Genomic DNA, 57,671 nt, shown 5'->3' with positions numbered 1-57,671 from the left:
CACCAACAAAATACCGAATAGCAATATTGACACCGGTGTTTATAGCGCCTCTGACGCGATTGCCTTCATTTTTCATACATGGTCGATAAATAGGGGGTTTCCCATCCGGATCAGCCACCTGCATCTTCTTTGCATTGCCTATGCCAGGGATTTTATATTTAACCGATGAGCCATAATAGAAACTCCAAAACGCAGGCATTATGTTTATGAATTTTACTACGTTTTGGAGATGTATTTGTAATACCGCGGTATGTTGACAGCTAATATATGGGCAATAGCCAAGTGTTTTAAAGCTAAATATCATCAACCACAATTTCAATTTATAAAGATGAATTATTCTGTTCTCAGACTTTTAATTGGGTTTGCGAAGGAGGCTTTTATGGTTTGTAAAATTATTAAAAATGCTGTTACACCCGTCAATAATGCGATTGAAAAGATAAAAGGCAAAAGCGATATGTTTATTTTATAGGCATAATCACTCAACCATTTTTGCATTATTAAATAAGCCAGCGGACAGGCTACAGCTGCTGCAATTAAAACTACGCCTAAAAAATCATCTAAAAAAAGCAAAGTAATTCTGATAGCGGACGAGCCCAAGACTTTACGAATGCCAATTTCTTTTGTGCGCTTCTGTATACTCAAAGATATGAGGCCCAATACGCCGAGCAATACAATGATCACAGCTAAAATAGTTGCGATATAGGCGGCTTTTTTTAATTGTAATTCGGTAGCGTATAATTTTTTCAAAGCGTCATCCATAAAATGATATTCGAATGGTGCGCCCGGCATTAACTCAGACCACTTTTGGCTTAATACTGATAGGGATTGTTGTATATCGCCTGGTTTGAGCTTAATTGAGAAATAACGATAAGCAAGGGCATAATTTACATTTGTAAATGTAACAGGTTTTATATGTTGTTGCATTGATCCGAAATGAAAATCAGCGGTAACACCGCAAATGGTAAAGGCTACCGGGCTGCCCGGCGACATTATTTTTTGACCAATAGCTTCATCTGCATTTTTAAACCCTAACGCTTTTGATTGGGTTTCATTAATAACCACTTGGGTGGTATCTGCAACATCAAAAACAGGCTTAAAAAACTGACCGGCTTTTAGCGGTATATTATAGGTAGATGCATATTGATTATCAGTAATCAAACCTTGTGTTACTACGGTTTGTGCCGGATTTGCTCCCTGCCTGTAAATTGGGTAATTACCTCCATTAGCACCGTCCGGTATTTCAAAAGAAAGCGCTATACTTTTAACTTGCGACATTTGTGCCAACTGATAACGTATGCTTTCCATTTTTTTAACACCATTAGGCGACCAATCCCTTGGTAACTGCGTATAAATTACATAGTCTTTATTATATCCAAGGTTATTGCTAAAAAATAAGCTTACTTGTTGCGATATGATATAAGCGCCAATTAACACGATTGAGGCTATTGCAAACTGAAACGCGACCAACGATTTACGAAAAAGAACGCTCTCTTTAACTGAAGGCAATTTACCTTTCAATGAGTCAACTGATTTTAAAGCAGTTAAAACCAATGCAGGGTAAATACCTGCCAACGTACCTATAATCAGGGCAAATAAAAACAGGATCGGTATAAAATATGCCGGTAGAGCAAATAAGCTCGTGATATCTTTCCCAAGCACATCACTAACATACGGCCTTGCCACTAAGTAAATAACGAGAGCCAAAATTGTTGCAATCATTACCAACAAAGTCGATTCGGCTAAGAGCTGCCATATCAGTTGTTTGCGTAAGCCGCCCATTACTTTTCTAACGCCCATTTCTTTCATTCTACCAGAAGCACGGCCAATGCAAATATTTACATAATTAACTATGGCCATCAGCAAAATAAACAGTGCGATGCAAGACAGCGTAGAGGTCATTTTTTTTACAATGCCGCCTTCTGCTACCATATTATAATCCTTTAACGCCACCAAATAAGGAGTAAGGTTTTTACTGATCTGTTCGGATGAATTTTTTCTGAGCAATGTCTTCATGGCACTTTCAACTTCTTTTGGGTCGGCGCCTTTTTTTAGCTCTACATAGTCAACTATATAAGGATTGGCCCAGCCGTCAATGTTGCGTTTGAAATATTTTGCCGCCTCTGCGTTAAAAAAGAAATTAGAAATATTAGATGCATTTAAAGAAGTAACCGAATTTTTAGGAAGATGATCAAGCACACCTGAAATGGTGAAATCATGTTTATCTCCCGAAAAGTTCTCAATAGTCAACACTTGTCCAACTACATCATTTTTACCGAAATATTTTAGGGCGATTTGTTGCGTGACTACTACCGAAAATGGATCATTTAGTGCAGTATTTACATCTCCATGCAACAACTGAAAGCCGTACATCTTTAGCAGGGTACTGTCGCCCAGTTGGATACCTTCACGAAAATATTTTTCTCCTTTTGATACGTTAGTTGTCATCCCGTCGAAATGATAATAATTTACCACAAGGCCAGGGTATTCTTCCTTCAATGCTTTGGGTAATTCTGCTATCGAAGCTAATTCAAATCCCATATTAGGGTCTTTCCATTTACTTTGGATGATGTATTGGTTATCTGCGTTTTTAAGCTGATGATTTACTTGTAACTCGCCCCATACATACGCACCAATGAGTAAAGTAAAAGCTATACCCACCGAAAGGCCTAAAATATTGATAATGGAAAATACCTTTTGTTTCCAGATATTTCGCCAGGCAATTTTAATGTAATTTTTCAGCATAGCATCGGCTTTTGTATGGTATACATAAATAAAATGCCAAGTTATAACTTACTAATTGCTAACAACATAAGTTACAAGATATTTAGATGGTGTTCGTTATCGAACACTGACCGTATCATTACGATACAATTTTATAAAGGTTTAACACGTGGGCAAATAGCTATACAAATTTGTTCATCCCATACATAACCACCACCTGAGTTTACTAAAGCAGGATAAGAACCGACTAAATCAATATCTTTAACAAAAGGGTAACATCTAACCAAGAAAAGTTGCAATATATAAATTTCTCATACTGCATTATTATCTTTATACATCAATATATATCCACATCGCATGACTTTTAATTTAGGTAGTCTATTTCCTAAAAAACCGATAAATGAACCTTATTTAGCGTTAGATGATTCACGTTGGGCAGAACTGGAAGGTGGTTATAGAGGTGCTTTGTACGACGCTTCAGAGGCACTAAGTCGGTTGAAAAATGCCAATACAGCTGAAGAGGTAAGCACAATCTATCAGGAATTATGGGATGAGCTACACCATCAAGGTGATGTTGGATTAGCTTCATATTATGCAGTTCCTCATATGGTTTCTGCTGCAAAATCAAATCAGATCATTGATTATAACGTATTGGGGCTGGTATCGCTTATAGAGATACAACGCCATAAAAACAATCCTGTAATCCCCCCACTATTTTATCCGGCTTATTCTATGGCTTTAAACGAACTGGCCTCGCTTGCGGTAAGCATAATCAATAACGATTGGGATTTAAGTACCGCTTCGGCCGCGTTAGCTGCTATTGCAATAGCAAAGAAGCAAATAAAGCTTGGCAATGCTATACAAAACATGGATAGCGAGGATGTTATAGAAGAATTCTTAGAAAAATATTGAACGCTATGAATAGTAACGACGCATTTGAAACTATTAGAGCAGGCGAACGAATTTGACGAAGCTGGTGATATTGAACAAGCATCAATTATATAACCTAATTAGAAAGGTAAATCCAGATAGGGTGGCACTTTAAATAAAGACTCTATAGTTACTAACTACAAAGTCAAAGAATGGAAAAAGAGTGACTAAAAAATCGATATGGGAAATAAATCTCAACAAAGCTTCGAAAGGATAGAAAAGGCAAAAGAACGATTTCAGCATCTATCATCAGAACGTACTGCCTCACGGCTGCTTAATTTCAGTAGGAGTAATGATATTGCAGTTGCCTACAAACAGATACTTAAGGAGCGAGGCATTGATGACTATTTAATTTACATAGATTCGCTTAAGAACTCGTGAAGAATATCGGGGACATACAGCCTTCAGATTCTCCTGTCACCTCATTCATAATTAAGATTAACACTTTTTCGGCATAGGTAACCAGCCTTTATTGATTGCTTAAAGGCTTCCTTGAGGCCATTGAGCCGTTCAAAAACAGACATAAATATTATCCGTTATGATATTCAATCATTTTCAGTAGCTGATCGATGGTGTTCTCGTAGTTTTTCGACCCCATTAACCTGATGTAATCCTTCTTAAGGTCGTTTATAATATCCAATTGTTTCTTGTAAAACCGTTGCCCGTCTTCGGTAAGATAAAGCATGAACGACCTGCCGTCCTTGTCACTTTTTTCAGCCCTTACAAGCCCGGATGCTTCCAGCCCTTTAACAATGCGGCTTGCGCCTTGCTTGGATATCCTGAACATAGCGGCCAGGTCACTGTTAGAGGCACCGCGCAAACCGATATTCATAAAGAAAGGCATAAATGTGGCCTGCAAATGAGGATTGTTTAAAGTCTTGATATGCTCTTCCCCCCAGTCATCCAGCGCACGCTTAAGTACATACACAACCCTGAACAAGCTTCTCTCCAAATCAGCTTCCTGCTTTTCGCCTTGATATTCCATAGCTCAAAATTAATTTATTTAACTGAATTATAATTCGTCATCAAATTGCAACAAGTGAATAAAAAACGCTCAAATATAGTACACACCATTGACTAACATAGTAAACAATGTGTACTATTGTATTCTAATTATTCAACACAATGGAAACGGAAGAAATAACAGCTCCGGCGGCGCAAAAAAATACCAGCCCGCTAAAATTTATCCTCATCGGAGTAGTTGCTATCGCTATAGCATACTTTGGCGGTAAAAAGGTTTACCACGCTTTTAATTATGAAACTACCGATAATGCACAGGTAGAAAGCAATGCCATCCCCGTGCTCAGCCGCGCATCTGGCTATATCAAAGATTTTGCTTTGAAAGACTACCAGATGGTAAAAAAAGGCGAATTGCTTTTAACGATAGACGACAGCGAATATAAAATTGCCGTACAGCAAACCGCAGCCGATCTGGAAGCTGCAAAGGCCGACCTGGCCAGTGCCGAAGCGCAGATCAATAATATTTCATCGGACAAAGGTGTGGCCGATGCCGGAGTTAGCGTTGAAGAAGTGGCTTTGGCCAAGGCTAAAAGAGATTTAAACCGCGATCAGGCTTTATTTAATGACGGCTCTATTACCCAACATCAGCTGGATAACAGCCAGTCGGCTTACCAAAGTGCCATTAAGCAAGTGGTATCCAGCAAATCGCGCGTAACACAGGTGAGTACCCAAACCGGAACAGCAAACGCTCAGATACAGCGGGCTAAAGCTAATGTAGCTGTGCGGGAAGCGCAGCTGGAAAATGCGAAATTAAACTTATCGTATACGCAAATACTGGCGCCATCAACTGGAAAAATCGGCAAAACCAACTTACAGCAGGGGCAGTTTGTACAAGCCGGCCAACAGCTTTTTAGCGTGATCAACAACGAGCATTTCTGGATCGTAGCGAATTTTAAGGAAACCCAGATTGAGCACATGCGGGTGGGCCAGGCCGTAAAAATTGAAGTTGACGGCTACCCTGATAAAGAAATTACCGGAAAAATAGCCGAGTTCAGCGATGCTACAGGTGCCAAATTCTCCTTGCTGCCACCGGATAACTCAAGCGGAAATTTTGTTAAAGTGACCCAAAGGGTACCCGTAAAAATTGAACTGGACGATCCGGCCGGCCTGCGCGAATTTTTAAAGGCCGGGCTGAGCGTTACCGTTGATGTAAAGGTTAAATAAACCTTGGGCCATTATTCTAACCATAAAATCAAAACCAATGGCTGTCAATAAATTAACAAAGGTAATTATTGTAATTACCACCATTGCCGCCGCCATCATGGAACTGATCGATACGTCGATCATCAACGTGGCGCTCAATAATATCAGCGGTAATTTGGGCGCAACGCTGGAAGACACGTCCTGGGTTGTAACAGCTTATGCCATAGCTAACGTTATTGTGATACCGATGACGGGCTTTTTAAGCCGTTACTTTGGGCGCAAAAACTACTACCTCACCTCTATCATCATTTTCACCATCGCCTCCTATATGTGCGGTTCATCCAGTTCATTATGGATGCTGGTGCTATGGCGTTTTATACAGGGAATAGGCGGCGGCGCGCTGCTGTCGGTTTCACAGGGTATCCTGTTTGACGCATTCGAGCCGGAAGAAAAAGGCATTGCTTCAGGTATTTTCGGGATGGGTATTGTTATCGGGCCCACTATCGGGCCAATCCTGGGTGGCTACATTGTAGATAATTACCACTGGTCGCTAATTTTCGATATCAATATCCCCGTGGGTATCCTGGCTGCATTTTTAACCTGGCGATACATTGATAGGAAACCGGATGAATATAACATTGATAGAAAAAGTATTCCGATAGACTATACGGGTATCTTATCGTTAACGGCCGGTATAGGCGCCCTGCAATATGTACTGGAGAAAGGCCAGGCTGACGACTGGTTTGAAGATGAATGGATCAGGATCATGGCAGCCATTGCTATAGTGGGTTTAGCGTTATTTATCTGGTGGGAAGTGACCACTAAAAAACCGATGATCAATCTGAAGGTGATGAAAAGCATGAACCTGATTGGCAGTAACGCACTCACCTTCGCTTGCGGGTTCGGGCTATTCGGATCAGTTTATATCTTCCCCCTCATGGTGCAGCGGGTTATGGGTTATACGCCTACAGAATCAGGCATATCTTTAATCCCTGGGGCACTGGTTACTATTGTGGTGATGCCCATCATTGGTATCTCCCTTAGTAAAGGTGTTCCGCCATTGCTTTACGTCATTCTTGGGTTTATTCTTTTTATCCTGCACGGTTATACATCCGCACAAGCCACCGCAGATGCCGATAAATGGTGGTTTACCTCTACGCAGATTTGCCGCGGGCTGGGTACGGCATTTTTAACGGTACCGTTGCTGAGCCAGGCGGTCGTCGGTCTTAAACCGCAGGATATGGCTTACGGCATATCCCTTAACAATATGTTCAGGCAATTGGGCGGAGCTTTCGGTATAGCTATATTAAACACCTATACCACCCGGCGGTTTGCGGTTCACCGTTCTGACCTGGTATCCAATTTACAGGCTAACAACCCTTTACTGAATGAACGCTTGCACGGGCTGGCTAATGGATTGACAGCCCGCGGACTTAACCCGATGACTGCTAAAACATCCGGGGCATATTTTTCATTGGACCATACCATAACCAGCCAGGCCCAGATGAGCGCCTACCTGGATGGGTTCATCCTGATCAGTATTTTTTTTATTGCCACTATTCCCTTTATGTTCCTTCTCAAGTCTGAGAAAACCGATGCTGAGACAAGGGCAAAGATCGCTGCTGCGGCACACTAATATTAAAAAATTCACAAACATGAAACGATTAACATTGCTCAATATATTTATACTCAGCTGCACCACTGTTTTTGCGCAGCAGGCCAATCCGGAACTGAAGGGATTGATCAATAAATCATTCAGCTACTACCCGGCCTTCAATGAATTAAACCAGGCTATACAGGTAGAGGCCGATCGCGTGAGCCTGACCCAGGCCAGCCGAAACCCCACTCTGGATGCCACCGGTTCTTATCGCTACATTCACCCGGTATCAAAAATTACCATCCCGACAGGAAACGCGCAGCCCCTGGCTTTTCAGATTATGCCCAACCATAATTACAGCACTACCTTAAATGCCAGCTATGTATTGTGGGACTTTGGCAAAGTGAAGACCGATGTTGACAGGGCAAAAACTGCGCTGCAATATGCCAGGGATAATGTAGATTATAACAAGAACCAGATGGCCTACCAGGTAGCCTCTATTTATTACGAGATCATTTACCTGGAGAAAGCAATTGCTATCCAGGATAGTGTTCTCAATTTTTTGAATGCCAATAAAAAAGATACAGAGGTTAAATTGAAACACGGCGATGCCTTGAGGTACGATGTATTGTCCATTCAATCAACCGTAGACCAGGCACAAAATGCGAAGATCGACCTGCAAAATTCCTTGAAAAAACAGATCAACCTGTTGCAATACACTACAGGGGTAGAAAACTGCGGTGGCGCTGATTTTGATTTCACCCTACCTGATATGGCTGATGCCAATAATGCCTTGTCGAGCGCACAATCAAATAATGTGGAGTTCAAGCTTTTAAAGGACCGTATTGCTCAAGCGGAAGCCGCCTTGGCGGTGAGCCGCCAGGGCGGCAAGCCCTCATTGGTTGCCAATGCAGGTACAGGCTTCACCAATGGCTACACACCGCAAATTGACCGTTTTAAATATAATTACAGCGCCGGGGTTACCTTGAGCATTCCTATTTATGAAGGCGGACGGAATAAAAGGCAGGTTAGACTATCGCAAAGCCAATTGAAGGAAACCAGCTACGGTTTAGCAACATTGAATAATGATTACCTCAAAAACATCAAACAAGCGTTGGCAGATATTGAAAGCAATCGTAACAGCATCGTGAATGCCGAACGGCAGGTAGCCGAAGCAAAACAGGCACAGCAATTAGCACAAAGCCGTTATAAAAACGGCACCGGTACCAACTTGGAACTAACCAATGCCAGTACCAATGTGCAAACAGTATCACTAACACAGTTGCGCTACCAATTCCAGTTATGCCAGGCTAACCTGGAGTTGGCCCGCTTAACCGGGATTGCTTACTGGTAGGCTGCCACCGGTTAGCCGATGATAGCTGTACGTAAAGGCAGGAATAACTTGGAAAATAGCATGTTGCCGATAAAGCAAAGCGAGTGATAGCAAATTTGAAATCAATACATAAAAATGATGCAACAGCAAATCAAAACTAACTATACAACACCAAATCATCCCATTGAAGAACATATTAATATATCCAGCTTCATTCGCGGTATTGATATGGCCATTTTTAAAGTTGTGATTGATTACATCGTTAGAAACTTTGATCCAACGGGAATAAATATTGTGGGATTAATTGATTCTTTCTGCCAAGTTCTGATTAAGCCAGCACTTGCATCGTTTTATAAAATACTACCACGCGGTATAAATTACTATTATCAAAACAAACGAGGTATAAATTTAACCATCAAATTATGAAAACAGATGTTAAGGCCATTATTTCATTTCAACCCGGTTATATTGATCTTTCGGAAAAATTGCGTGATGAACTGGAGGTGAAAATTGACCAGTTATATGCGCAAAATCGTTTGGACGATTATGTTGACAACCATACCAGCGTTGAAAATGCAACAAAGGGCGATTGGCTCTGCGCTTATCTGTTACGCAATTCGCCAAACAGCTTTATGTTTTCGGGCGAATTATCAAAAGGTATAAAAACCTGGTTCAATATGTATTATGATGATAGGCTATCGGTAATTGATAAGTTTAGAACATACTACCAAAATATTGTATCCCTGAAAAAATTAGATGAAAGGCAGATAATTTCTATTGTTTTCTGCAAGTTTTTGATTAACGAGTTGCTAAGCCTATTAGCCGAAAGTCGCTGGCAAAATTTAGCGCATCAGGCAAGCAATCACCGGCAGATTTTATGTAATTAAAAATATTGAGGTTAAGCTATAGTTATGGAAACTCCCGTAATAATCACTAAAAAGGCACATGATCTTTTTCTCAAATATGGTGTCAGATCTGTTACCATGGATGATATTGCAACTGAGGTTGGTATTAGTAAAAAAACCATTTATAAATTCTTTGAAAACAAGGATGCATTAGTTGAAAATTTTATTGAAGAGGCTATTGCCGAAAATGAGGAAAGCTGCAGAACCTTTATCAGCAAAAACAACAACCCTGTTGTCGAATTATTTTTTACGCTGATGGTTGCGCAAAAATTATATCAGGATTTAAACAAACCGATTTTAAATGAGCTGGAAAAAAACCATCACAAGGCCTATTTAGCGGTAAAACAGCATAAAGACGGATTCATTTTTCAAACTATAAAAACAAGTATTGAAAACGGAATTAATAAGCAATTATACCAGGCGGATGTTAACCCGGCTTTGATGTCCCGTTTTTTCCTGGAAAGCCTGTTGTTAATTTCAGATACCAGCATTTTTTCGTCAACAACTTATCATACAACAACCCTTTCCGAAGAAATATTCGGGCACCTGATCAGCGGGATCGCTACTTCAGCCGGAACAAACTTGATAAATCGCTACAAAAATCAACATCGCTTTATACGAGGAACGCAAACATTAACACGGCCTTTTTGGGAAGATTGAATCGTTAGTACAACCTTAAAAACTCACCTTTTGCCAACTGTTAACTTGATTTGTGTAAATGAATGGGGTGGAAAGGTATGTGATATTTGCTGGTTTTTGATTTGAACTTCATTTTTAACAGGAACGTACTGATCCCTTTTGCCGAACACAAATTCTTCCTGTAATTGCTGGCCTGCAACTATGCTGGCTTCGGCGGTACCCTCAAACCCGCCCGAAATATTTGAGATATCGGCAGTGATGGCTTTTTCTTTATTCCTGTTGATGACGTTGATAAAAACTGTGTTGCTTTCTTTGGAATAGGTAGCTGTAACATCCAGATACGGTATGCTGGCCGAAGCTGAAGTATTGAAGGTATCACATTCAACATAGGTATCTACAGAAACGCCAAGGCAATTGGTAGAGTAAGCTTTAAACAGATAAAACAGAGGCGTTTTGAAAGTTCCTTTAGCCTTATCGCTGCTCAAAAGCGAGGTTAGCATGGTAAAATTTGCCATTTTAACCATATCGGCGTGGCGTAAAAAAGAGTTAAAACATTGGGCTATCGGCAAAACCGACATCACATCTTTAGACATGATTCCCCACTCATCAACGGCAAGGTATATGGGGTTCTTAAATCCCTTCATGGCTCTGACAGCTTCAATCTCGTCGGCAGATATTTTAATTTTTTCTTCAAAATCAACCGCGCTTTGCCCCATGTAGGTATAATAGTCGGGTGATTTTTCCCAGTATCTGTGGATAGAAAGGTAGTTTATCTTATCGCCAAGGCCTGTAAGCACCTTGCGGTTCCATTCTACCCACTGCCCTGTTGGTTCGTAGTATGATGAGCCCGAGGCAACGAGTTTGATGGTACTGTCAACTGATGTCATCGCCTTGGCAGCCTCTCTGCCCAGATTAACATAATCTTCTGCTGTTTTATGGCCCAGCTCCCATGGAGCGCCGTCAACTTCGTTACTGAGATCCCAGATTTTGACGTCGTATGGGTCTTGATGCCCATTTTTTGCTCTCAGATCCGAGTAATAAGTACCTTTAGGATAATTGCAATATTCCAGCCAGTAAGCCGCCTGCTGTATATCTCCGAGGCCAAGGTTTACACCAACAATATTTTCGCTGCCAATAGCTTTGTTTAGTGCAAACCATTCATCGGTGCCTACATGGTTGTTATCAATGCCGCCCCATGCCAGGTTAATACGGGCAGGCCTTTTATTTTTCGGCCCTATACCGTCCTGCCAGTTGTAACCCATCAGGTAGTTACCACCCGGCCACCGCATGTTGGTTATTTTGAGTTCTCTCATGGCGTCGATATAGTCTTTTTTAAAGCCATTTTTATCAGCCAATGATGATGATGGGTCATATAAGGGCCCATAAAGGGTATTAAAGCGCATCGAGTCTGGCAGTCCCATCCGTTTGCCGCTAAACTGGATAGGTTCCATAAATACCCCGTATATTTTGGGATCAATATTGCCGACAACCCTGTTAACGTCAATTTTTATTTTTGCATTTTGGGCAAACAGAGAAAACGGAAGGACAAGGGTCAGGATATAAAATAACTTTTTCATAAAGGCTTAATTTTTTTACTAAAGCAGAAACTTGTTAAATTAAAAACGATTTACTTTTATCAGGCTATAGCCCGTACTTGAAACTTTAATGATCACGCCCGGCTATTTAACCGCCGATATTTACTTGAACAATAATGGGGCGAAATGATAAAGGGCATTTCTCCAAACGGGCCAGGTATGCCCGCCAGGATATTCATAATAGCTATGCTTTATATTCAGCTCATCCAACTTACCCAGCATGAGCTGCCCATTCTTGTAGGCAATATCTTCTCTCCCACCCTGTGATAGCCAAAACAGTCGCAGGTCTTGATTAATCTTGGAGCTATTTTGTTTCAAATAGTCGTACTGCGCGTTGGCTATGGCATTTTGAGCAGGCACGATCCACCCGGAACTGAATACACCGAGGTAAGAGAAAATAGCTGTATGATACAGGCCTGTATATAACGTATTTATCCCGCCCATTGATAAACCAGCCAGCGCACGGTTGTCGGCAGTATTCTTAGTTCTGTAATTTTTTTCGGTGAAGGGAATGATGCACTGCTCCATTTCTTTCTCAAAGGCTTTCAAGCTCTCTTCTCCAAATCCTCCTGCACCAATATTTGCATCCGGCATCACAACCAGCATTGGTACAGCCTTTTTTGCTGCAATCAGGTTGTCGATAATCATATCTGTTCTGCCTTGCGTTGCCCAGCCGCGTTCATCTTCGCCGCCGCCGTGTAAAATGTAAAGCACAGGATATTTTTCAGCGTTATGACTATCATAACCCGGGGGAGTGTACACATACATCTGCCGCCACGATTGGGTAACTGTTGAATAATACTTCTTGAGGCGAATGTCGCCATGCGGTACATCCTTCATGGCATAATAATCACCTCCGGCAAAAGGAATTTCAATGCCACTGGCCATCCGGCCCATGCCATAAAAGCTTTCGCTCGCCGGGTCGGCAGTTGCAAATGCGTCTATCAGTAAGGTATAGTAATGGAACCCCTCTCCTATCGAATCGGTAGTTACGTTCCAAAAGCCATCTTGCTCTTTAACCAAATCATATTTTTTCCCTAAGTCTATTTGCACTTTTTGAGCATCGGGTGCCTTTACCTTAAATACAACCCGGTGGTCGGGTAAAATAAGCGGATATTTTGCCCCCCTGATATTAGTAGAAGCAGGCACTCCTCCTAACATATCTGGTGCCGCAGTTTTGATTTGCTGCGATATGGCCGGAAAGTAAACCAGTTGCAGCAAGCAAATAAGATGCGTTAATTTTCTCATATTTTTATTTTAGGTTCGGTTATCGGGTGGTTTATAGTTGTTAATTCCATCATTTTAGCATATTATTTTAAGTGTTGCCTCAAACCCTCAGCACAATTCAATACGACATAAAAGTTCACGTCGGTTTGATTACATTCCCGCTAAACCTTAGTGGTATCCTCCGTCTGTATTAACAGACCAGAGAAGCGCCGCCGATAAAAAATCGATTATAATTTAAAGCCAATTGGTTATCGGAATTTTGATCCCGACGTATTGATCAACAGCTAATTTCCATCAACGGCTAATAAACCAATGCTACTTTTTGTTAAAAAGCTTAAACAAATGTTTATTGCCAGTAACACATCAAAAAATGATCAAACTGGCGGAGAAAGAGTTAGCTAAGGGGTTTACTGGGGCTTTGTATCTTGTTTGTTTTGCTTCTTTTAAGGCTCACAAATTCAGAAGGAGAAAGATTATATTTTTCTTTAAATAATTTTGAAAAATATCCTGGTGTGGCAAAACCAGTCATAAAAGCAATCTGCCGTATAGTATACTGCGATTTTTCGAGCAGCGATGCAGCCTTTTGCAGTTTAATTGTACGTACATAATCGATAGGTGGCTGGCCGGTGAGGCTAAAAATTTTGTTATAAAGCGAACTGCGACTAACATTCAGATGCTTACTGAGATCTTCAATAGAAAAGGAGGAGTCATTCAACCTGTCCTCAATAAACAGGGATACATCATGCAGCAACTTCTCATCTGCCGAAGGCACTTCCATTTCGGGCACCATCATTTGTATCTGTTTGGAGAAGGTATTTTTTAGCCGCTGGTTAAGGCTGATCATGTTTTTGATCCGGGTGTTTAATATTTCAAAACTGAACGGCTTGGTAAGGTAATCATTAGCTTCTGTTTGCAAACCCCTGATATGATCTTCCTCCCGGCCCAATGCAGTCAATAATATCACCGGAATAAAGCTTGTGCGCTTGTCGGTTTTAATTTTCCGGCATAGTTCTATGCCATCCATCACCGGCATACTCACATCGCTCACCACCAGGTCTGGATGGCCCGATAATGCTTTTTGCCAGCCGTCCTTTCCATTTGTGGCTTCTGTAACGGTATAGCTTTTCTCGAGGCTTTCTTTTAAATAATTCCTGAAATCATCATTATCATCAACCAATAGAATACTGTATTTCTCACTGCCGGGTACTTTGACAACCTCTCCGGGTTGAGCTTCCTGATATTGATGTGGTATGGGCGTTACTACAACCTTATTTTCATCCAAAGCAATTACCGGCAATACAACGTTAAAGGTAGTTCCTTGTCCTGGTTTACTCATAACGGTAACTTCGCCGCCGTGAAGCTCAATAAATTCTTTAACGATAGATAACCCGATACCGCTTCCCTGGTTCAGGATGATATCGGGAGTATCGTGCTGAAAAAACTTTTCAAAAATGCGGGCTTGGTCGCTTTCGGGAATACCTATACCGGAATCGGATACTGTAATTTGCAAACTACTTACCTCTGCCTCCAAAATAAGTGACAGCTTAACTTTGATAAAACCACCCGCGCTGGTAAACTTAAACGCGTTTGATAGCAGGTTAAAAACAATACGCTCAACCTTATCCGAATCAAAACGTGCCTGCAAGCTTTCAATTTCGGTTTGAAATTCGAACCTGATTTTTTTGCGCTCTGAAATGTCCCGGAAAGAATCAGCAGCATCTCTGATAAAACCAATCAGATCTCCGCCTGAAAGATTGAGCCGCAGCTCTTGATGTTCCATTTTCCTGAAATCAAGTAACTGGTTAACCAGGTTGAGCAGGCGGCGCGTATTGCGTTTAATAACCGATACCTCTTTTGAGATATGATCACCGGTGGGTAGGGCGGCCAGTTTTTCAAGAGGTGCCATAATTAACGAAATGGGGGTCCGGAACTCGTGGCTAAGATTGGTGAGAAAATTAATTTTCATCACATCCAATTCGCGCATGCGTTGCGTTTCGCGTTTTTCCTCCTCAATGGCAAGTTTCGTTTTAATGGCCATGATGCCCCTGTAACGAAGATATAAAAGAACACCGGCCGCGCTCAATAGATAGATGATATAGGCGTAAACCGTGCGCCACCATGGTGGCGATACGGTAATCAAAACGGTGGTTGGTTCGGTATTCCAAACACCTTTGCTGTTGCTTGCCCTCACCAAAAAAGTATAGCTACCCGGATCAAGATTAGTAAAATAGGCGGTTGATGTGTGGCCCACATAGTTCCACTTGCTATCAAATCCTTTGAGCATGTACGAATATTGATCCTGGCGGGCATCGGTATAATTTAAGGCCGTATAACTTATGGAAAAGTTTTGGTGATAAGCCAAATGTATCTCTTTTACCATGCTGATCTGCTGTTTGATGGGCGAATTTTCGCGGGCTGACACCGGGTTGTTATCAATCTTCAGGCCGGTTAAAACCACTTTGGATACTTTGTTATTTTCGGGTAATTGCTGTGGATAGAAATAGTTAAAACCGTCCTGACCGCCAAAAAACAACATACCATTGGCTGTTTCTAACCCTGATCCGCTAATAAAAGGGCTATCTTGTACGCCATTTTGTTTGCCGTAGCTATTTGTTTTATGTGTATGTAAATCAACGCTTACTATACCCCTGCTGGTACTTAGCCATAACAAGCCGTTTTTATCCTGCAATACTTTGTAAATGATATCATTAATAAGACCCTCATTTTCCAGATAGGGTTTAAAGCGGACAGACTTCGCATCAAACTCATCAATACCTCCGCCATTTGTCGTCACCCAAACCTTGCCTGCCTCATCCTGAAAAACGGATAAAACCAGGTTATTGGGAAGTGCGTTGCCCGCCTTATTATAAACCGCCACGCTCCTGGTGTTGATATTAAAAACAGTAATTCCTCCTCCCCAGGTACCCACCCACATTTCATCACTATTAACGGGCGTGATAGTCCGTATAAAATTGTTGATTATTTTGCTGTCCAAACCATCGATGTTAAAAAACTGCCGGGAAGGGTAAAGCTGACCGGTTTTAGGATCGTAAATATCCACCCCGCCTCCGTTTGTACCTATCCAGATGCGCCCCAGTTGATCTTCTTCTATAGCGTAAACGTCGTTCTGCGAGATATGCTTTACACCATTTCCTTTCACGATATGCTCGCACCGGCCCGAAGATGGATCGAGGATATATAGGCCATGTTGCAGCGTACCTATCCACAGCTTACCGGCTTTGTCGCATTTTAAACAAAGCACCGCTATCCGATTTTCCGGGGTTTCCTCTTTCGGGTCGAGATGAATGCTTCTGAACAGGCCGGTATTTTTGTCAAAAAGCTGAAGGCCATTGTCTGTGCCGATATAAATATTCCCGTTTGCCTGCTCGGCAAAAGCGTTAGTGTTTGGCCCGGCCAGTCCTTGCGGATCAAAAGGGTTATTTAACTTCACATTCAATAAAGGCAGGTTACGATCAAATTTATTTACCCCTCCTTTGTTGGTGCCTAACCAATAAATTCCGCTTTTATCGATATAGATGCTGCTGATGGCTTTTGTGGATAAACTGTAGTTATTCCTCGCCCCTGGCTGATAACGTTCACTCTTTAGGTTCCGGGTATTGAAAATCACCAGCCCGTTATCTGTACCGAGCCATAAAAAACCATTGTCGGTTGCTATTGCAAACACCTGGTTATTTAAAAAGTTATTAAATGCCTTACCATCGGCCTGCAACGCACTGAGCCCATTACTGGTACCGAACCACATATGCCCCGAATTATCCTCGGCAATGCCCTTGATGATACCAGGCCCAATGCTTTTCTTATCTTGTTTGTTATGCAGATACTGCCTAACCTCACAGGTATTAAGGTTGTAGCAAAATAAACCCAAATTGGTACCAGCCCACATCCGGTGTTTACTATCCTCCAGAAAGCCCAGGGCAACCACCGGTAGTTTGGAATTGATGAAAGGCGGATTAGCTATTTTATTGGTTTTAAGGTCAATGATACGAATACCGTTGAAACCCGATATCCATAGCCTGCCCAAATGATCGCCGCAAATGGCTAAAACAGGTTCTGTTCTGTTTTTTCTCCATACGGCACCCTCTCCGTACTGTTGAAAAGCATCGTGTGTCCGGTCATAATAAACCAGCCCTCCCCCGCCTGTTCCAATCCAAAGCCGCCCGGATCTATCTTCATACATTGAAAGTATTTCATTTACGGGCAAGCTGGCAGGGTCGCCGTCACGATGCCGGTAAACAGTAAAATTGGTACCGTCAAAACGGTTCAGGCCATCGGCAGTGGCAAACCAAACCCACCCATAACTATCCTTAAGTACTGCATTGACAACATTTGACGAAAGGCCATTTTTTGTAGTGAGCGACGTAAAATCAGGCGCTTGCTGCGCATAACTTCCAGACCAGGCAAAGGCGAACAGCATAGCTGCTAAGAAGCTAACTAACGTCCTCTTTATCATCCCATAAAAGCCAACTGATCGTATTCTCTTCATCAGATTAATGGCAAAGCACAGATGCCCCGCCCAAAACAGAGAATGAAGATACACTTAATTATATTTCATTTGCATGGGTTTAACAAAAGAGCTAATAGGCAGAGGTAATTTTACATCTCTGCCTATTAGCTCTTTGTTTTTAATCTTTAAATAAAAGCGGCGCAAGTTCACTCAGGCTTCGGCGCCAGGTTAAAAACTCGTGCGCCGTATTTTGAGAAACATAAGAAACAGCATTATACCCATCCTTTTTCAGTTCGGCGGCGGCGTTGTTCACCCCATCTGGCCTTTCTTTGCTGCCACAGCTCATGAAAACAAGTTTCGGTTTTGGCTTATCTTTCAATTCGGCGGGCGAATAAGTACCACCGCTCAGCAGGGCATAGTAAGCAAATTCATCAGGCTTGGCAAGGGTAATGGCATGGGTTTCCATTCCCCCCATCGAAAGGCCTGCCATGGCGCGATGCGCCCTATCGGCAATGGTGCGAAAATTGGCATCAACATAAGGGATCAACTCTTCGGTAAGCACCGTTTGAAAGGCATCAACCTTAAAATTTCTTAAACCGGCAGGCCCCATCTTGGTATCATTTGTCATTCCGTAGGTCATTACGATGATGAAGGGTTTTATTTTACCTTCGGCAATAAGGTTATCTATAATCAGATTAGCGTGCCCCTGGTTACTCCAGGCCGTCTCATCCTCGCCCCAGCCATGTTGCAAATATAAAACCGGATATTTTTCTGATTTATTTTTCCCATAACCCGGCGGGGTGTAAACAAAAGCCCTCCGCGATGTATTAGTGCTCTTGGAAGGGAACAGAATCTGCTGAACATTACCATGCGCTACGTCCTTGAGTGCATAAAAGTCCTGGTCGTGTGCCGGAATTTCAATGCCGCTTTCCCAACGGGTGGAGCCGTAATAATTCAGCGTACCCGGATCATTAAAAGTTCCGCCATCAACGTTTAAGTGATAATAATGAAAGCCCTCGTCCATAGGCCCTTCTGTGGTACCCGTAAAATAACCGTCGGCATCTTTAGTTAACCGGGTACCACCTCTGCCGCCCAGCCCAAGGCTAACCTTTATGCTGTCGGCTTTAGGTGCCTTAATACGGAAACGGGCATAACCCTGAGAATTTACCTGCGGATACTCTTGCCCGGGTTGGTTGAGGCTGGATGGTTGAAAATCATCTTTTATTGGTGCAGGAGCTGTTTGCGCCTCGCCGAGGGTACAGGTACAGGCCATTGCAACTGCAATGGTTAAACATTTTAAGTTCATCTTTCTGATAATTTAGTTTAGCATAATTGTTTTCAACAAGGTTTTAATCGGCATTGCCGCCTGCAACCAATTACTACTTCAGGCCTTTTGTATAAATCATTAAGCTTTGGAGCAATAAATTCTGCTTGGTTATGGTGCAATAAGCGCGAACTAAATTCAGTCAATGGCAGTAGAAACTATGCTATTTTTTGTTTAAAACCTGCAATAAATGTTTAATGGCGGCAAGGACGTAAAAAACAGATGTATGAGGGGGCATCAAGAAAAAAAGAATTGGCAAGGAGCCCAAAAACATTGTGCTTTAAATAGTCGAGGTAACAGGTTTGCGCAATTATAACAGGCGTATACTGAGAGTAAACGCCTGTTATGATCCAACTTACAAAAATCAGAACCCGCTATCGTCCAGGGCAAAAGTATTTTTTCTTTCTTTCCATTTGCCTTTGGTAAAATCCGGAAATTCTTGGGGAGCATTTCCTTCTTTAAGCGATTTGGTAGACAAGGGCGTAATCACGCTCATCGTAACAGAATCATAAACATCTATCGGGGTTTGCCTTTTTTGTTTAACTGATTCAACAAAAGCGTTAAATACAAACCAATCCATGCCGCCATGGCCAGCCCCTTCGGCAAATTTTTCATATTTCTTCCATAGCGGATGGTCGTACTTTTCAAACCATACTTTGGCCGGATCCCAGGCATCATCCTCTTTGGCTTGATGATCAATGTAAACACTCTTAGCTACATCCATCCATAGGCCTTTGGTACCCTGAACCCTAAAACCTAATGAGTATGGCCTTGGTAAATGGGTATCGTGGCTCAGCAAAACTGTTTCACCATTGGCACAGTTGAGCATGGTGGTGGTTACATCGCCGTTTTTATAATTGATCCTGGCATTTTTATTCCCGGGCGACTGCTCCTCAACATAAGCGGCTAAACCTTTTGATTTAGAACTGAATGATACCAGATTGGTAAACCGATTACCTTTGTTAATATTGGCATAGTGCATACAAGGGCCCGCGCCATGAGTTGGATAAATATCCCCGTCAACGTCGATATTAAACTGGGTGCGCCATTGGGCTTCGCTTAAAGCGCCGGGCCCATACTCTACCCCTCCGCCATAATATTGCCTTCCGTTGTTAAACAGTACGTTTCTCAGGTTATGCTGATAGCCACCTTCCAGGTGCACAATTTCGCCGAAAACATTCTGCCGAACCATGTTTAGGGCAGCCATTACATCGCGGCGATAACATACGTTTTCGAGCGTCATGTAAGGCATTCCAGTTTTTTCGGATGTGTTTACAATGTCCCAGTGGTCTTCCACGGTAAGGCCCGCAATAACTTCACAACCTACATACTTACCCGCCCGCATGGCATCAATAGCCTGCGCATGGTGAAATTGCCACGGTGTTGCAATAATAACGGCATCTATATTTTTTTGATCGAGCAGGCGCTTGTAGGCGTCGAGCCCGCCCGTGTACTCTTTTATCGGTGCATGGCCTTGCTTTGCCACAAACTCCCGGCAAACTTTCAGTGAACTCTCCTGGGTATCACAAACAGCTACAATCTCAACATCATCGCGCAGCAAACCTTCGGCAATATGATTCATTCCGCGGGCGCCAACTCCAATGTAACCTAATTTAACCTTGCCTGGTACCGATGAAAAAAGACGCCCGGTAGGCAATAGGGTAATTCCTGCGGCAGCTATAGCACTCTGCGTGATAAAGGTTCTTCTTTTCATGTTGAATTTATAATAAGAATATCATCTGGCTGCTTGTTGAGTTAAATGTTGGCACGGCACTATTTCTTATTGTCCTGGTAGCCAAAAACAGCGTAATAAAATATATAGATATAACAAGGCAGCATGCTACATAAAAAAGCCAGTTGAGTTGGTAACGATTTGGCCAGCAGGGCATAAACCTGCGGCAATACCGCACCGCCCGCAATACCCATCACCAGTAAGGCCGAGCCCAGCTTGGTGTATTTACCCAGCCCCTTAATGGCGAGCGGAAAAATAGCGGGCCACATTAACGAATTGGCGAAACCCAGCAAGGCTATAAACACGATACTAACGTATCCTTTGGTAAAATAAGCAGCAATGGTGAACAGAACCCCTACCAATGCCGAAAGCATCAGCGCTTTTTCCTGCCTGATATATTTAGGGATGGTAGCGATACCGATCATATACCCGATAACCATCGAGATCAGCGTGTAGGAAGTAAATATTTTTGTCTGATCAATACTCATACCCAATGATTTGCCGTAGGTACCAATCACATCGCCAGCCATTACCTCAACTCCCACATACAAAAACAGGCATATGATGCCCAAATTAAGGTTACGGTATTTAAATATACTGCTTCTGGAGGCTACCACAACACCATCTGCGTCAACATGGTCTTTATCGGTATTGATTTCCGGTAAGGATGAGTACCTTACCAGCAACGCCAAAACAACCAGTACAATAGTTATAATAACATAGGGCAATATCACCCGCCCGGCTAACTCATTCAGCAAAAGTTCTTTCTGCAATGGGTTTGTAATTGTTTTAAGCTTCGTTTCAATACTTTGTGCTCCCTTTAAAACCATAGCGCTTAATATGATAGGGCTAAGCGCACCGGCGGCTTTATTGCAAATACCCATGATACTTATACGCCGGGCAGCGCTTTCTAATGGGCCTACAATAGCGATATAGGGGTTAGAAGCAGTTTGCAGAAGCGACAGGCCCATGCCCTGCACAAACAAACCTATCAGAAAAAAAGAAAACGTGCGGGTATTGGCCGCCGGGATAAATATCAACGCCCCTGCCGCCATAACGAATAAGCCCAACGACATGCCGTTTTTAAACCCGGTTACTTTGAGGATGTATGATGATGGTATAGATAAAAAAAAGTATGCCATATAAAAAGCAAAGGTAACCAGCAAAGCCTGCGAGGTATTAAGTTCGCAAGCTAACTGAAGAAAGGGGATTAGCGTACCATTTAACCAGGTTACAAAACCAAAAACAAAAAACAGGGCTCCTATAATAATGACAGGATTTAACGCTTTTTTTGTTTGCTGTTGCGGGAGTTGAATTGTTGACATTAAAATATAGAATTGAGTGAAAATAAATTTATTTGTATAAAACCGAAAGAGCTAAGTCCGAAGATAGACTTCCGGCTTTAGTTTAACTCCTTAAACTTGAAATATCCTTTTAAAGTATACCGGCGACATGGTCAAAATGCCGTTGCAGACTGACTTTTTAAAGATAACTAAACCAAATATAGAAATTTACACCATGTGTCCGAACACATTATTATAAAAAATATTTTACAGCCATTTTAATTACCAAGCTGCACATCAATTACCAATATGGCCAAAGGTTTTTTATACAAAATTGATTGTACCAAAAAATTGAGGTAAGTGAAAATCAGGCTCGCTGTTTATAATATTGTTCCAGCTCAGATAATGCGGCTCTGGCGTTTCTTCACCACATTTATAAAAGTTAGCCTTGCATTCGCATCCTTTAAGTGAGGTAATATGATCATGAACAAATACCTTAAAAGGAATCAGAAGTGCTATTTCCCATTCAGTATAATCCTGTTTTTCAACCTTTTTAATATCGTTAAGCAGCACAATCTGTTTCACTACATCCACCGGCAGTTCCACCCGGTTATGCCTATCCATACCGTATGCACAGTATGGTGTGCCTATGCAATTGAACTCCAGGTTATAGTAGCTTCGCCCGTTGTTGAATGATAAAAAAAATTCCACGCAGCTATCTTTATAAACCAGGTCGTTAACCTCGGTATGCCTGGCTACGGCATATTTCTCCTTCACAAAGTATTTTAACAGGATAGCGTCGGTTGTGTAGGCTATATTAAATTCAACGCCAGGGAAATAACCACTGTTACTCCAAAGCAACTGATCAATCTGGCATTTTTCGGCATTATTGAACATCAATGCTATATCCTGGAAGTCATTTTCGGGTGACACAAAATAAGAATTAACTTTTTTGATCATTTTAAAGAGCTGATTTAATTATAAAAATAAATTTATTTTTGCGTGTGCGAACACAAATTTAAAATTATTTATATCAAATACTATATCGTCCTCTTAAAATGATAAAAATTTAAATTTCTACAAAAACCTGGTCTTTCTCGTCCAGAAAATAATTGAGGTTTTCTTTAGTGACTACATCCAGCGGTAAATATTTAATTATAGGCACCTCCCTTTTAAACACCAGGTGCTCGGCCAGCTGATAAATGCCCCAGTAACCTTGTCCTTTGGGGTTTTGGTTGATCAAAAAACTGATAGCGCCATTATTGAGGTAGTGGAGATTAGGCGGTATCAGGTCATAGCCGATGAGCTTAATATGGTTGATATGCCTTTGTTCAAGATACCGGGCAATATCGTAGGCTTGGGATGTGGTGACGAAGATTTGTTTCAGATCGAAGGTACTTTCGATAAGTGCATCCAGATTTTTGATGAACGCCGACTGGCTTGACCGCGTTAACTCAACATCAATGATTTTATACTTATGATCGAGGTTGTTCTGCGCGAAATAATTCCTGAAACCCTGTTCCTTTTTGACCAGGTGCTGGGCATTACTTTTCTTTTCGTCAATATGCGCTATCAGCATTGAACAAGCATCCGGATTGCCAAAATGGGCCAGTTTTCCGGCTAATAGCCCGCTTTGATAAGAATCCTGGCCAATATAGCTTAAGGGGTCAAAGTCGGCTATCTGGGTGTTAAAAAGCACGAAAGGAATTTTAAAATTGTTCCATTTTTCAAAAAAAGGCAAAGTCTCCTTATAATAGATAGGCGAAAGCAAAATGCCATCCGGTTTCTTCCGGGTAAGCTCGGTTGCTTTTTTGATGTAATCGTTAGCATCATGCGGATTAAACACATACTGCTCAACAAATACGTTGTATTGTTTAAAATCTTGTTCGGCTTTTTCTATCCCGGCTTTTGGCGCGGTCCAAAATGCATCATAACTATAATCAGGAAATAAGGCGGCCAGATGGTATTCTTTTTTTGAACCCAGCATACGAGCCATCAAATTGGGCTCATAGTTCATTTCCTTAACAATTTTTAATACCCTGACTTTTACATCCTCGGCTACCCTACCCCTGTTATGAATAACCCGATCAACCGTTCCTGTAGATACCCCGGCTTTAACAGCAATATCTTTGATACGAACGATGGTATTTTTCGGGGAATCTTTTTTTTTCATTTTTAAGTATTAAAGTCAAAGCATAAACGAGCGTATCTTTATCTAACCCGCTCTTTCATTCTTTATCGTATTGTTTTTGCTAAAATATGTATTAAATGTTCTCTATAGAATAATTCGGCTAAAGATAACAGAGCAACCTGTAAAAATCATCAACAAATATCAAATTGCCGCCATTCAGACCTACACTCAAGGCTGAATAGTGACATTGGTCTACGCAATTACAACACTGGTCGCAATTAATTTTATTTGCGGGTCAATCATCCTTTATTTGCTTCGTAACTCATTTAAAACAGATTATAAGTAACAAATTTTACATTTTACGCTTTCGGAGCAACCACAGGTACAAGCACAAGGTTAAGTTTAGGAAGTTCAATCATGTTAAAATTTAGAAATTATGATCGCTCAAATCCAAAGTTACATCAGCCGCAGAAAGTATGAGTTTCTGGTAGTGAGTTTTTTGATCCTGATATTTGGCGATACGTTTTCGGGCGCGTTGTGCTTAGCTGTACTGCTGCCTTTGCAAAACATGGTTATAGCACTTATTGCATTTTACCCCCTTAAATGGTTACGGTTATTATTAGGCACACTCATTACCCTGGTTATCCTGGTAACGCTATTTAACTGCTGCTATTTTACACAGTTAGGGGCAGGTATTTTATGCAGCATATTTTTTGCCTACTTTGCCGTAATAGCAGTTAAGGTATATCAAACTATTTTAAGTAACCGGTTTATTTCATCCGAGATGATAGCGGCAACATTTTGTGGCTTTGTACTGTTGTGTTTGGCCGGGGCTATTGTTTTTATCACTATAGCGGTTAATTATCCGGGGTCGTTCTCCAATATATCAATCGGCGTTAACCGTTTTAAAAACCTCACCTACTTTAGCTTTACCACCCTGCTCACCATAGGTTACGGCGATATTGTGCCTACAACCTTAGTAGCCAAACGAGCCGTAATGCTTATGGGTTTGGTCGGCCATTTCTATACTGTTGTATTAACCGGAATAATTATTGGCAAATATATCAGGGGCGGTTTCGACCTGGATGAGCAGCCAAAGGTTTCGCTTTAGTTAAAAGCGGTTTTGCGCTATCATATCATCAATCCCTTGCTTGTATGCGCTGCCAAGCGGCAGCTCTTTATCGCCAATATAAATGGTATGCCTGTTAACGGCGGTTATGTTTTTAGTGTTTACGATAAATGATTTATGGATGCGCGAAAAATAGGGAGGCAGCTGGTCTTCAAGTATTTTGAAACTGATGCGGACTATAGCGGGTTTCGGCAGGCTGCGCAGATGGATCTGGGCATAATCTTTCAGGCCCTCTATGTAAGTAATATCCTCAAAAACAATTTTTTGCATACTGTATCCTACATTCACAAAAGTGTATTCGGCAGGTTTATCACCCCGAGAGGTTGATTTTGACCGTAGTTCAAAAAGCTCTTTGGCTTTGTTACAAGCTTTCATAAACCGGTCCATGGGCACTGGTTTCACCAGGTAATCTACCACGTCCATTGCAAAGCCATCAAGCGCGTATTGCTTGTACGCGGTAATCAAAATAACCATGGGTTTTTTAACCAGGCTCGCAATAAATTGCAAGCCGGTAATACCGGGCATTTGTATATCTATAAAAACAAGTTCTATATCATTTTGCTGCAAAGCTTCCGCGGCTTTAAAAGCATCGCTGCAGGTACATACTAAATGCAGAAAAGGTATTTTACTAATATTATCTGCCAGTAAGTTTAGCGCCAGCGGCTCGTCATCTACAGCTATACAATTGATCATCAGTTTAGTTTTATAAGTAAATTTACCATAAACCAGTTATTTTGCTGCACAATTTTCAATTCGTGGTCCTTGCCATATAAAAGCTCGAGCCTGCGCGATACATTAACAATGCCTATCCCAGAAGAGCCGTCCTTGGTTTCTTCACTTGCCGCGTTGTACTTGTTAATAACGCTAAACTTTAACTGGCTGGCATCGGTTGTAAGCTTAACAGTGATGCTTGGGTTTTCAACTAAACCGATTCCATGTTTAAAAGCATTTTCTACAAAAGGGATGAGCAGCATAGGTTCAATCTCCTGGTATTCGTTATATAGCTTGGTTGTGGTTTCAATGTCAACCTTACTGCCAAACCGCTGCATTTGCAGATCAATGTACGAAAGCAAATATTCAACTTCGGTTTTGATGGTTACTTTTTCTTCGTCGGTTTCATACAGCATATACTGCATCAATCCCGATAGTTTCATTATCGTAGGCTCCAGTTCGTCGCTCTTTAACCTTACCAGGGCCACAATATTGTTAAGTACATTAAATATAAAGTGAGGGCTGATCTGCGACCGTAAAAAAGCAAGTTCTGTTTTCATGGTCTCTTTGTCTTTTTCAAGGTTGCGTTTTTCCACGTTTATCCTATCGGCTATCATGGTATAAGTTGTACTTGCAGCAAGCGTAAGCACAAAAGCGGGCAGCACCACCCATACCGACCGTGGAATATTAAACGGCATAAAATTTATCATGAGCTTAAACACAAGCAGGTGCGCGCCAACCACCACCCCATATAACAAAATGATGATTAACGAATAAGCAGTGTATTTTTTTTGATAAAAGAGCTTAGGGATCAGTAGCGAACTGTTAATATAAAATATACCTATCCAAAAAGAATAACTAACTAAATTGAGGAAAGTAAATTTATTTTCTTCGTTATGGCTCAACATGCGCGGCGGACCGCCACCAAGGTTGGAGTTAACAATGTAAGGCAAAGCAATTAAAACCACCCATACTAAAATATGTATGGTGGTTTTAAGATATTTATTAGTATAACTGAAAACCATAAGGCTCTTACTCGTATTTTTTATGCCTAAGGTATGATGATTCTGTCGATATTCTTAGCGGGGCGTATTACTCGTAGCGCAATGCCTCGATAGGATCCTGCAGGCTGGCTTTTTGTGCGGGGTAATAGCCGAAGAATATCCCCGTTATACCACAAACCAAAAAGGATACTACGATGGATGTTTGCGAGATCATGACGGGCCAGTTTAATAAAAACGAGATCAAAAGAGCGGAGCTAACTCCAAGAAAAACACCGATAACCCCGCCTGTAACGCTGATCAATATCGCTTCTATTAAAAACTGCATTAAAATATCGTGCCCGCGCGCACCTATCGACATCCGCAAACCAATTTCGCGGGTACGCTCGGTCACAGACACATACATGATGTTCATGATGCCTATACCGCCTATCAATAACGATATGCCCGCTATAGCGGTAAGCAAAACGGTAAGCATACTGCTGGTTGAGGTAATCGTGCTGATGAGCTCGGCTTGTGTACGCACCTGAAAATCATCAGCAGCATTGGCCGCCAAATGGTGATTGGCCCGTACGGCATTAGTAATGTCGGTAGTGGCGGCATCACTTGCTGCCTCGGTAGTGGCCGAAGCGTAAATGCTTTGCAGGTAATTGGTGGCCGTAATTCGTTTTTGCACCGTGGTGTAGGGTGCCAGAATAATATCGTCCTGATCTTGCCCGAAATTACTTTGTCCTTTCGATTGAAGTACGCCAATAACCAGGAAGGGGATATTTTTAAAACGGATGGTTTGCCCGATAGGATCCCTGTCGTCGGGAAAAAGGTTGTCTATTACCGTTTTGCCCAGCAAACACACTTTGGCAGCACGTTTTACATCATCATCAGAAAACAGGATACCATCCTGTAATTTGAGCTGACGGATATTCAGATAATCGATACTCACGCCGGTGATACTGGTGGGCCAGTTATTAGCACCCTTGATGGCTTGACCGTTGGTTGAAATTACCGGCGACAGGCCATTGATATTTTTAGAGTTAACCCTTTCGATAGCGGTAATATCGTCCATTTTTAAGGTTTGCACACTCGAACCCGCCAACCTTACGCCGCCCGGCTCATTACTTTGAGGCATAATGGTGATCATGTTTGACCCCATGCCTGATAGTGACGAGCGGATGCTTTGTTTGGAGCCTTCGCCAATGGCCATCATGGCAATAACGGATGCAACGCCTATAATTACGCCCAGCATGGTTAAAAAAGCACGTAGCTTGTTCCTTAACAGAGCCCTGAAAGCTAAATTCAATAAATTAATGATGCTCATTCGATCTGTTTTTAATAATCATCTGTGTCTGGTAGTGATGCCAACGCCTCCCTGGCCGATCTTGGCTTATCATTAACGCTGTCTTTTTGCACTTTGCCATCGCGCAGCATAATAGTACGGCCGCTAAATGCAGCTATATCCGGTTCGTGCGTTACAAAAACTATAGTTTTTCCTTCGGCATTCAGTTCCTGCATCAAAGCCATAATCTCGTATGATGTACGGGTGTCCAGGTTGCCGGTAGCTTCATCGGCCAGTATCATTACGGGTTCGTTCACCAGGGCGCGGGCAATAGCCACCCTTTGTTGCTGCCCGCCCGATAGCTGGCTCGGCGTATGGTCAAAACGCCCGCCAAGCTTAACAGCTTCAAGCGCTTTGATGGCCCGACTTTTTCTTTCTTCGGATGATATTTCCTTGTTGTAAAAAAGCGGGAGCTCCACATTCTCCAGTGCCGATGTTCTGGGCAGCAGGTTGTAAGCCTGGAACACGAAACCGATTTTACGGTTACGCAAACCGGCAAGCTCATCGCGGTTAAGCGCTTTAATATCTACATCGTCAAGCCTGTATGTACCGTCTGTTGGTTTATCCAGGCAGCCTAAGATATTCAGGAGCGTGGTTTTTCCCGACCCGCTACTGCCCATAATGGTTACAAACTCGCCAGCGTTAATGTTAAAAGATACGCCCTTTAACGCCCTTACGGTAACATCGCCCATCACAAACTCGCGTTTCAGGTCGTGTAGTTCTAATATCTTCTTTTCCATTATTTCTTTTTGCTACTGCCGGGGCGTTTAGGCATAAACGGGCTTGACTGCGCCCCGCCTGCTGCGCCAGCACTGCTACTTAAAACCTGGCTACCGGTAACCACCTCATCATTAGCGGTAAGGCCGCTTATTATTTCTACCTGTGTTTTATTGTTTATGCCGGTTTGTACTTGCTTTTGCACCAGCTTCCTCTCGCCTTGTTTTACCCAAATATAGCCTTGGTTAGTGCCAGGAGTTTTTCCAGCACTATTTAACCACGTAAACTGGTAAGTTTTAAGCGAAGAATCGGGCGAGAACTGGAGCGCCTTGGCCGGTACCATCAAAGCGTTGTTTACCTCTTTGGTATAAATAGTGATGTTTGCCGTCATACCCGGTTTCAACTTCTGATCGTCATTTGAGGTATTGATGATGGTGGTGTATGTTACCACATTTGACGAGATGGACGGGCTCAGCCTGATTTCCTGGATGGTTCCCGTAAAAGTATCGTCCAAAAAGGCGTCAACAGTAAAGCTCGATCTTTCACCGATTTTGATGCCGCCTACATCGGCCTCATCCACGGACGCCCGTACCTGCATTTTAGTAAGGTCTTTAGCTATGCTGAACAGGGTTGGCGTGCTAAAGCTGGCTGCTACGGTTTGCCCTTCGCTCACGCTCCTGGAAAGCACCGTACCATCAATGGGTGAATATACGCTTGCCAGCGACAGATTTTTTTGAGCCGATTTTAATTGCGCACGCATGCTGTTCACCGATGCCTCGGCAGCTTTGTATGTGTAGAGTGCGTTATCATAATCAGCCTTGCTTAACGCCCCCACTTTGTATAACTGGCCCTGCCTGCTGTAGTTACCTTGCTGGTAAACATACTGGCTTTGCGCGCTTGCCAGGTTAGCCTCGTACTGGCTTACCGAAGCTTGGAACAAAGTTTTGTCGAGTTCGGCCAGTAGCTGGCCCTTTTTTACTTTCGAGTTAAAATCCGCATAAAGCTTGGCAATAGTGCCCGATACCTGGGTACCAACCGCTACCGTATCAACCGGTTGAATTTTCCCGGTAGCGGTAACAGTTTGCGATATGTAACCTGTTTTGGGTTTTTCTGTACTGAATACCACCACCTCTTCGGGCTTGCGGAACGCAAAGTACCATGCGGCGAAAGCCACTGCCGCCACGCCCAAAATAATGAATATGATTTTTTTTGTTTTCATGATTTGTTTTAGCTTACTCGGTTACCGGTATACCGGTATAAAAATTATAGATTTTGCTGTAAAGGTTGGCGCTGTACTTAGCCTGGACAAAGGCTTGCAGAGCCTGTACATACAGGTTTTTTTGTTGCAGGTACTCCACAATGTTGTTTGAGCCAATGCGTAATTGTTCGGCCGATATTCTCAGGGCCTCTTTGGTGTATGTAAATTGTTCGGCAGCGGCGCTGTACTGGCTATTGGCATTTTGTACGTTAAGGTATGCCTTCTCTACCGCTTGGGTGAGCGTTAGTCGTTCATCCATCAGGGTCAGGCCGGCCTGCTGTACCTCAATTTTCGCCTTGGCTACATTGGTACGGGTAACTTTTTTATCAAAAATCGGGATAGAAAGCGTTAAGCCGAGCGACTGATAAAAGCCATTGTTCAGTTGGCTGTAATAAGAGCCCGTTGTGCTGCTGTTATAACCGCTATAAAGCGCGCCGCCTAAACTTAAGGTAGGCCTTATAGTCGCCCTCGCTTTTTCCAGTTCGGTTTGCTGCAATTGTATATTTAACATGGCGCTTTTAATTTCAGGCCGTATGGCCAATGCTTTTTGCTGCGCAGTATTCAGGTTCATTAAATTAGCCGCCCTGGATGTGTCCGAAGCAATCACATTAAAACTTGCCGAAGTGGGCAATTGCAAAAGCTGCTTTAAGGTAAGCGTATTTTGCTGAAGCTGATTTTGAGCTGTAACCAAGGTGTATTTATCATTAGCCAGCGTTGCCCTAAGCTGCAACAAATCCTTTTGCGCTATGGTACCGGCGGCTAAACGCTGCTGGCCCTGGTTAACCTGCGCTTCACTGGAAGTTACAAGGTCGGCTAAATAAACAATATTCTCTTTAGCCAGTAATATATTCAGGTAGGCCTGGGTTATCTGTAGTGTAATATCGTTGGTTGTAGTTTCTACCGATAGATTAGCCGTTTGCTCGCTCAGCGTTTTTGATTTAATATCGTTGTTTAAATACCCACCATTAAAAATGGTTAAATCGGCATTGGCTCCGTAACCGCTGGAAGCCTGCGCGCCCGACTTATAATTAACCACCCCCTGCGATACGCTGGCGCTTAATGACGGGTATCTTGCAGTTTTGGCGGCAAGCAAATTTTGCCCGGCGGTTTTAACATCCAACTTTAAGCTGTTAATGGTGATATTGTTGTTCTTAGCATATTCAATACATGTTTTAAGGTCCCAGCTTTGTGGTAAGTGTGTAGCCGAGGTATCTTGCGCATGCGATGGGCCGACATAAATTGCGGCCGATAAAAAGATGATGAATGCAATATATTTCAATGAGATTCGCATATCGTTTACTGTTTAAATCAATGATCTCCCTGTCAGGAAAACCGTTGAACCACCCTAAACTATAAATAAGCTTTCGGCTTAAATTTGAAATGCGACAAACCCGGAAACCGTTGATACAACGCAGCCTAAATTTGAGACAAGCTGTTTTGCATTTTCCTAAAATTGGCAATATGCCTGTATGTCAATCGCTTTCTCAAACTCAACTGTATCATCTTTCCATGGCTTTACTTTGCTGGGAATTGCAAAAAAAGCACTATCGACATCGGGCTTAATAAGTTATCCCGGGGGCGCGCTAAAGCTTTAAGGAGTTGTGTAAGGCGTAAGCATTATACCACCATGTTACTCTGTAATATCAGCCACTTAAATCCTAATGTTAAAACTTAAACTAATTTAACTTCTAATTCATATTAGAACAAGTTATTTACCCCGAGTAAATATGCGTAGCATGAAAAAACTTTTCCCCTTGCTTTTTTTGATGTTGATTACTTTTAGTTCCGGTGCTCAAAGCTTAAATGTAGATCCTCATTATCAGTTTATCCAGTCGGCAAATTTTGTGCAATCAAAAAATTATTACCTGCTCACTTTATTTGAGCAGGATAAGGCAGTTAGCGCTATCCTTAAAAAAGATGAGGTACTGTTAAAACTTGCCCAGCAAAAGCTTCAGGATCTAAACTCTTCGCTTGCCGAGTGTAAGGATGCTTTGTGCCTGATACAAAAAGCAAAATTTTCGGATACCGAAATTGCAACAGTAAGCGCCAGGCTCAGGGCTTTGTATCAACCCGGCAGCGCGCTCGACCTTTTAACAAAAACCCAGCTAATCCCTTCCGGCACCTATATTTTAAACAAAGGAGCTGATGCAGCCGACCTGTTGGTTAAAGCCTGGGAGCAGGATGCGGCTGGTATTAATTATACCATTGGCGTATATGCCGAGGGCAAAAAACCCAATTATCCGTTGATAGACTCTATCAGTTTCAATACCAAACATAAAAGGTATTATACCCTGATGTACGATTGCGCCGCTACCTTAGCTGGGGATGTTAAAAATACTCAATTATTTTTTGAACCGGCCATGCAGGCGGCACTTTTATACCTGCAAATTAACGAAAGAACGGACGCGGCAAACTATGAGCCTATGGCCTTAACGGTTAATAAGGCCGCTGCCGACAGGGTTAAACTGATTAACTGGAGCAAGTACCCCTACTCCAACATCCTGGTTCCCGGAGCCGGCGGCGAAGACTATACATCGCCCTTAAGCGCCGAGGGGATGCTGCGCTGCCGCCTTGCTGCACAAAAATATCAAAGCGGTGCGGCACCGTTCATTATGGTATCTGGCGGAAAGGTACATCCCTACAAGGTTAAATTCTGCGAGGCCGAAGAAATGAAGCGCTACCTGATGAATACCTTGCATATTCCCGAAAGTGCAATCATTATGGACCCGCACGCCAGGCATACCACTACCAACCTGCGCAACTGCGTAAGGTTAATATACCGTTATGGTATACCTTATAATAAACCGGGTTTAATCATTACCGATAAATCGCAAACAGATGCTATCATGGTTATGGCTGCCCGATGCGAAAAAGAATTAAAGTGTGTGCCTTATAAACTGGGTAAAAGAAATGCAGAAACGGAGGTTGAATACTATCCTGCCATAGAGGCATTGCAAATAAACCCATACGAGCCTTTAGATCCATAAAAAATATTGAGATGAAAACCGTAACCATCATCCTGCTTGCCTTCAGTTTATGTTTTTTAGCTTTTATAGCCGGACAGGGACCAATTAAAATGGAGCTTCAACGGCAAAGCACTGTTGATTCTTTAGGCGCATGCCAGGGTATCTCCTATCAAAAAGGCCGTGTATTTTTATACGGAGATCGTGAGGTGGGTATGATCCGCGAATTTAAACTGGTTAACGATAGCCTTGTTAATCAGCACCAGGAATATAAATTAACCTTAAACGATACCGATGTCATCAACCATCCTACAGGCATTGCTTACAACGGCACAGGGCCAACATTTATAGGCAATTCGATAAGGTTAAACACCCAGGGTACCAAATGGCGGGCCGTTATTTATTGCATTAACTGGCAGGGCTTATTGAAAACGGGCAGGCTGGATGGCAACCTGATTAATACCATTGAAGATGATGCCTGTATACAGGGTACGCGGCCAGAATATGTTAAGCTTGATGGTAAATGGTATGTGGCTACAGCCGATTATGGCGATCATGGCAATGAGGTACGCTTATACGACCCCGAAAAACTGAAACATGCAAAAAAAACCAGCGAGAAGGGCGTATTATTTAAAAAATTTACCTGCACGCCCTGGGTTCAAAATTTAAATTGGGTAGCCGATAAAAACATGCTGGTGCTTATTCAAAACCAAACGGAAGGCCGTAAATGGCGATTTACTTATGTTGATTTGCAAAAATCGATTAATACAGGGCAGCAGCAAGTAGTAAAGGTGGTTGATATTGACGAGCGTAGCGACGAGTTAGAAGGCTTCGCCTTTATCGGGGATAAACAAAAAGGCATTGCGGTTACATCATCGCACAGCAACAATGTAAACTATATGCACATTGGCTGGTAACTAAAGCAGCGGTTTATAAAAGCCTGTTTATATAACCCGATAAATGCTGGCTATTTATTTCAAATAACTGATCAGTGTAAGAATTATGATAAATCAAGCTTCATCGGAACAGCGGCAACTGACAGAATGCAGCAAGGGCAATGCCGATGCATTTAACCAAATTTATCAGCAGTATAAAAATTTTGTTTTTAATGTGGTTAACGCCCGGCTTACCGATACAGACGATGCCCTTGATATTACGCAGGATATTTTTGTAAACTTATGGGCCAGCCGCGAGCAACTGGCAAATATCAGGGATTTTAAAACCTACCTGTTTGTTTTTAGCCGAAACCAGGTGATATCGGCCTACCGGAAAAAAAATGTACGCCTTAAGGGCGAGAATTACATTATCGAGCGTTTGGAAGAGCAGGCCGAGCCCTCGGCGGAAGACCATCGTTTTGCACGCGAACTTACTTTGCATATTGATAAAGCGGTTAATCAGTTTCCGGAAACCATGCGCCACTGCTATCAATTGAGTAAAAATGAGGGCAAGCGCAATATCGAGATCGCCGAAATATTAAACATTTCCGAAAAAACGGTGCGCAATAACGTATCCGAAGCTTTAAAACGGCTTAGGTTAAACCTGCAAAACAGCTATTCTGAGCTTTTAACAGGAGCCATTGCTTTGTTAGGTTCTGATTGGGTTTCTGTAACCTGGCATACCATCCATAAAAAGTAACATATTGTTAACCTTATCTTAAAGGACAAACGGCCTTTGCGGGCGAGCTAATAGAAAAGTACTATTAGTGGATAACCGTATAAAAGAATTGTTTGACCGTTACCAATCCGGCAAAGCAACCGAAGTAGAAAAAAAAATCGTTGAAGACTGGTTTGCCAGATTTGGCGATGAGTTTGATGCTGAACTAAATCAACAACATCAAACCGGTTTATTTAACCGGATGGATGACAGTATAGCCAACCTGCTTGCCGATTATCATCGCAAAAGCTGGCTGGATAACCGCTGGCTACAAGCAGCTGCCATACTCATAGTAGCTTTAACCGCCACACTGTTTATCTACCTTCGCCAGGGAGCTAATCAATTACCCACTGTTACTTACAGTTTTTTAAAATCTCCCAACGGTGTAAAAAAAGCGTTTGTATTAACTGATGGTACAACCGTTTATTTAAACTCGGGTTCCTCCATCCGGCTACCATCTAATTTCGGGTTAACATCCCGCGAAATAGCACTTAACGGAGAAGCCTTTTTTGTTGTAAAACACGATGCTGCAAAACCATTCGTCATCCACTCGGGCAAATTATTGATAACCGACCTGGGTACTGCCTTTAACGTGAAAGCTTACGCTGATTACGGAAAAATACAGGTTGCCGTTGAAAGCGGAAAAGTAAAAATTGAGCAAAATAGCACACACGGTAAACCTGTATTATTTGCCAATGCCGTAACTCCCAATCAATTGTTTACTTATGACCTGGCAAACGGGATATATAACGTGGCCTCAGTACAGCCCAACGACCTTATCGGCTGGAGGCAAAACCGGCTGAGGTTTGAAAACGCTTCGTTTAACGAGATAGCACATACCCTTGAACGATGGTATGACGTGACCATCAATTTAAACGGGAGCGACAAAAGTTGCCGGATGTACACGGTTAGCTTTAACAATGAGCCTATAGACCATGTATTGAACGTACTGGCCAACCTATCGGGCATTGACTACCAGATACATAATAAAGCCATCACCATTAACCTTAAAAAATGCAAAACTATGAAGTAGAACTTAATTAAACATAAACAGGGAATGATCCACCATTCCCTGTAAAGCCAGGTGCTAAAGTAGCGCCTGTAATTTATCAGATCATACAATCATTAAAATTCATCAAAAATGCAAAATTTTTATCGAATCAGGGTTTCAAATTATTTAAAAAAATATTTAATACCAGCTTTTATCCGTCCGCTGCTTATTATGGTATTGATGCTGCAAATTATTATGCCCGCATCCGCAGCCGATGGGCAAACTATTCATAATGTTCACATATCGTTTGTAGCCGATAATATGCTTTTAAAAGATGTATTCCGCATCATTGAGCAAAAAACAGATTTTATTATAGCTTATGACAACACTATTGATATCAATAAAAAAGTATCGATACATGTAACTAATGAAAGTGTAAGCCAGATTTTACAAAAAATATTAAAAGATTATAAAGGTGTAATTAGCCAGGTAGATGATCATCATGTAATTATAAAGGTAGAAAAGGCTCCGGCCAGCCAAAAACATACCATTAAGGTTGAGCAAACTCAAATTAAAATTACCGGTATAGTTACTGACGATCAAAATGAGCCTTTACCCGGTGTAAGCGTTCACCCAAAAAACAGCGGACAGGGTACAACAACTGATGTTAACGGCAAATACAGCCTGATGGTAAACTCCGGTTCGGTACTTGTTTTTTCGTTTGTAGGTTACCAAACGCAAGAAATAGTAGTAAAAGGTGATGCCATCAACGTTAAGTTAACGCCACAGAAAAATATGTTAACTGAGGTAGTGGCTATCGGTTACCAATCAGTACGTAAAAGCGATGTTACAGGTGCCATATCGAGCGTTAAAGCCAGCGAGCTAAATCTTTCGGCACCTACACTGGGGCAGGCCCTGGTGGGTAAAGTGGCCGGTGTGCAAATATCTCAAACCGACGGTGCCCCTTACCAAAGCCCTAAAATAAGAGTAAGGGGTATTGGCTCGTTCAACGCCAGCTCAGATCCTTTGTATGTTATTGATGGCTACCCAGCCGGTAACGATTTATTTGTTAACCCTGACGATATCGAATCAATCGACATCTTGAAGGATGCTGCATCGGCCGCCATTTACGGTTCCCGGGCGTCTGGTGGTGTAGTTTTAATAACCACCAAACATGGCAAAGACGGAAAAGGAAAATTTGAATATGATGTGCAAACCGGTGTAAGCCAGCTTGCCCATAAAGTAAAGCTACTCAATTCTGATCAGTTTGCCCAATTGGTTATTGATGGCCGTAATAACACCTATCACGACTTATGGGTAAACTCCGGTAAAGTATGGAACGACGCCATGTACTCTGATAATAATGCTACTCGTGTTACCAACGTAGGTAATGCAAGCAGCGTACAGATACCAACCACTTTGTATGATTTTACCAGTCAGCAGTTAATTCCGCAAACGGTAAATACCGATTGGCAGGATGAACTGTATCACAATGCTTTTTACCAGAAACATAACCTGTCGTTTTCGGGTGGTGCAAACGGAGTGCATTATTATGTAAGCGGCGCCTACCAGAACCAGGATGGAATTATCCGGACTACAGGCCAGGAGCGTTACAATTTCAGAACGAATATAGACGGTGATGTAAACAAAAGATTGCATGTTGCCGCCAATGTATCGTACACCCAAAATACAAACCATGAGGTGCAGGAAGGCCGTTTTGATCACGGGCCTATTTTAGGCGCATTAATTTATATGCCTTTTTTCCCGGCCTATAATGCCGATGGCAGCCTGGCTACCAATGCCGCAGCGGCACAGTCGTCGGCTTATGGTTATCAATCTATCGAAAACCCGGTTGCTTTGGCCGAACGTACCAAGATAACCCGTAAGGGCCAGCGCTCTACCTATAACGCATCCGCAACCTACCAAATTTTACCAGGGCTGAGCTTTAAAGCCAACCTGGGCGACCAAACTTATAACGAAAAATACGATTACTACCTTCCCACTAACCTGAGCAGTGGTGTTAATCCTCCCGGTTCAACCCAGGCCGTTGCTGCCGCTAACGCGGTTGCACAAACCATTTCTCAGGAAGACCGCCTGGGAGAGTTTACGCTAAACTATAACAAACAGTTTGGCAAAAACCATATCGACTTGTTAGCGGGTTATACCGCCCAAAAAACCACAAGCGATGTGGTAAGCGTTACAGCACGTGGTTTCCAAAACGATAACGTGCCCGAAATTACGGCCAAAGGAGCCGGAGATGCGAATTACTTTACCTTAAACTCGGCCACCGGAAAATCAGTGAGTACTTTGCTATCCTATTTAGGCCGTGCAAATTACAGCTACGATGGCAAATACTTTTTAACCGGATCGTTCCGTGCAGATGGTTCATCCCGATTTGGTCCGGAAAATAAATACGGTTACTTCCCTTCTGTTGCCGCCGGGTGGACAGTATCCCAGGAGCCTTTCTATCACGATTGGCTTGGCCAGCAATCAACCGTTAAATTGCGTGCCAGCTGGGGGTTGAGTGGTAACTATAATATCGGTAATTATAATTTCCAGCAGGCAGTGGCCAATCCAACAGGTGTTGTGTTTGGCAACAATACCATCGTAACCGCTACTTATGCAGGTGGCTTAACCGATCCTAAATTGAGCTGGGAGTCAACATCACAATATAACTTTGGTATGGATCTGGGTTTACTTAAAGGGCGTTTATTTGTTATCGCCAATTACTACGTGAGTTACTCGTACAACTTGCTGTATAATCAGCCAATATCGGCAATAGGCGGTAGCACTACCAGCGGCGCCACCACCATTTTAACCAACCTCCACGACTCGCAGATCAGGAATAATGGCCTTGACCTGCAATTAGACGGAAAGATCATCAAATCGAAAGATTTTGCATTTAATGCCAGCGGGAACATCTCTTTTAACCGTAATAAGGTAACCAAATTAAGCGGCAACAATACCATTATTATTAATGGCGCTGAGCGTTCTTATTTAACCAACATCACGGTACAGGGCCAACCGGTAGGTATGTTTTACGGCTTCAAGGTAGCCGGAAGGGTAACAGCCGATAATATTGGCAAAGTAGCGCCGTCGGCGTCGTCCACCAACCCGCTTAAAATTGGCGATCTGTATTTTGTTGATACCGATGGCAACGGCGTAGTAAACGACGCCGATAAAACCGTAATAGGTACCCCCTACCCTAAGTTCACTTACGGGTTTAACTTAAATGCAAGTTATAAAATGTTCGATATCAGCTCGTCCTTCAACGGCTCTTATGGTAACCAGGTGCTCGACGGGCAAGATTATTACCTGTACAACGGCGAAGGCTCCGGCAATCAATATGCCGATGTGGCCGATCGCTACCGCAACGCTGCTAATCCGGGCAATGGAACCTCGCTGTATCGCGCTTCGCGCGGGGGCACACAAAGCAACAGCACCCGTTTATCTACAGTTTACCTGCAAAGCGGTTCGTTTTTACGCTGTACCGATATTACCCTTGGCTATACCCTGCCTAAGTTGTTAGACAGTAAATTGGGCATCAGCAACGTACGCGTATTTGCCAGCGTAGTTAATGCCTTTACCATTACCAAATATAAAGGTTATAACCCCGAGGTGGATTACAACTACTCGAGCGGCGCATCAAACTCTACACAGCCCGCAAACCTTGCTCCCGGTATTGACTATGGTGTTTACCCTTTGGTGCGCTCTTATAACATGGGTATCAGGGTTATATTTTGATAATTTTTAATCACATAAAAGATGAAAAATAAACGGATTACAATGGCATGCCTCGCAGTGTTTATCGTACTGAGCACATCATGTCAAAAAAGCTTTTTGGAACAAACCAACCCTAACGCCATTAACCTGGATGTTAACTTTAAAGCCCCAAACGATGTTTTACTGGCGGTTAACGGCATCTATCAATCTTTACGTTCAAGCAATTGCATTGGCGAAGATAGCGGCTTATGGACGGATGAAAGATCTGACGATACGGGCCGTAACGATAGCCAGTCGAACGCCGGAGAACCATTTCAATTCAATAACTTTTCGCTGCTGCCCAGCAATACTTATCTAAAAAGCCATTGGGTAGCCTTGTACCAAACCATTACACGGGCCAATATCGTTTTGTCAAATATTGATAAGGTCACCTTTACCGATGCTAACCTAAAACTTCAGTATACTGCCGAGGCTAAATTTTTACGCGCTTTGATGTATTTCCATCTGGTACGCAAATGGGGTGATGTGCCTTTGGTAACCAAACAATTAGCTTATGTTGATTTGCCCGATTTCACTTTCCGCGAAAAGCAGGCTACCGTTTATGCGCAAATTGTGGCCGATTTAAGCGACGTCATCAACAATAGCCCCTTGCCTAACCTGCAAACAGGCGCTAACATTGGCCATGCCTCAAAAGCGGCAGCCAATACACTGCTGGGCCAGGTATACCTCACCATGGCTACCACGCAAGACCAGACGAACCGCCAGACGAATCTCACTAACGCCAAAACTTACCTGATGAATGCTTACAACATGCGTACTTTCACAACACTAAGCACCATCCCTTATACCGATGTGTTTGATGTGGCTAAAAAGTCGACCTGCGCTGAGCTTATTTTTCAGATTGTATACAAACAGGGCGATGTAACTTACAGTTCGGATATTGCTGCCAACAACCAGGCTACCGGCGAAAATATCAACTCGCAAAAAGTAGTTACCGGCGTAGGGGGCAACGTTACCCACGATTTAATTAACGAGTACGAAACCAACGATCCGCGCATGGCCTTCTCGGTTAAATATGCTAACGCATCTTCCGTTAAAGACTGGTTCATTACCAAATTCAGGGATACCAGCCCCGCTGCCGGCACGTTGGGTTATGGCGGTAACGACTGGAACCTGATGCGTTATGCCGATGTGATTTTAATGCTTGCCGAAGTAAACCTGTATTTAGGCGACGAAGCTACGGCGACACAATATTTAGATATGGTGCGTACGCGCGCAGGTATGCCAACCTACGCTACATCTATGACTAATACTTCCTACAGCAGCAAATTCCCTACACTTAAACTGGCTATACTGCATGAGCGCCGGGTAGAACTGGCCTTTGAGCATCACCGCTGGTTTGATTTGCTGAGGTTTTTTACAACCGACGAGTTGGTTACCTATTTTAAAAGCAAAAGCCAGGCAGATTTTGGCGCGGCCCAGCTTTCTAATTTTTCAACAAAGGATCGCTATTATCCCATCCCGTTTGATGAGTATAAACTCGATCCGATAAAAATGTACCAAAACCCCGGCTATAATTAATTTAAACACGCAAAGGAGGAATAAATTTCCTCCTTTGTTTTAATGCCTCACCATGAAGCCAATCCTCTTTATCTTAACGCTGTTTTTATACCAAATATCGCAGGCGCAGCAAGGCCCCGCCGCATTGGTCAATGTTTTTGTAGGTTCTTCCGGCGATCATGGCCAAATGTCGCCAGCGGCATCTTATCCGTTCAGCATGTTAAGCATCGGGCCGCAAACCTATCCAAAGCTGCATATGGGTTATGAGCATAAGGCAAAAACCTTTTTGGGTTTTACCCATAACCGTTTTGAGGGGGTGGGCTGCCAGGGTAGCGGAGGTAATATTTTAATTAAACCGTTTTTAGGTGATAATCCCCAAAATTGCATTTTATCCAAATCGGCGGAACAGGCCCAACCGGGTTATTACCAGGTTAAGTTCAGCAATCAAATTGACGTTAAGCTGGGTGTCTACAAAAATTCGGGTATTGAGGTTTATCACTTCCCGCAAGGAAAAAAAGGATTGGCTATTGATTTGAGCCATACCCTGGCTAACCGCTTTGTAGCCGAAGAACATCATCAAAACGCATCCGGGATAAGTGGCTGGATAGAATCGCGAACAACCTGCAACGTTGGCACTTATCGCGTTTACTACGCTATTCGATTTGACAGGCCCGTAAACCTGGCAGCAGTTAACGCGCATACGCTGGTAGTTGGCCTTGATGACCAAGCCTCGCAACTGCAGTTAAATGTAGCTTTCTCGTCTGTTGACGAAGTGCATGCCGGGGCAGCCATAGCCACAGATAATTTTGAGCAGCTCAAGGCCAAAAGTTTTGAGGATTGGAACCAGGTTTTAAACCAGGTTGAAGTACAGGGCGACGAGGCCAGAAGAGCGCTTTTTTATTCGCTACTTTATCGCACCGCACAATCTCCATACATAGTATCCGAGTCCGACGGCAGCTACCGGGCAACAAACGGCAGCCTGCAGCATACCAGCCACGATGTGTATAACGGCTGGGCAATATGGGATAATTACCGTACACAATTGCCTTTGCTTTCCATATTGTATCCCGAAAGGTATCAATCCATCACCAGTTCTATCGCCGGTTTATATCAATACGGTAAAAAGGATTATGCCACTCAACACGAACCATCCAACACCGTGCGCACTGAGCATGCCATTGTAGTTTTATTGGATGCGTACAGAAAAGGCTACCCGGTAAACTGGGCTTCCATTACCGATTCCCTGGTCGCCGAAAACAACCGGCTGGATTATTCTCATCCCGATAAAGCCTTAGAATCAAGCTATGATACCTGGGCATTGTCGCAAATAATGGGGCTTACCGGCAAACCTGAATTGAGCGCTCAATACAAACAGAAAGCCTTAACCTATAAAGAATATTGGAAAGCCGATTTTAAAGACCTCACCAAACCTGATGTTGACCGCATGCCCGCGCGCGGCCTGTACCAGGGCACCATTTGGCAGTACCGCTGGTTTGTACCCTTTGATGTTAAAGGATTGATAGAACTTACCGGTGGCCGGGATGCTTACCTTAGTCAGCTTGACCAGTTTTTTGATAACGATTATTATAACCATGCTAACGAACCCGATATACAGGTACCTTTAATGTACAATGCCACAACCGAGCCCTGGAAATCGCAGGCACTGATGCATAAATACGCGGTTGATACCGTAGTGCAATATTACTTTAACGATAACAGCCGGGGGATAGACCCTTTTATAGACGTTATTTACCAAAACAAGCCCGATACCTACGTACGCACCATGGATGATGATGCAGGTGCTATGTCGGCCTGGTTTGTGTTTACGGCTTTTGGCTTTTCGCCCGCTTGTGTGGGCTGGCCGGTTTATTATTTAAATGTGCCGCTGTTTAGCCATATTAAAATTGCTTTACCCAACGGAAAAAGTTTCACGGTAAAGGTGGAGAATTATAACAAAGATTATCGCTACATCAGGCAGGCCACACTCAACGGCAAACCCTTCAATCAAAACTGGATTACCCATCAGCAAATTATGCAGGGCGGTACTTTAGTTATCACGGCAGCGGATAAACCCAATAAAGAATGGGGAATTGCGAACACGTGGTTATCAGATATTAACTTGAAATAGCATGAAGAAATTTTTAACAGGGTACTTATTACTCGTTGTGTTAAACACGTTCGGCCAACTAAAACCCGACGCAGGCAAACCCAACAACCAGCATTTTTTGTGGGCTGTAAACCAATTAAATAACAAACAGTCCAAATCTGTTTTGGTAACCGCGCACCGCTGCGACTGGCGTAACGCTCCTGAAAACTCCATCAGGGCCTTAAATAATTGTGTGGATATGGGCGTAGATATGGCTGAGTTTGATATTGCCAAAACCAAAGACGGCCAGTTAGTGATTATGCACGATAAGACCATTGACCGCACCACAACCGGAACCGGAAAACCCGGCGATTATACCTTTAGCGAAATAGCCCAGTTTTATTTAAAAAACGGCACTGGCCACCCCACCGTGCACCACATACCCACTTTAGATGAAATGCTCAATACCGCCAAGGGAAAGATATTGGTTGATATAGATAAGGGCTATGAATATTATGATGACATAGTACCCCTACTGGTAAAAAAGGATATGTTAAACCAGGCTGTATTAAACATTTATGGTTTACCGCTGGATATGGTAAAAGCTGCGCATCCGCAAATACCGGATAACCTGATATTGCAATTGATTATAGACCCTAAAAATCCGGACGCGCAAAAGATAATTGACTCTTACAGCAGTCATCAAAAAACAATCATTCAAATTATTTTCAGTAACGATGCCGATCCCATCATCAGTAAAATACCGGCTATCAAAAACAAGTATGCTGTTTGGTTTAACTCCCTTTGGCCCGAGCAAAACGGCGGACATGACGATGATAAGGCTGTTGAAGAAAATAAACCTGATGAAACCTGGGGGTGGCTGGTTAACCATGGTGCCAACATTATTCAAAGCGACAGGCCCAAATCCTTATTGGCTTATTTAAAAATGAAGAAAAAGCACATCTGAGCAAGCAGAAATCGTTATTTCAATTTTCACCTCAACACAACATGAAAAAAATATTAATGATCATCCTGTTGATTTTAAGCGGCAGGGCTACCATTGCCCAGATCAACAAAGGATACAGCAAGAATTACAAATTTGTACACTCCAACAACCTGGTGGCCGACAAAAATTTTTACGTTCTCACGGTTATCGACCACACGCCCGAAATTAAAAGCATCCTGAACGCCAACGGGCAATTGAATGCCCTGCTTAACAACCGGATTGAAATTTTAAAACAACACGTAACCGATACCTGTAGCCTACCCTCCAGCCTACTCGGCGACTTTAGATGGACAAAGAGCGATTCGGCTAACATGGCGCTTGTTTTAAAGGAGCTGTATGTTAAAAACACCGGCGCTTTTGATGTGATGATCGATAACCATCTACGGCCATCGGGTTATTATCAACGCTTTATCAATTTAAATAACCAGGATTTATTGGTGCGGGCCTTTGGGCAGTACGTTATTGGTATTAATTACATCATCGATCAGTTTGGCTTTGGTAAAAAAATGCGCTACCCACGCATAGATTCGCCAAGCTATGTAGTCACCAGCCGCTATTACCGCACCGTGATGAAGGATATTTTTGCAGCGCTTGATGAACACACAGACGGTATGAAGCAGTTTTACCAGCCATCGTTAGCGGTAGCCATGCGCCTGATGGATGCCAATGATCGTGATGAACCGGCTCGGTTTGAACCCATGGAAACCGGTGCAAACAAAAAAGCTTTCGACAGGGTAAAGCTCATCAAATGGAGTAATTATAAATATGCCACCATTGTAATACCGGGCAACGGGCCGGAGATAACCACTACACCGATAAGCCCTGACAATAAAATACACTGCGATGTTGCCGCCGAACGTTATTTAAAAGGTTGGGCTCCATTTATAATAGTAAGCGGCGGCTATTGCTACCCCTTTCAGGGCCCGTACTGCGAGGCCGTGCAAATGAAAAAATATTTGATGCAAAAATTCGAAATCCCCGAAGACGCCATCATCATCGACCCACACGCCCGGCACACCACTACCAATTTTAGAAACGCAAACCGCCTGATTATTCGCTACGGTATTCATGTTGATAAACCTTCGGTTTTTATAACCAGCAAAAGCCAAACTGATTATGTTAAAAACGAACTGTTTGATAAAAGAAACAGGAACGAGTTAGGTTATTTGCCCTACAGGGATAAAACAGGAATCTCCAATCACGACATTGTTTTTTACCCCACTTATGATAGCCTCCACATGGATCCATTTGATCCTTTAGATCCATAGGAGTTATTAATCCATAGCTGAGGCTTTGACTTAGGCTATGGATTATTTTGGAATTTTATTTGCCGTGTTAAACTGCCTGAAGTACATCAACCTTACTTAACGTAATATAGCGCCTAATCCCCATTGCAATCCTACTGCTTCTGTAGCGATTCACCGATTTTCATCAGAAAATCTTTGATCGAATTGATTGGCTTTCCCTCTTGTACCGGCGAATTCAACACCAGCATTTGATCAAAGCAAATAGTTATTAAATAGCACTGCTCATGCACAGTTTTGTAAGATGGTGGCATTTTGTAGTCCCAATACATTGTCGACCATTGAATGCCACCATATTAACTAAAATATTTTCAAACGCGATTTACTCGCGAAAACCCCTGTTAGTATGATAAATAAATAATAATTGCTTTTTTTTATTTCCATTCTTACTAGTTGATTACTAATAGTCGAGTTTCCAGTATGTATCCGAAATAAATTTAACCGATGATAATTTATTGTTGTTAAAAGTATAGATGTGTTTTATATCCTCTACACAAGACTCAAATTGAACATATTTATATCGCTGTTGAATTTCTTCAGGAAAATAATCGAAGAAACTTTTATAAAAATCGCCTGTAGACATCCCGATCTTAATGTTATTTGTAAATCGAACTTCTATGTCATGTATCTCGCCTTTAAGAATGTATGAATGTGTTGATGCTTCCGGATCACTATCAAAAAACAACATTAATCTACTATTCTTAAATTTCAATATTTGCAATTTTTGTGGTTCAATATCGGTACTGTAAAGCCTATCAGTAATGCTGAAGTTATTAAGCAAACTTAACTTTAAACCCAAGCTATCTTTTATGCTTCCAAATGGCGAATAAACATAATCACTACAAATTACTAAAGTAAGAGTATCTGAATTTTCTTTACCAAGCGAATTAAATTCAAGGTATTTTTTGGGTGTTACCCAGTAGTTATCTATTTTAACGGAATGTGCCGTATCTATTTTAACAGAGTGGGTAGTATCAATCGAGTTATTTTTCTTCGCAATCTGTTTCGGCGAATTACTATTGCAACCTATATTGATAGCGATAGCCAAATATAAAGTTAACCCATTTATAATATTCTTCATAGTTACCATATTTTCCCAAACTGGCTGCGGCTGGTGCAGGAGTTATTATTTGACCAAAACAGTTTATTAACCAAATGTGAAATAAATATTAAACTTATTACCCCCCAAAGAACTCTTAAATTTCAATAAATATATAGTAATAAAACAAATACACAATACTTATTTTAGATAATCAAACAGCAGCAATTTACGTGGGTAGAACAAAACAAAAAATGCTATTTAATAAAATTAACCTGTAGTAAACAATTGAATTAAAGAACAAAACGGCAGAAAAGGAGCAGGGAATTAACTCCTTTTTCTAAGGACATAGTTACTTGAGTGACACGCAAACAGGAACTAAAATTAACAATTAATCAATAAAAAATTAACAAATATTATCTTGAGGGCGATAATAGCATTCTGTTTTTTGATTGTATGATAAAAGCCAATTTAATCACATATCTTAATGATGACCCTGCTCCCTCCTTTATTAAGAGTGGAAATTGAGCTTATCTGTTTATTTTCCATTAGAATAAAAAAAATCAATCCTTGCCGACCCGACACGCGGTAAATATCTTTTTTCTTAGCTTCTTCAATAATGATATTTTGATCTTTAGCTGGGATTGCTGAATATTTTTCGATTTTTACTCCGCCCATTAAAAGATACTTATGAATACTTTTTAATTGAATTTCTATAACTTTTAACTTCTCTTCATGATTTTCCTCACTCATTGTACAGAAGTAATTGGAGATGATTGTCTTGGATTGATAATGATTGGACGATAAATCCCTGACAAACGATTTTACAAAACTTAAATCGTCTTCTGTTCTAAAAGACATGCACAGGATCAGGCCTGATAACGCGAATAAAATTGGTAGCTTTTTCATGATTTTTTATTGATATATAACTTATTGTTACATCAAATTCCCCTTAAGCATATACAATAGTTGCTTTGATAGCCATCTTAAACACATGTAATTCAATCAAATTAAAATATTGTAAATCAGCGAACTAAACTCTTTTTAGCAATTTTAAATGAGGTTGAATACATTACCTTATTAACTGAACTTGTATCCTTACCGTAAACTACCTTAAACCTAAAATCATAATCATTTAAATTGCCGTTACGAATAATCTGGGAGATACCGTATAGGCTCTCTTTTCCGATACATTCTGCTTCTATTCTGCCGCCTATCATTTGTTTAGGTTTGAGTTTAGTAAATTTGGTTATTTTGATCTCCTTTGTTGGAAGAAGCTTATATACGTCATCAGTTTCTCCTATCGGTAGTTCCTTTTTTGTAATCTCCAAACCCACCCGGTAATAAATATTATACAGAGAGCTTTGGTTACGTACGTTACAGTAAGCCGTTTCATGATTAATATGATATACTTTTTTTAAAGGCTGTATTTTTATTTCCTGCGCTGTCGCAAAATGGCAGCAGGTCATGAATAATAAAATTATTGCGATTGATCTCATGGTTGATTTTCGGTATTAGTTAATAATATGTTGCTCCTGCGGTAGAAACATTGCTCCCTGAATGTTGTACTTTTTCCCTTAATCATTTTTCAATTGTATTTAAGTTGTCTTTATCATTAAAGTGATTAATTTTTTCATATTCATTTATCAGTTACCTCATTTACTGCCATAATATATCATCAAACAACGTTAACATCGTATACAAATAATGAAAAACCCTTGCCTCGCCGGGTTCAAATGGCTGAACAGAAAAATCAGGAACCTGCATCGCCATCAGCTCATGAGGCAACTCTACATAATCCGGGTAGAACTTTTCCAGCAAGGCTTTCAATAGATTATGTTTTATTAAAACGTTCTCCGTATAGTTGCTCCACACCGGAAAGTAATCTTTTTGTTTAGGGCCTTCAACATTAATCACTAAAAAATTATACGACTTAAAAAAAGCACTGACCAATAGGATGAGCATGTGCTCTTTTATCTTAAAATGCACATGAAAGCAACTGTTGTAATACGGGCCAACCGAATCAGGCCAAGGTATGTGCGAATAGTCAAGGTATGGTATCCTCATTTTGTCAACTTCATCAAGAAGTCCCTGCCACTCTATTCCATATCTTGAACCTGCAAAACGCAAAGCTTGGTCGTACCTTGCTGTTTGTTCCGACTGATAGTATTTTTCGTTTTCATAGGTTTCATCAATCCCTTTGGGATAATAAAATTCAATAGCGCTCAGTACTTTTTCCTTTAACATAAAAGCTTTTTTAAAAATCGCCACAACTTATAAATGAACGATATAGTCCGCATTTGGCTGAATGTTGTAACCCAATCCCCGATGCTTCGGTAAAAGGGCTTAAAAATTCATTTCCCCAAGTGCAATATTCATTTCAGGATAAAAAATGGCGGGCCCTTCAAAGCTACGCTTGTTAAATTTCATCAAACCTTCCAGTTCGCCGTAAGTAAAAGCATGCTCTTTCTTCTCATAGCTTGGCTCAAAATAAACCGGGATTATCAGCGAGATTTTGGTTAATGACTTTACTTTTGCATACGTTTCTATCGTTGCCTTAAAGTCGTATTGTTTTGCTTTATTGGCAAACGCGTTAACAAATACCGAATCAGCACTATCTGAAAACCCGAGGTCTGTTACTTTCCCTTGCCAATCGAGCGTTATTTTCAGCATAGTGAAAATTGGCTTTTTATTGCTCATATAAGATGGGTGATAGTAAGTATAATAGATTGCATTCCGAAAATCATTAAAAAGGCTGTCCTCGGTTAATGGTTTAATTCTTTTAGGGTTGTAAGTAAGTTTTATCTGGGCTTTTAAGCCATTGGTTAATGAAAATAATAAAACTGTAATGATTGAGAATTTCAAAATATTTTTCATGGCTGTTTGTTACATTTTAAACCCAATAACCTGTAGTACAAGCTAAATATCATGTAATTATTGAGGAGTAAAGTTTTACCTTTAAAACTCATATAGGTTATTTAGCCGTAAATTTTCAATTGCTACAAGAGCATTTTCATGTAAAGGGGAGCGAATACGTGAGTCTTCTTCCATATCCAGAACTGGTTTATATCCGTAATTCATTAAAAACGTTTTTGTATGCGTGTCGTAATCACGTAGAAATTCCGTTAGCGATATCATATCAGCATCAAAGCCTTCGCTTTCAAAATCAAATTGACAGGAACTGTTGTAAGAAACTAATAGTTCGGTACACTCCTCAAATTCAACGTGTATTGTATATTGAGTTGGATCATCAGAAGGGATAAATACCCTACGATCGTTTCCGCCTTCGCCTACAGTGTAGTTAATATTATAGCTGATGATCATCGTGTTCAATGATTCAACCTTTTTGCCTGTTATGCTGAAGCTGGACCCATAACTTTGATCTGTTAGAGTTTTAGCTAATAACTGCTCGTTGAATATGTATTCGGTTATTTTAATCGGTTGGATATTAAATATTTTCATCGGCAAAGAATTGAATTTTAATTATGATGGGCATTATTTGCTTTTTCTTGCTTTTTAACTTTTCATAAATATTTAGAATGCGGCTATCAGCTAAATACATTCATTAAAAGGGGTGTTATTTTAATGATGTGTAAATTCAAGGCTATTATTCAGACCATGACACCTCTTAAGGAAGCTTTATAAACAATTTGGGGGCTCCGTTGGCATCAGGCCAATCCATCACCTTCAGCTGGTATGTCCGCCCACTAATGTTTATAACTGTGCTATGAATCGTGGTATCTTCAGGAGTGTCCGGATCTTTATTTTCGGCATAAGAAAGGTCAAAAACGAATTTTCCGATACATATTTTCGCAGGGTTCTCTATCAAGCCATACTTGGCGGGCATGTAGCTGATTTTTTGCATAACCTCGCTTAAATTCGGCAAAATACGCCCTATTTGAACAAAGAAAAGCGAATATGCCATATTTACCGTTTTACCGTTGAAATTAATCTCAATTGTCTTTTCCAAAGTTTCCTCTATTTTGGCAGGAATAAACAAAACTTGCATAGGGACTATATCTTCGCCCGTATAAATAATAAAACCTGTCGATTCAGATAACTTCTTATTCTGAGCCTGGGCATACTGCATGTAAGATGTAATCGTAAACACAATGAAAATTTAACTACAAGGTTCATAAACCCCTGTTGGTGAAACAATTGATGATTTTTTTGTTAATAGTTCTCTTTAGATGCCATGAATTTTTTATAAAAATCTATAACTTCCTTTTTCACTGAGTCATTTCGCTTGATTTGAAAAACTAATACCCTGGCAGGAAATTCCTTATTTTTATACGTTTTTTTCAAAAAAATGAATTTCATCTTGAATACTTTCGAATGTTCCAACGAATCTAAGTATGTTGAAAATGAATATTTTACATCACTTAAATTTTTATCAAAATAGTAATAACAACTATCGGCAACGGTATTTTCATATTGGTTAATCGTACTGTATTTTTTTACCAAGACTCCGTTTTCTGTGGATGTACTTGACAAAGTTTCGTTATTTGCCGCAAAAAATGGATTATCCTTAAACATTTGAGCTTTCAAAAATGAATCGACAGGCATTTTTCGGGGCTTTACTACAGTTAAAGAATCATACATCAAACCGATTGGGTTTACATTGTTATATATGAAGAAGCTTGTACCCTTTTCTATCCATTGATGGTAATTTGTAACCTTAAAATTTTGATCGAGAGAGTCTTTACTATAATAGCGACAATAAGGTAACTCATAGATGGTATAACGTGTGTCATAATAAAAGTTGGTTGTATCATTCAAAAGAACAGCCTGCCCGTCCCTTGGATTGATGACTTGCACGTTGTATATAAAACTGATCGCCGTGAGTTGATTTTTTATGGTTTCAGGAATAAAATTCCTGAAACCATAAAAAGACAAAGGCAGTAATAGCAGTGTAGTAATTTTTAATTTCTTCATATCGTTATTGTGCTAAAGTGTCTATTTGTTGGCTATGGTCCAATCGTTCAATTCCCATAGGAAAAAGTCACCGGCGGCAAGTCCAAACTTTCCGGAGAGCCATTTACACCATTTTTCATCTCTATCAGCGTGAGGCCGAGTTTGAAGCTATACTTGCCTTTCGGTAATGACACTCTGCTTTTCGAATAGAAATTGGTTCCGTCTCCCCCCTGGATTTTAGGAATTCTCAGTGTAATCTCGAATGTTCCACCGTTTTTAATGTCTATAAATTTTTCGTTTTCCATTTTCAGGTTCTCCCTCTTGCCATTATCCCTTATTTGTTCAACGATAAATGCCTCATATTTATAAGAATTGGTGTTGGATAGGAACTTGGAAACATGGGGTATACCCACAATCTTTCCGGATTCATCCATTAAATAGAAACCCAACAGATCTAAAACATTATATATTTTGATATCGTCGTTACTTAGATTCTTTAGTTTAATCGAAAATTTAATTCCTTGATCAGATAGCGGCTGAACAGTATCAATATTTAGAAAAACCTTTACGTTTTCGCTGGTTACCGTGACCTGATTTTTATCAAACTTGGTCAATTGAACTTCCTTGTGTTGTGCCTTGGCCCCGGTTACTCCAATAATTGGGAATAAGAAAAGGGCCGCCTGAATGATATTGACTATAATCTTTTTCATGATTAGCTTAAAAATGTCCATTAATATTCAGCAATGTTATTATCATCAAACATCAGTATCCATTCATCTCCCCTACCACCATTTTTGAGCATGGTTTTCATAAAGGAAAATTCTTTCCTCGTTTCCGACGGTATGGTTTCGCAGCCACAGCAAAGCTCCTTTTGGAACCTTGCTGAATTTTAGTTTACTGATCTGATCCTCAACGCGTGTTCCCGGCCCCAGGGAAATCCATTGATCGTCCCAATAATAGAGCTCATAGCTCATGTACTGATCAATTCCATTTTCATCATTGCGGGGGCTAAATCCAACCCCGGTTATGGCCTTTGGTTCGCCCAGGTCCAGGCCTATCCACTCGCCATTATAATCCGATGAGTCAGGGGTTTGGATATAATTTCCTAAAACACCGTCAAAGGCTTTCTGCACATCCGAATCATGTACTTTAGATGAATGAATGAGTTGCCCCTTTAAGGGCTGCTTCAACAAGGAATCTCCGTAAAAACAAATTTCGGCAAGTGAGCCGTAAGCGTTCTTTGGGAAACAGTAACGTACATACCTAAAATTCGACCGGGGTATCCGTCGCCGGTTCAGCATCATGGCAAATGGATTTTGAACGGTATATAAGGGCTTCGCGCCGGAGAAATCCGGATTATCGGCTCCCTCAAATTTTCCATCCAGCATCAGCCACAGCCAATCGAGCTTGGCCTGCGATAGCGGGTATTTCCGCGTCAGGGTGATGGTATCGTTGGCTCCTTTATTAACGATGACCGGCTTGATAGATTGATCGTTTTGCAGGATGAGCGGAGATGATACCGGCATCAATTTATCGCGCAAAACCATAGGCAGATAAAGTACGCCCAGCCCCATATCCTTAAATAATACCGACTTACCGTCCGGCGAGGCAGAAGCACAAACGGGTGCCCAATCCCGGTTATCAAACACACACAGGTATACCGTTTCGCCTGGTTTAACAGTGCCGGGCCTTATGGTCACCATTAAATCCTTTACCGGGATAAGCTGCCGGGTTGCATCAGTTTGGAAGCAGTCAAAATCGGCCACCAGGCCGCCGCTGCTCATCCGTGCTTTCATCAAACTATCATCCTGGATGGTATAGCCCAAATGGAAAATTTTTGGAGCTATGTAGGGTAACCTGGTTTGATGGGGAAGAAATTCTTCTCCTATAATTGAAATAAAGTTACCCTCTTTATCAATTACACTACTAAACTTATGCCCAAAACTTCGGTTTGCCCACTGCCGCACTACCTCAAGCGCCACCGGTATGCCCATAGCACGCATAGCAAAATTGGCGGCGGCGGCTTGATTAAGGCAGTTGGCCTGTCCTGCTAATAACAGGTCGCTCGGGCTGAGGGCCTTGTTGTATCTTTCAAGCCCCCTGTTAAAAGGAATTTCACGTTGAAGCGATTCATTAATTAACTTACAGGCCAAAACGGGGTCGGTACTTTTACCCATCGCTTTAGCTAACCAGCCGAACTTTTCCATATAACGCGGTCGCCATGATTCTAAGGGTTCGTCATAAAAGCGGTAAGGCAGCACATAAGTACAAAACTGGTCGAAACTTAAGTGACGCGACCAGGGCAACGACCAGGCTTTAAAAGCATATTCAATGTTCTCGATCAGCAAATTGGCAGATATGGCCTTGTTATCAAACGTATTTTCGGGCCCCGAATGCTTCGCCGAGGCATAGGCCATCACGTTGAACCATAGCCGGTCCAGTTGAATAAAGGTTCCCGGTTGCCAGAAATCGTTTCCGGCTACCTGTTTTGCTTTTACGATGTAACGGATCAGCGAATCAACGCCTTGTCGTTGGTATCCGGTATAACTGAAGTGCCCCGTCATGTTGGCGATCAGGAAGTAAGCTGCCCTGAGCTTGAGGCTGTCGCGGGCTGATGCGCCATAATGGTCGAGTACTTTTTGCAATTCCGCTTTGTTTTCACCCGCGAAATTCATCGCTATAGTAACCTTTTGCTGCATGGTGAGTGCTGGCCGCTGTGAAAACGCGCTGAAACTATGCTGGCAGATGATTAATAAAAGCAGGCGAATTCCTGCTTTTATTAAAATGTTATTTTTATTGAATAGATTGATTTTAAACATTTAAAGGTAGATCGATTGATAGGTTAGATGTTTAATATAAATGCATTGAATGATTGATTAGTACCCGCGAATTTAAATTATCGCTGTCGGGCGCAAATAGTAAAGGTTTTGATGGTTTGCCCGAGGCCGATTTTCACATAGTTTCAACGTGGGCATTCAAGAGTACTTCGCTCATAGGCCAGTAACGCTATATTCAGAACTCATACATGTTATTTAGCCGTAAATTGTCAATTGCTGAAAGCCCACATTTATTTATAGAGTAGTGAATACGTAAGTTTTTTTCCATATCCAGAACGGGCTTATATCCGTAATTCCTTAAAAACGTTTTTGTATGCGTGTCATAATCACGTAGAAATTCCGTTAACGATATCATATCAGCATCAAAGCCTTCGCTTTCAAAATCAAATTGGCATGAACTGTCGTAAGAAACCAATATTTCGGTAGGTTCCTCGCCTTGAACGTGTATTGTATAATACTTTGGATCATCAGAAGGAATTAATACACTACTACTATCTTCTTCGTTTTCTCCTACAGTCAAGCTAATATTAAAACTGATGATCATCGTGTTCAATGATCCACTCTTATTGATCCTGTAGCCGAATCCGGACTGATAATCTTGACCTGCCTGAGTTTTAGGTAATAGATGCTGATTAAATGCATATCCGTTTACTATGATTGGTCGGATGTTAGAGATTTTCATCGGCAGAGAATTGATTTTCGATTATGACTTTTAAATGAATTGTTATTTACATTATAAATACATTTACAGTAACAATCATGATATGAATTTCGGTTATAACGAGTTCTCCTTAATTTAATTTGCGCTATCCATATTTTCACGTTTTTTAAAATTCTCAAAAAAAACAGTAAGTTCTTTACTATTAAATGTTTCGTTAGGTTTTAATTCGAATAAAAACTCTCTTTTCGGGACTGCAAACGCGTACTTGCCTTTCGGTATCGGGTTGAAAATCATTTGGATCTTATATAACTTTAAATTTCGGGTGGAATCTAAATATTTAGAAAATGTATAATCGATCTTCTCAAAGCCCTTCTTATAAAAATAATGGATAGTGTCATTGAAAGATTCATCTTTTTTTTCTTTGCAAATGCGTGTTTCAACCAGGCTTTCGTTTTTTGTTGATGTGCTGACCAGGCTATCAATAACTGAATTATAAAAAGGGAAATTTTTAAACGCCCGTTTTAACAAAAACGAATCTACGGATACCTTCGCGGCCTTGATCGCGCCTATCGAATCAAACATGTATCCATAGTTTTTATTTTTGTTATAAACCATATAGCTATACTTTGTTTCTTCTCTTATAACATTTTCTGATATCACGTTTTGATCTTTATCCATATTTACATTCGATAACGTAAATTCATTAGGTATTTGGTAGGCAATGTAATTACCATAATAAATTATACCCAAAGTATCCTGCATTACGACCATTTCCGCATTATCAGGTTTGATAAATTCGAGTTTGTAAACTAATTTCACAAACCTGCAATGATCAGAATTGCGCCTATTGGAGCTGAAACCGAAAATAATTAAAGTTACCATTGCCAAAACCGAAGTTTTAGCAATGGCATTACTACTATACTTTACCATATTTACTTGGTGTCAGGATCATTCACGTTCCAGACCTTAGCGCTATTAATATCAGCTGAAGTAACGGTTGTTGGCACACTCCTGACATTAAATGTCGAGATTGTGTTAAATTTTATGTTCATAATAGCATTATATGTTCCCACTGTAGCGTTTGCATCCACTATATGATAGGAAAACGTTCCTCCCGTTATTAAAGAATGTGTTAAACCATCAGAAAAATGTGTTAATGAGTCAAAAGTCCATGGAGCTGTTGCGGATAATCTGCTTTGTATGGCATGCTCAGTACTTTCAAGGTTATACGTAGCGCCTTTTGCAAAGGTCCAAATGTATCTTCTATTTCTCTTATTAGGATCAGGCAATAAATCGGTGCTAATACTTATAGTCTCACTAACAGGTTGGGCCTCAGTGTTAGTAAAAAAACGTGCTGCCGCGTCATCCTCAGCACTTGAGCCCCCACTCCCTGGTTCACTGCCAATATCCATCACCCTCAAGGTGCTTCCCATCGGGTTTTTCTGCCAAGTCTTAGTGACGTGATAGTTATTGGTCGCATTGATATACCCTTCCTCTATCGGCTTGCCATTAATGCTATAGACATGCACAGTGGTAAAGTATTTATCAACTTTTTTGTACTCCTTTACAACGCCGGTATACACCTCGCCGGTCAGCTCGATAATCACATCTCGGCTTATAGCGCCATTGGTATAAACAGGAGTTGTAAATGTACTGGTACCGCCAACCTGTTTTACAGTGGTTTTAGTCCAGTCGGGCTTATTGAGCGAAGCGAAGCCGGTATCTGCCGCAGTGGAGATCAACTGGCTGTTATACCATTGGGCAACATTGGATACATCTTTAGTAAAAACGATTTCGGAGCTTTGCAGTGCAAAGTCATGCTTTTGGCAGGCGCCCAAAAGCAACATCGTGAACAGTAATAGGGCCTTTGCCCAGGAAGCATAGTTTTTAATTTTTAACATTTTTTTAAGGTAGGTGAAGTGATAAGATTTTTTTTTCATTTAAAAGTCTGCGAAAATCTTGAGTACAGCGGTTATCGTTAGCTATAGCCCAATCGTTTAATTCCCATAGGAAATAGTCACCGGCGGCAAGTTCAAACTTTCTGAAGAGCCCTTTACACCATTTTTCATCTCTACCAGCGTAAGGAATAGCTGGAAGGTATACCTGCCTTTCGGTACGGAGACCCGGGTTTTCGGATAGAACTCGGTTCTGTCTCCACCCTTGATTTTAGGTATTCTCAATGTAATCTCAAATGTTCCACCATTTTTTATGTCTATAAACTTTTCATTTTCCATTTTCAGGTTTTCCCTCGTGCCATTGGCCCTTATTTGTTCAACGATAAATTCCTCATATTTAAAAGAACGGGTGTTGGAAAGGAACTTGGAAACATGGGGGATATCCACACTCTTTCCGGATTCATCCATTAAAAGAAAACTCATCAGGTCTAAGATGTTATATATTTTGATATCGTCATTACTTAGATTCTTTAGTTTGATCGAAAATTTAATCCCTTGATCCGATTGTCGTTGAACGGTATCAATATTTAGAAAAACTTTTACGTTTTCGCCAATCGCCGTTACTTGATTTTTATCAACTTTGGTCAATTGGACTTCCCTGTGTTGTGCCTTGGCCCCGGTTATTCCAATAATTGAAAGTAAAAAAAGGGCTGTCTGAATGGTATTGATTGCAATCTTTTTCATGATTATTATTTTTTAATTAAGGACATACTCCACTTGGACAAACAGGCCAGTTTTGCGCTGGCGCCTTTGAGAAACTACATATCGTCGTGATCATCGGAAAA

At 41.5% G+C, this 57,671-nt stretch carries 48 protein-coding genes (1 of these 48 only partly in view); 17 read left to right on the top strand and 31 right to left on the bottom strand.

Going from position 1 to position 57,671, the window contains the following annotated elements; translation table 11 throughout:
• Window positions 1-333: 333 nt before the first annotated feature.
• On the bottom strand, window positions 334-2,742 hold the full coding sequence (locus MUCPA_RS31415) for an ABC transporter permease (RefSeq protein ID WP_008512094.1): 2,409 nt from the start codon (window positions 2,740-2,742) through the stop codon (window positions 334-336).
• 336 nt (window positions 2,743-3,078) lie between these two features.
• On the opposite strand from MUCPA_RS31415, the gene MUCPA_RS31410 reads away from it, so the two are divergent.
• Window positions 3,079-3,633, top strand: a complete 555-nt coding sequence (locus MUCPA_RS31410) for a hypothetical protein (RefSeq protein ID WP_008512092.1) — start codon at window positions 3,079-3,081, stop codon at window positions 3,631-3,633.
• A 547-nt stretch (window positions 3,634-4,180) separates the two neighbouring features.
• Here MUCPA_RS31410 and MUCPA_RS31405 read toward each other — a convergent pair.
• Entirely contained in the window at window positions 4,181-4,636 is a 456-nt protein-coding gene (locus MUCPA_RS31405) for a MarR family winged helix-turn-helix transcriptional regulator (protein WP_008512088.1), read from the bottom strand.
• Window positions 4,637-4,776: 140 nt separating this feature from the next.
• On the opposite strand from MUCPA_RS31405, the gene MUCPA_RS31400 reads away from it, so the two are divergent.
• The 6 genes from MUCPA_RS31400 to MUCPA_RS31375 all read left to right on the top strand — a co-directional run bounded on the left by MUCPA_RS31400 (window position 4,777) and on the right by MUCPA_RS31375 (window position 10,309).
• Entirely contained in the window at window positions 4,777-5,835 is a 1,059-nt protein-coding gene (locus MUCPA_RS31400; RefSeq protein WP_008512087.1) for an HlyD family secretion protein, read from the top strand.
• Between the two features lie 37 nt (window positions 5,836-5,872).
• Window positions 5,873-7,450 (top strand): DHA2 family efflux MFS transporter permease subunit, encoded by a 1,578-nt coding sequence (locus MUCPA_RS31395; protein WP_008512085.1) that lies wholly within the window; start codon window positions 5,873-5,875, stop codon window positions 7,448-7,450.
• A gap of 19 nt (window positions 7,451-7,469) precedes the next feature.
• On the top strand, window positions 7,470-8,765 hold the full coding sequence (locus MUCPA_RS31390) for a TolC family protein (RefSeq protein WP_008512084.1): 1,296 nt from the start codon (window positions 7,470-7,472) through the stop codon (window positions 8,763-8,765).
• Between the two features lie 114 nt (window positions 8,766-8,879).
• Entirely contained in the window at window positions 8,880-9,170 is a 291-nt protein-coding gene (locus MUCPA_RS31385; RefSeq protein WP_008512082.1) for a hypothetical protein, read from the top strand.
• Window positions 9,167-9,631: a hypothetical protein gene (locus MUCPA_RS31380; protein WP_008512080.1), complete on the top strand. Its 465-nt coding sequence runs from the start codon at window positions 9,167-9,169 to the stop codon at window positions 9,629-9,631. The genes MUCPA_RS31385 and MUCPA_RS31380 overlap by 4 nt, the downstream gene beginning before the upstream one ends.
• A gap of 24 nt (window positions 9,632-9,655) precedes the next feature.
• Window positions 9,656-10,309 (top strand): TetR/AcrR family transcriptional regulator, encoded by a 654-nt coding sequence (locus MUCPA_RS31375; RefSeq protein ID WP_008512078.1) that lies wholly within the window; start codon window positions 9,656-9,658, stop codon window positions 10,307-10,309.
• Between the two features lie 23 nt (window positions 10,310-10,332).
• On the opposite strand, the gene MUCPA_RS31370 is transcribed toward MUCPA_RS31375, so the two are convergent.
• The 8 genes from MUCPA_RS31370 to MUCPA_RS31335 all read right to left on the bottom strand — a co-directional run bounded on the left by MUCPA_RS31370 (window position 10,333) and on the right by MUCPA_RS31335 (window position 24,087).
• Window positions 10,333-11,865: an alpha-L-arabinofuranosidase C-terminal domain-containing protein gene (locus tag MUCPA_RS31370; RefSeq protein ID WP_008512076.1), complete on the bottom strand. Its 1,533-nt coding sequence runs from the start codon at window positions 11,863-11,865 to the stop codon at window positions 10,333-10,335.
• A gap of 120 nt (window positions 11,866-11,985) precedes the next feature.
• A complete protein-coding gene (locus MUCPA_RS31365) occupies window positions 11,986-13,131 on the bottom strand; it encodes an alpha/beta hydrolase-fold protein (protein WP_008512075.1) in 1,146 nt (381 codons plus the stop codon).
• 373 nt (window positions 13,132-13,504) lie between these two features.
• Window positions 13,505-17,614 carry a hybrid sensor histidine kinase/response regulator transcription factor gene (locus MUCPA_RS31360; RefSeq protein ID WP_083839397.1) on the bottom strand — a complete coding sequence of 1,370 codons (4,110 nt, stop codon included), beginning with the start codon at window positions 17,612-17,614 and terminating at the stop codon, window positions 13,505-13,507.
• A gap of 139 nt (window positions 17,615-17,753) precedes the next feature.
• Window positions 17,754-18,881 carry an alpha/beta hydrolase-fold protein gene (locus tag MUCPA_RS31355; RefSeq protein WP_008512072.1) on the bottom strand — a complete coding sequence of 376 codons (1,128 nt, stop codon included), beginning with the start codon at window positions 18,879-18,881 and terminating at the stop codon, window positions 17,754-17,756.
• Window positions 18,882-19,263: 382 nt separating this feature from the next.
• Window positions 19,264-20,613, bottom strand: a complete 1,350-nt coding sequence (locus MUCPA_RS31350; protein WP_008512070.1) for a Gfo/Idh/MocA family protein — start codon at window positions 20,611-20,613, stop codon at window positions 19,264-19,266.
• A gap of 59 nt (window positions 20,614-20,672) precedes the next feature.
• Window positions 20,673-21,956 (bottom strand): sugar MFS transporter, encoded by a 1,284-nt coding sequence (locus MUCPA_RS31345; RefSeq protein WP_008512069.1) that lies wholly within the window; start codon window positions 21,954-21,956, stop codon window positions 20,673-20,675.
• A 282-nt stretch (window positions 21,957-22,238) separates the two neighbouring features.
• Window positions 22,239-22,874 (bottom strand): carbohydrate-binding family 9-like protein, encoded by a 636-nt coding sequence (locus MUCPA_RS31340; protein WP_008512066.1) that lies wholly within the window; start codon window positions 22,872-22,874, stop codon window positions 22,239-22,241.
• Between the two features lie 109 nt (window positions 22,875-22,983).
• Window positions 22,984-24,087, bottom strand: coding sequence for a substrate-binding domain-containing protein (locus tag MUCPA_RS31335; RefSeq protein WP_008512065.1), 1,104 nt, complete (start codon window positions 24,085-24,087; stop codon window positions 22,984-22,986).
• A 394-nt stretch (window positions 24,088-24,481) separates the two neighbouring features.
• On the opposite strand from MUCPA_RS31335, the gene MUCPA_RS31330 reads away from it, so the two are divergent.
• Window positions 24,482-25,156, top strand: coding sequence for an ion channel (locus tag MUCPA_RS31330; RefSeq protein WP_008512063.1), 675 nt, complete (start codon window positions 24,482-24,484; stop codon window positions 25,154-25,156).
• On the opposite strand, the gene MUCPA_RS31325 is transcribed toward MUCPA_RS31330, so the two are convergent.
• The 6 genes from MUCPA_RS31325 to MUCPA_RS31300 form a co-directional block, all read right to left on the bottom strand.
• The gene (locus MUCPA_RS31325; RefSeq protein ID WP_008512061.1) at window positions 25,157-25,867 is read right to left on the bottom strand and encodes a LytR/AlgR family response regulator transcription factor; all 711 of its coding nucleotides are present in this window, start codon (window positions 25,865-25,867) and stop codon (window positions 25,157-25,159) included.
• Entirely contained in the window at window positions 25,867-26,910 is a 1,044-nt protein-coding gene (locus tag MUCPA_RS31320) for a sensor histidine kinase (protein ID WP_008512059.1), read from the bottom strand. Before MUCPA_RS31320 ends, MUCPA_RS31325 begins: the two co-directional genes overlap by 1 nt.
• A 67-nt stretch (window positions 26,911-26,977) precedes the next feature.
• Window positions 26,978-28,201, bottom strand: a complete 1,224-nt coding sequence (locus tag MUCPA_RS31315; protein ID WP_008512058.1) for an ABC transporter permease — start codon at window positions 28,199-28,201, stop codon at window positions 26,978-26,980.
• An 11-nt stretch (window positions 28,202-28,212) separates the two neighbouring features.
• Window positions 28,213-28,959 carry an ABC transporter ATP-binding protein gene (locus MUCPA_RS31310; RefSeq protein WP_008512056.1) on the bottom strand — a complete coding sequence of 249 codons (747 nt, stop codon included), beginning with the start codon at window positions 28,957-28,959 and terminating at the stop codon, window positions 28,213-28,215.
• Window positions 28,959-30,155: an efflux RND transporter periplasmic adaptor subunit gene (locus tag MUCPA_RS31305; protein ID WP_008512054.1), complete on the bottom strand. Its 1,197-nt coding sequence runs from the start codon at window positions 30,153-30,155 to the stop codon at window positions 28,959-28,961. Before MUCPA_RS31305 ends, MUCPA_RS31310 begins: the two co-directional genes overlap by 1 nt.
• A 13-nt stretch (window positions 30,156-30,168) precedes the next feature.
• Entirely contained in the window at window positions 30,169-31,485 is a 1,317-nt protein-coding gene (locus MUCPA_RS31300; protein WP_008512053.1) for a TolC family protein, read from the bottom strand.
• Between the two features lie 445 nt (window positions 31,486-31,930).
• Between MUCPA_RS31300 and MUCPA_RS31295 the strand changes: the two genes are divergently transcribed.
• The 9 genes from MUCPA_RS31295 (at window position 31,931) to MUCPA_RS31255 (ending at window position 45,444) form a co-directional block, all read left to right on the top strand.
• On the top strand, window positions 31,931-33,181 hold the full coding sequence (locus MUCPA_RS31295) for a YdcF family protein (protein ID WP_008512051.1): 1,251 nt from the start codon (window positions 31,931-31,933) through the stop codon (window positions 33,179-33,181).
• Window positions 33,182-33,192: 11 nt separating this feature from the next.
• On the top strand, window positions 33,193-34,074 hold the full coding sequence (locus MUCPA_RS31290) for a hypothetical protein (protein ID WP_008512049.1): 882 nt from the start codon (window positions 33,193-33,195) through the stop codon (window positions 34,072-34,074).
• Window positions 34,075-34,159: 85 nt separating this feature from the next.
• On the top strand, window positions 34,160-34,792 hold the full coding sequence (locus MUCPA_RS31285; protein ID WP_008512047.1) for an RNA polymerase sigma factor: 633 nt from the start codon (window positions 34,160-34,162) through the stop codon (window positions 34,790-34,792).
• Between the two features lie 67 nt (window positions 34,793-34,859).
• Complete coding sequence (locus MUCPA_RS31280; RefSeq protein ID WP_008512045.1) at window positions 34,860-35,843, top strand: FecR family protein; 984 nt, start codon at window positions 34,860-34,862, stop codon at window positions 35,841-35,843.
• A gap of 108 nt (window positions 35,844-35,951) precedes the next feature.
• Complete coding sequence (locus MUCPA_RS31275) at window positions 35,952-39,545, top strand: SusC/RagA family TonB-linked outer membrane protein (RefSeq protein ID WP_008512044.1); 3,594 nt, start codon at window positions 35,952-35,954, stop codon at window positions 39,543-39,545.
• A 21-nt stretch (window positions 39,546-39,566) separates the two neighbouring features.
• Window positions 39,567-41,105, top strand: coding sequence for a RagB/SusD family nutrient uptake outer membrane protein (locus MUCPA_RS31270; protein WP_008512042.1), 1,539 nt, complete (start codon window positions 39,567-39,569; stop codon window positions 41,103-41,105).
• A gap of 52 nt (window positions 41,106-41,157) precedes the next feature.
• A complete protein-coding gene (locus tag MUCPA_RS31265; RefSeq protein ID WP_008512041.1) occupies window positions 41,158-43,212 on the top strand; it encodes a glycoside hydrolase domain-containing protein in 2,055 nt (684 codons plus the stop codon).
• A gap of 1 nt (window position 43,213) precedes the next feature.
• Window positions 43,214-44,137: a glycerophosphodiester phosphodiesterase family protein gene (locus MUCPA_RS31260; RefSeq protein WP_008512039.1), complete on the top strand. Its 924-nt coding sequence runs from the start codon at window positions 43,214-43,216 to the stop codon at window positions 44,135-44,137.
• A 41-nt stretch (window positions 44,138-44,178) separates the two neighbouring features.
• Window positions 44,179-45,444 (top strand): YdcF family protein, encoded by a 1,266-nt coding sequence (locus MUCPA_RS31255; RefSeq protein WP_157544021.1) that lies wholly within the window; start codon window positions 44,179-44,181, stop codon window positions 45,442-45,444.
• A 436-nt stretch (window positions 45,445-45,880) separates the two neighbouring features.
• Here MUCPA_RS31255 and MUCPA_RS31250 read toward each other — a convergent pair whose 3' ends face one another.
• From MUCPA_RS31250 to MUCPA_RS31180, 15 genes are all read right to left on the bottom strand, one after another.
• On the bottom strand, window positions 45,881-46,561 hold the full coding sequence (locus MUCPA_RS31250; RefSeq protein WP_008512032.1) for a hypothetical protein: 681 nt from the start codon (window positions 46,559-46,561) through the stop codon (window positions 45,881-45,883).
• A gap of 429 nt (window positions 46,562-46,990) precedes the next feature.
• Window positions 46,991-47,428, bottom strand: a complete 438-nt coding sequence (locus MUCPA_RS31245; protein ID WP_008512030.1) for a hypothetical protein — start codon at window positions 47,426-47,428, stop codon at window positions 46,991-46,993.
• A 116-nt stretch (window positions 47,429-47,544) separates the two neighbouring features.
• Window positions 47,545-48,018 (bottom strand): hypothetical protein, encoded by a 474-nt coding sequence (locus MUCPA_RS31240; protein WP_157544020.1) that lies wholly within the window; start codon window positions 48,016-48,018, stop codon window positions 47,545-47,547.
• 160 nt (window positions 48,019-48,178) lie between these two features.
• Window positions 48,179-48,766: a hypothetical protein gene (locus MUCPA_RS31235; protein ID WP_008512026.1), complete on the bottom strand. Its 588-nt coding sequence runs from the start codon at window positions 48,764-48,766 to the stop codon at window positions 48,179-48,181.
• A gap of 99 nt (window positions 48,767-48,865) precedes the next feature.
• Window positions 48,866-49,396, bottom strand: a complete 531-nt coding sequence (locus MUCPA_RS31230; RefSeq protein ID WP_008512024.1) for a hypothetical protein — start codon at window positions 49,394-49,396, stop codon at window positions 48,866-48,868.
• Between the two features lie 81 nt (window positions 49,397-49,477).
• Complete coding sequence (locus tag MUCPA_RS31225; RefSeq protein WP_008512022.1) at window positions 49,478-49,981, bottom strand: hypothetical protein; 504 nt, start codon at window positions 49,979-49,981, stop codon at window positions 49,478-49,480.
• A gap of 166 nt (window positions 49,982-50,147) precedes the next feature.
• Window positions 50,148-50,609, bottom strand: coding sequence for a hypothetical protein (locus MUCPA_RS31220; protein ID WP_008512018.1), 462 nt, complete (start codon window positions 50,607-50,609; stop codon window positions 50,148-50,150).
• A gap of 83 nt (window positions 50,610-50,692) precedes the next feature.
• Window positions 50,693-51,454 carry a hypothetical protein gene (locus MUCPA_RS31215; protein ID WP_008512016.1) on the bottom strand — a complete coding sequence of 254 codons (762 nt, stop codon included), beginning with the start codon at window positions 51,452-51,454 and terminating at the stop codon, window positions 50,693-50,695.
• Between the two features lie 47 nt (window positions 51,455-51,501).
• Complete coding sequence (locus MUCPA_RS31210; RefSeq protein WP_157544019.1) at window positions 51,502-52,143, bottom strand: hypothetical protein; 642 nt, start codon at window positions 52,141-52,143, stop codon at window positions 51,502-51,504.
• Window positions 52,144-52,215: 72 nt separating this feature from the next.
• Complete coding sequence (locus MUCPA_RS31205) at window positions 52,216-54,252, bottom strand: discoidin domain-containing protein (RefSeq protein WP_008512012.1); 2,037 nt, start codon at window positions 54,250-54,252, stop codon at window positions 52,216-52,218.
• 193 nt (window positions 54,253-54,445) lie between these two features.
• Window positions 54,446-54,952, bottom strand: coding sequence for a hypothetical protein (locus MUCPA_RS31200; protein ID WP_008512010.1), 507 nt, complete (start codon window positions 54,950-54,952; stop codon window positions 54,446-54,448).
• Between the two features lie 114 nt (window positions 54,953-55,066).
• Window positions 55,067-55,861 carry a hypothetical protein gene (locus tag MUCPA_RS31195; protein WP_157544018.1) on the bottom strand — a complete coding sequence of 265 codons (795 nt, stop codon included), beginning with the start codon at window positions 55,859-55,861 and terminating at the stop codon, window positions 55,067-55,069.
• A gap of 2 nt (window positions 55,862-55,863) precedes the next feature.
• Window positions 55,864-56,832, bottom strand: a complete 969-nt coding sequence (locus tag MUCPA_RS31190; protein WP_008512006.1) for a hypothetical protein — start codon at window positions 56,830-56,832, stop codon at window positions 55,864-55,866.
• 96 nt (window positions 56,833-56,928) lie between these two features.
• Window positions 56,929-57,570, bottom strand: a complete 642-nt coding sequence (locus MUCPA_RS31185) for a hypothetical protein (protein ID WP_008512004.1) — start codon at window positions 57,568-57,570, stop codon at window positions 56,929-56,931.
• A gap of 16 nt (window positions 57,571-57,586) precedes the next feature.
• A protein-coding gene (locus MUCPA_RS31180) for a hypothetical protein (protein ID WP_008512003.1) crosses the window boundary here: on the bottom strand, window positions 57,587-57,671 show its 3' portion. It continues 1,109 nt past the right edge of the window; only the last 85 of its 1,194 coding nucleotides appear in the window; its start codon lies off the right edge, out of view; its stop codon occupies window positions 57,587-57,589.

The sequence above is a fragment of the Mucilaginibacter paludis DSM 18603 genome (genome assembly GCF_000166195.2).
Classification (GTDB): domain Bacteria; phylum Bacteroidota; class Bacteroidia; order Sphingobacteriales; family Sphingobacteriaceae; genus Mucilaginibacter; species Mucilaginibacter paludis.
Note: the sequence above shows the minus strand (reverse complement) of the source record. Positions and strands in the feature narration are given on the sequence as shown.

Excerpts from the sequence above, each read along its gene's own strand:
- MUCPA_RS31245 (WP_008512030.1), bottom strand. The coding sequence starts at position 47,428 with ATGAAAAAGCTACCAATTTTATTCGCGTTATCAGGCCTGATCCTGTGC.
- MUCPA_RS31235 (WP_008512026.1), bottom strand. The coding sequence starts at position 48,766 with ATGTTAAAGGAAAAAGTACTGAGCGCTATTGAATTTTATTATCCCAAA.
- MUCPA_RS31335 (WP_008512065.1), bottom strand. The coding sequence starts at position 24,087 with ATGAAAAAAAAAGATTCCCCGAAAAATACCATCGTTCGTATCAAAGAT.
- MUCPA_RS31360 (WP_083839397.1), bottom strand. The coding sequence starts at position 17,614 with ATGAAGAGAATACGATCAGTTGGCTTTTATGGGATGATAAAGAGGACG.
- MUCPA_RS31385 (WP_008512082.1), top strand. The coding sequence starts at position 8,880 with ATGATGCAACAGCAAATCAAAACTAACTATACAACACCAAATCATCCC.
- MUCPA_RS31390 (WP_008512084.1), top strand. The coding sequence starts at position 7,470 with ATGAAACGATTAACATTGCTCAATATATTTATACTCAGCTGCACCACT.
- MUCPA_RS31265 (WP_008512041.1), top strand. The coding sequence starts at position 41,158 with ATGAAGCCAATCCTCTTTATCTTAACGCTGTTTTTATACCAAATATCG.
- MUCPA_RS31300 (WP_008512053.1), bottom strand. The coding sequence starts at position 31,485 with ATGCGAATCTCATTGAAATATATTGCATTCATCATCTTTTTATCGGCC.
- MUCPA_RS31195 (WP_157544018.1), bottom strand. The coding sequence starts at position 55,861 with ATGGTAAAGTATAGTAGTAATGCCATTGCTAAAACTTCGGTTTTGGCA.
- MUCPA_RS31295 (WP_008512051.1), top strand. The coding sequence starts at position 31,931 with ATGAAAAAACTTTTCCCCTTGCTTTTTTTGATGTTGATTACTTTTAGT.
- MUCPA_RS31375 (WP_008512078.1), top strand. The coding sequence starts at position 9,656 with ATGGAAACTCCCGTAATAATCACTAAAAAGGCACATGATCTTTTTCTC.
- MUCPA_RS31320 (WP_008512059.1), bottom strand. The coding sequence starts at position 26,910 with ATGGTTTTCAGTTATACTAATAAATATCTTAAAACCACCATACATATT.
- MUCPA_RS31260 (WP_008512039.1), top strand. The coding sequence starts at position 43,214 with ATGAAGAAATTTTTAACAGGGTACTTATTACTCGTTGTGTTAAACACG.
- MUCPA_RS31285 (WP_008512047.1), top strand. The coding sequence starts at position 34,160 with ATGATAAATCAAGCTTCATCGGAACAGCGGCAACTGACAGAATGCAGC.
- MUCPA_RS31395 (WP_008512085.1), top strand. The coding sequence starts at position 5,873 with ATGGCTGTCAATAAATTAACAAAGGTAATTATTGTAATTACCACCATT.
- MUCPA_RS31315 (WP_008512058.1), bottom strand. The coding sequence starts at position 28,201 with ATGAGCATCATTAATTTATTGAATTTAGCTTTCAGGGCTCTGTTAAGG.
- MUCPA_RS31270 (WP_008512042.1), top strand. The coding sequence starts at position 39,567 with ATGAAAAATAAACGGATTACAATGGCATGCCTCGCAGTGTTTATCGTA.
- MUCPA_RS31240 (WP_157544020.1), bottom strand. The coding sequence starts at position 48,018 with ATGAGATCAATCGCAATAATTTTATTATTCATGACCTGCTGCCATTTT.
- MUCPA_RS31345 (WP_008512069.1), bottom strand. The coding sequence starts at position 21,956 with ATGTCAACAATTCAACTCCCGCAACAGCAAACAAAAAAAGCGTTAAAT.
- MUCPA_RS31370 (WP_008512076.1), bottom strand. The coding sequence starts at position 11,865 with ATGAAAAAGTTATTTTATATCCTGACCCTTGTCCTTCCGTTTTCTCTG.
- MUCPA_RS31410 (WP_008512092.1), top strand. The coding sequence starts at position 3,079 with ATGACTTTTAATTTAGGTAGTCTATTTCCTAAAAAACCGATAAATGAA.
- MUCPA_RS31290 (WP_008512049.1), top strand. The coding sequence starts at position 33,193 with ATGAAAACCGTAACCATCATCCTGCTTGCCTTCAGTTTATGTTTTTTA.
- MUCPA_RS31210 (WP_157544019.1), bottom strand. The coding sequence starts at position 52,143 with ATGAAAAAGATTATAGTCAATATCATTCAGGCGGCCCTTTTCTTATTC.
- MUCPA_RS31250 (WP_008512032.1), bottom strand. The coding sequence starts at position 46,561 with ATGAAGAATATTATAAATGGGTTAACTTTATATTTGGCTATCGCTATC.
- MUCPA_RS31330 (WP_008512063.1), top strand. The coding sequence starts at position 24,482 with ATGATCGCTCAAATCCAAAGTTACATCAGCCGCAGAAAGTATGAGTTT.
- MUCPA_RS31365 (WP_008512075.1), bottom strand. The coding sequence starts at position 13,131 with ATGAGAAAATTAACGCATCTTATTTGCTTGCTGCAACTGGTTTACTTT.
- MUCPA_RS31310 (WP_008512056.1), bottom strand. The coding sequence starts at position 28,959 with ATGGAAAAGAAGATATTAGAACTACACGACCTGAAACGCGAGTTTGTG.
- MUCPA_RS31340 (WP_008512066.1), bottom strand. The coding sequence starts at position 22,874 with ATGATCAAAAAAGTTAATTCTTATTTTGTGTCACCCGAAAATGACTTC.
- MUCPA_RS31205 (WP_008512012.1), bottom strand. The coding sequence starts at position 54,252 with ATGTTTAAAATCAATCTATTCAATAAAAATAACATTTTAATAAAAGCA.
- MUCPA_RS31190 (WP_008512006.1), bottom strand. The coding sequence starts at position 56,832 with ATGTTAAAAATTAAAAACTATGCTTCCTGGGCAAAGGCCCTATTACTG.
- MUCPA_RS31275 (WP_008512044.1), top strand. The coding sequence starts at position 35,952 with ATGCAAAATTTTTATCGAATCAGGGTTTCAAATTATTTAAAAAAATAT.
- MUCPA_RS31215 (WP_008512016.1), bottom strand. The coding sequence starts at position 51,454 with ATGAAGAAATTAAAAATTACTACACTGCTATTACTGCCTTTGTCTTTT.
- MUCPA_RS31225 (WP_008512022.1), bottom strand. The coding sequence starts at position 49,981 with ATGAAAATATTTAATATCCAACCGATTAAAATAACCGAATACATATTC.
- MUCPA_RS31200 (WP_008512010.1), bottom strand. The coding sequence starts at position 54,952 with ATGAAAATCTCTAACATCCGACCAATCATAGTAAACGGATATGCATTT.
- MUCPA_RS31230 (WP_008512024.1), bottom strand. The coding sequence starts at position 49,396 with ATGAAAAATATTTTGAAATTCTCAATCATTACAGTTTTATTATTTTCA.
- MUCPA_RS31185 (WP_008512004.1), bottom strand. The coding sequence starts at position 57,570 with ATGAAAAAGATTGCAATCAATACCATTCAGACAGCCCTTTTTTTACTT.
- MUCPA_RS31405 (WP_008512088.1), bottom strand. The coding sequence starts at position 4,636 with ATGGAATATCAAGGCGAAAAGCAGGAAGCTGATTTGGAGAGAAGCTTG.
- MUCPA_RS31380 (WP_008512080.1), top strand. The coding sequence starts at position 9,167 with ATGAAAACAGATGTTAAGGCCATTATTTCATTTCAACCCGGTTATATT.
- MUCPA_RS31415 (WP_008512094.1), bottom strand. The coding sequence starts at position 2,742 with ATGCTGAAAAATTACATTAAAATTGCCTGGCGAAATATCTGGAAACAA.
- MUCPA_RS31355 (WP_008512072.1), bottom strand. The coding sequence starts at position 18,881 with ATGAACTTAAAATGTTTAACCATTGCAGTTGCAATGGCCTGTACCTGT.
- MUCPA_RS31325 (WP_008512061.1), bottom strand. The coding sequence starts at position 25,867 with ATGATCAATTGTATAGCTGTAGATGACGAGCCGCTGGCGCTAAACTTA.
- MUCPA_RS31255 (WP_157544021.1), top strand. The coding sequence starts at position 44,179 with ATGAAAAAAATATTAATGATCATCCTGTTGATTTTAAGCGGCAGGGCT.
- MUCPA_RS31400 (WP_008512087.1), top strand. The coding sequence starts at position 4,777 with ATGGAAACGGAAGAAATAACAGCTCCGGCGGCGCAAAAAAATACCAGC.
- MUCPA_RS31305 (WP_008512054.1), bottom strand. The coding sequence starts at position 30,155 with ATGAAAACAAAAAAAATCATATTCATTATTTTGGGCGTGGCGGCAGTG.
- MUCPA_RS31350 (WP_008512070.1), bottom strand. The coding sequence starts at position 20,613 with ATGAAAAGAAGAACCTTTATCACGCAGAGTGCTATAGCTGCCGCAGGA.
- MUCPA_RS31220 (WP_008512018.1), bottom strand. The coding sequence starts at position 50,609 with ATGCAGTATGCCCAGGCTCAGAATAAGAAGTTATCTGAATCGACAGGT.